The sequence below is a fragment of the Ectobacillus soli genome, from assembly GCF_042610425.1.
Classification (GTDB): Bacteria; Bacillota; Bacilli; order Bacillales; family Bacillaceae_G; genus Ectobacillus.
In genome coordinates, this window is record NZ_JBGJZM010000004.1 from 1 (window position 1) to 57,671 (window position 57,671).

Genomic DNA, 57,671 nt, shown 5'->3' on the forward strand with positions numbered 1-57,671 from the left:
AAAGAGGTCACACCCGTTCCCATACCGAACACGGAAGTTAAGCTCTTTTGCGCCGATGGTAGTTGGGACTTTGTCCCTGTGAGAGTAGGACGTTGCCAGGCTTGCATTGTTCCGCAATAGCTCAGCGGTAGAGCAATCGGCTGTTAACCGATAGGTCGTAGGTTCGAATCCTACTTGCGGAGCCATTTTATGGAGAGCTGTCCGAGTGGCCGAAGGAGCACGATTGGAAATCGTGTATACGTCTAAAGCGTATCGAGGGTTCGAATCCCTCGCTCTCCGCCAGAGCCGGCCCGTTGGTCAAGCGGTTAAGACACCGCCCTTTCACGGCGGTATCACGGGTTCGATTCCCGTACGGGTCATCAATTTAAATATGGAGGATTAGCTCAGCTGGGAGAGCATCTGCCTTACAAGCAGAGGGTCGGCGGTTCGATCCCGTCATCCTCCACCATTGTATAACTTCTAAATTTTAATTTATCGTCGCGGGGTGGAGCAGTCCGGTAGCTCGTCGGGCTCATAACCCGAAGGTCGCAGGTTCAAATCCTGTCCCCGCAATCTGGTCCGGTAGTTCAGCTGGTTAGAATGCCTGCCTGTCACGCAGGAGGTCGCGGGTTCGAGTCCCGTCCGGACCGCCATTTGGCTCGGTAGCTCAGTCGGTAGAGCAGAGGACTGAAAATCCTCGTGTCGGCGGTTCGATTCCGTCCCGAGCCATAATCACAAAAAATAATTGCAATTCTAATGTACCAATCTTTTCTTTACTGGTTGAGATTTGGTCGACAAGTAGAAAAATCCTTATGATCTATAATCATTTTAAACTTGCCGGTTTAGCTCAATTGGTAGAGCAACTGACTTGTAATCAGTAGGTTGGGGGTTCAAGTCCTCTAGCCGGCACCATTTAATATGGAGGGGTAGCGAAGTGGCTAAACGCGGCGGACTGTAAATCCGCTCCCTCGGGTTCGGCAGTTCGAATCTGCCCCCCTCCACCATTTATAGGGGTATAGTTTAAAGGTAGAACAGAGGTCTCCAAAACCTCCAGTGTGGGTTCGATTCCTACTACCCCTGCCAATTATTATGGCGGTTGTGGCGAAGTGGTTAACGCATCGGATTGTGGTTCCGACATGCGTGGGTTCGATTCCCACCAGTCGCCCCATAATATTTTTTAAAAAGTGATTATGGTATAGAATACAAACATTCTTTATTGGGCTATAGCCAAGCGGTAAGGCAACGGACTTTGACTCCGTCATGCGTTGGTTCGAATCCAGCTAGCCCAGCCATAATACGGGCCATTAGCTCAGTTGGTAGAGCATCTGACTCTTAATCAGAGGGTCGAAGGTTCGAACCCTTCATGGCCCATCTTTGCGGAAGTAGTTCAGTGGTAGAATACAACCTTGCCAAGGTTGGGGTCGCGGGTTCGAATCCCGTCTTCCGCTTTTAATTTTAATAATATGGCGGCATAGCCAAGAGGTAAGGCAGAGGTCTGCAAAACCTTTATCACCGGTTCGATTCCGGTTGCCGCCTCCATATTATGCCGGTGTGGCGGAATTGGCAGACGCGCACGACTCAAAATCGTGTTCCTTCTGGAGTGTCGGTTCGACCCCGACCACCGGTATCATAAAACGTTGATATAACGCTGATTTACGTTGATTTAATACGTGAATTAGCGTTTTTTCGTTGTTTAAAAATAGTACGCAACGATAATTACGCACCTAGTCGTTTAGCACTTCGCACTATTCGTTGATCTACAAATTTTTTCAACGAAAGGAAGAGGTATAGATGGCAAGACGAAGCAATACGATTTCATTAAACTTAGAAGGGCAAAAGGCGATACATTCCGTTGATACATTTGAACAAGCGTTACACTTATTTTTACGAGATGATTGTATACTGCCAGTTCTAAAACGATATGTAACGGCAGGGCAAAGTGCCCACCGTTTCGATGCGTTGCTCGCCCAACAGCATTTGCTAGCCTATAATGTAAAAATCGCCAATCCGAAAGGACCATTTAGAAAGCCTGAACCAAAATCAGCTACATGTATTGGATCAGTAGGTTGTGCTACATCATAAATCGATACCGTATTGTTGCGCATATTGGCGATATACAAAGGACCATGAATTGGGTCAGGTGGGTAAAGCACTATTCCCTGAGGACCACTTAGCTCTCCGACTCCAAACCGTCTAACATGTATGGGGTCGCTAGGAGTAGTAATATCATAAATTTCTGCCGAACTGTTGATAAAATTGGACACATACAGAGTGTTGCCTTTGATTCCGAGTCCAGCAGGTCCATCTATCTCTCCTGAACCAAAGTTCCCTAAAGGTAAAGGATTCATAGCCCCTATAATTTCATAAATTTCAATCGTGTTACCCAATTGATTGGCTACGTAAAAAGTAATGTCTTTAACTGCTATTCCATTCGGTCCATTTAACTCCCCAGCACCAAACCTCCTTACATGTATAGGGTCACCAGGTAAAGTAATATCATACATTTCTGCTGTACTGTTATTAAAATTAGCGACAAACAGTGTAGTGCCTGTAATCGCAAGCCCAGCAGGTCCATCTACCTCACCTGAGCCAAAATCCATTACATGTATAGGATCAGTCGGGAAAGAAACATCATAAATGCTTATTAAATTATTGTTAAAATTTGAGACATAAAGCGTAGTGCCTGTAATCGCAAGTCCCGTAGGTCCATTCAACTGTCCAGCACCAAAAGCACGTAAAAATGCAGGACTTGTCGGATTGGTAATATCGAAGATTGATACCGTGTTCCCGTCACGATTTGATACATATAGAAATGCCGTTGGCGAGGTGGGGGCTGGCGCAATTGTGGCAATTAAATCCAATGTATTTTCAAACTTGAACTCAAGCAGCATTTCCTTTTTAATGATGTCACGTAGGGTTCTTTGGACACTAGCGTCAACAGCAAGAAGGTCGGTCACAGAAACAACGGCAGGAGAAAATGTGGTGTTTGTCGGGGGAGGCGTCCCCAGCACAAATTGAAGTTTTTCGGCTTCTGCGTTCATCAGATGAGCAAGCGCCAACTCTTCAAGTGCGATGGAAGATAATAGTAAGGGAACGGTCTGAGCAGTAGTAATTGAAATGGTGGGGGTAATATTCGGTATGCTTGGATTAGACAATATTATTCAACTCCTTAAATATTTTGAACTCATTAGTCTGTATAATTTACTCATTTAAACGTTTAGTGGACAGTACTCTTGTCCATGTTAAAGGAAAATAAAGGTTGTCATGTTACGATATAAGGACTGAGAAGGGGCTACCGTATCACAAAAGCAAACCCATGTGTTTATACGATGTGCCTGGTGATGGACGAACATGAACAACAAATCTCGAACCCTAAACGTCAGAGAATATTTGAACGGTTGAAAACTTGCGTGGAGCATACTATTAGGTACTACCATAATGCAACGAGTTGAAAATTCTTTTGTGGCATTCTAATAATCTCAATTTTGGAATATTATGTACAACAAATATTATAAATGATATACTATAAAACGTTCATATTGTCAGTTTAATTTTATACAATTTAGACGGTGGTCATGATAGTAAAGGATTCTTTGCCGAGGATCACTATGAAATAGATTTATGCCAAGAAGTATTAGATGACTAGTTTAATAGGAAATAAGAGGGGAATGAACTATGAAAAAGATGAAGAAATTGTGGGCGCTAATTATGGTTGTAGGACTATCAATCGGTGTCTTAGCAGGATGCTCAAATCCCAAAAATACCGTGCAAGAGTTTTTGACAGCAATACAAAAAGGGGACTTTGAAAAGGCAAGTACGTACGTTGAGAATAAAGACAATGGCTACCAGTTTGGCAAATTGAATGAGACTACAGATGGTATGGACGGAAAAGCAATATTCAATGCAATTGTAAAGAACTATAAATTCGAAAATCCAGTAGAAGTATCTAAGAGTAATGATACAGCGAAGGTTAAAGTGAAAGTTACATCCGTTGACATGTCTGTTGCGGTGACAAAGACAATTGGAGAAGTTATGCCTATGGCCTTTGCTAGTGCTTTTAGCCAAGATCAAACGCAGTCTAACAAGGCGATGCAGCAGATGACTGAATCAACTCTTATTAAGAACTTGTCTGATAAAGATGCAACAATGGCAACTCGTGAAGTTACGTTGAACTTGAAGAAGGATAAGGATGGAAACTACAAAATTGTCTCCGATGAAAATTTGCAAGAAGCATTGTTAGCAAACGCAAAAGCAGTGGATAAGATATTCGGTAAAAAATAATTTGGCCATAGTGGTATAAATGATTGTCTATCCTTTGGTTAGGACAACAGCAGATGCAAGGCAAGGTGATCCATCAAAAAAAGGGAAACACAGACATGTGAAAAAAAGAGAATATACAAGAAAACAAAAAGCCGCAGAACTCCTGCGGCTTTTCTTCTCTTTCTATAAAACCTTCCTCTTACCGAATTCCCACCATAAACTTCTGAACTTTCGGTGCGATAGCAAACAAAACAATTGATAAAACGATAGATGCTAGTCCAATAACACCAAAGTAGGTCATTTCATTTTCTGGTGTGTAGAATGCTGCGAGCTGTGCGTTGAGTGCTTGGGCAGCGGCGTCTGATAGGAACCATAGGCTCATCATTTGGGCTGAGAATGCTTCTGGTGCTAGTTTAGTTGTAGCGGATAGTCCTACTGGTGATAGGCATAATTCTCCGATTACGACAATGAAATAGCTTAGTACGAGCCATAATGGGTTTACGAGTGATTGTGTGCCTCCAAGCATGGCTGGAACGAGAATGACAACGTAGGACAAACCAGCAAATAATAATCCTAGTGAGAATTTTTGTGCGATGGTTGGTTGTTTGTCACCTAGTTTGACCCATAAATATCCAACTACTGGAGCAAATACTACGATGAACAATGGATTTAATGATTGGAACCAGGCAGGAGAAATATGAATTCCTGCAAAATCTAATTGTGTTTTTGTATCGGCGAAGTTGGCTAAAACGGTTGAGCCTTGTTCTTCAATGGACCAAAACATGACAGCGGCAAGGAAGAGGGGAATATAAGCAAGTACGTGTGAGCGCTCTTCCTTTGTCGTTTTTGGACTACGATACATCATAATGAAATATAGGGCTGGAATCACAAATCCTAGAATAGCGACGAGATTGATAAACGATTTAATCGTTAGCGTACCAGTCTGAATGGCGATGATAAGAAAAATAGCGAGAATCACGATAGCAATACCGAATTGTACGAAAACTCTTTTTCTTTCTTTCTCTGAAAGCGGGTTTGGAACAGTTGTACCAGCAAGACCAAGATTTTTCTTCTTTGTGAAAGAAAAGACTACTAATCCAAGGAACATACCTACCGCTGCAATCCCAAAGCCAAGATGGAAATTATAGCTTAATCCAACCGTTCCGACAACGAGCGGTGAAAAGAATGCACCGAGGTTAATGGCCATGTAAAAAATACTGAAGCCTGCATCTCTGCGGGCGTCTTTAATATCATACATTTCTCCTAATGTTGTAGAAATGTTTGGTTTTAATAGCCCCGTACCTAGAACAATTAACACCATTGAAACAAAGAACATCGCCATGCTTCCAGGGATGGCTAAAGCGATATGACCAAACATGATTAAGATGGCGCCGTAAAATACCGATTTTGATGCGCCGAATAAACGATCGGACAACCAGCCGCCGATAATTCCTGACATGTATACGAGAGATCCATACACAGATGCAATGGCAATTGCTGTCTGTTGGTCAATCCCTAATCCACCTTTTGAAACTTCATAGTACATATAGTACACAAGAAGAGCTTTCATTCCATAATAGGAAAATCTCTCCCAAAATTCTGTGAAAAAGAGTGTAAATAGTCCCTTAGGATGTCCAAAAAAGCCTCGTTGAGGGACACTTTCCACAATTTTCTGTTTATTTATAGATGACATAATACAATTCCTCCTTGAAAACAATATTACTATATTAATCTGATAGTTGTAACTTGTCAATCAAATCGATACTATCGCTGCTAAATGTAGATAAAATTTAAAGAAACTAATAATTATAAATAAATAAAATTTTCTTAATATAAAAATATAAATAAGTCGTTTATGTAGGAAAAGCGTGGAAAGAAAGGAAAGAATCCTCTATATGGTGTACAATGAATAGAAAAAATGGAGGATGTTAGAGGTATTTCAGTCAGAATACAGCATAAAAAATAGACCATCACTGAAATGGACGGTCTATTCCAAACTATGACTTAAAATATATTAGGCACTGTAATATTTCCATTACTGTTTATAAATTCAGCTAAACTTTTACTATGCTGTCTGTTTTCTATTCTTCTTGTAGCTCGTTCTATGGCAGTTTTGTGTAAGAACTTTTCTTCATTCGTTTCAGGAATGACGGTTGCTACTTCAGTTGGTTTACCGTCTTTTCCGATTGCAACAAAAGTAAGAAAGCTTGTTGCTGCAATTTTGTGTTCACCTGTCAGTAAGTTTTCAGCAGTAATTTTTACGAATACTTCCATAGAAGTTCTGCCTGTCCATGTTACATATGCTTCTAAGCAAACAGCATCGGCTTTTGTAATGGGATTTAAAAAGTCAACAGAGTCTGTGGATGCTGTCACCGTAAAATTTCTAGAATGTCTCGCAGCTGCTATAGAAGCAACGTCATCAATCATGTACATCAAGCGTCCACCAAATAAGGTATCATTATTGTTTGTATCATTTGGAAAAACACGACTTGTTTTAATAGATTTACTTTCTTTGCAATATTTAGGCTCCAATACATCTACACCTCTTTCTAATATAATGTAATATTAGAAAATTATAACATCTCTAATAATTATTTACAATATTTATGTTACTTAGCTATAGCATTTGTATGTTTAAGTAACAGATAATTAGTGATTTCTCTTTTTCATTGAAGGGTGCTCGATCTCAAAATGATCCAGAAGTGTGTTAACGACTACGGATACTTCAGCTATATGATTTGCTAATGTTTCAAGTTTCTCATTCGTATTGTGTGTTACAGAAGAAGTATCATCTGAATGGTTACTCACATTTTCAGCAATAGACGAAATATCGCTCAACTGACCGTGGACACGATGGCTAATGTCCTCTAAGTCTGCCCAAATACCTTTCATATTTTGATCTATCTTTTCCTTAATGCTCTCAAGATTTTGGTTTAGAATATTTACTTGGACTTTTGTTTGTTGTAAATTATCGTTTAACTCTTTCGTTGCGTTTTTAAAACGGTCAATAAACGCACTGCCTTGTAGCTCTAAGTACATATCTAATAGTTTTTCCGGTGTAATCGGATTGTTTCTTCCATCACCACGAATTTGATAGATTCCTTTGTTTGTACAATAAGGCTTATAGGGACCGCTCGGAATTTCGATTCGGTAAAACGGTTTGTCTGAATCTTCATTTTCTATAAATACTTCAACACCTACAGGAGGACGACATTCACCTGCTTTGGAGAGGAGCGTTAGTTTTTCTTTATCGCCAATTGGACATCCATAGATAGAACCATGCTGTTGTCCACTTGCATCTATTCCTTCATCGACGCCGACAAGAATCGTGCCTCCAACGGGAGAGTTTGCAAAAGCTACTAAATCTTCGGGTTTTATCCCCTTCATCTCTCGTTTAAAGTCAACATCGTATCCTTCTTCCTTACTTAATAAATGCATTGCTTTTTTACTTATAGAATGGGAATTGCCGGTCAATATAAATACCTCCTACGCGAGCGTCCTGCATTAAATATATGGTATCATATAGTTTTTTGACAGGTATAAATGTCTGATTCATTAATAAAAGGCCTTATTTCTATTCTATAATTGAAAATTAAAACGTCAATATTTCAAAAATATTTTGACATTTCTATTTTTTCAGTTTATAGTATATATCAATAACAGAATAAAACTTATCCAGAGCGGCGGAGGGACTGGCCCGATGAAGCCCGACAACCAGCATTTTTTTAGAGTGTAGTGGTGTCAATTCCAGCGGATTGCAAAATCGGATAGATAAGGGACGATAGCAAATTTTAATGCAATTTCATTGCTTATTAAAGTTAATTATGCTGCTTTCCTTATAGGAAGGCAGCTTTTTATTTTCAAAAAAATTGAATTTATTTCTCATCAAGAGAGGTTGAGGGACTGGCCCAATGAAACCTCGGCAACCTTCAGGGATATTTTTCTGAAAAGGTGCTAATTCCATCGCTTTGTTTAGTAAGAGGCGAAAGATGAGAGAGGGTAATCTTGCGTTTCTAGACCTCTTTCATCAGTTTTCAATGAAAGAGGTCTTTTTGTATACAAATTGAATTAGAAAAGGGGATATTATGATGAGTGAAAGAAAATTAAGCTTTGAAACATTACAAGTACATGCAGGTCAGGTTGTAGATCCAACTACAGGATCACGTGCTGTTCCTATTTATCAAACAACTTCCTATGTGTTTAATGATGCCGATCATGCAGCGAATTTATTCCAATTAAAAGAACCAGGAAACGTGTATTCAAGAATCATGAACCCAACGCAAGACGTGTTTGAAAAGAGAGTTGCAGAGCTAGAAGGCGGCGTAGCTGGACTTGCAACTGCATCTGGAATGGCAGCTATCTACTATTCCATCCTAAATGTTGCAAGTGCAGGGGATGAAATCGTAGCGGCAAGTACTTTATATGGTGGTACATATGAATTATTTCATTCAACACTTAAAAAAAGCGGAATCAATGTAACCTTTGTTGATCCAGATGATCCGGAAAACTTCAGAAATGCTATTACAGATAAGACAAAAGCACTGTACGCAGAAACAATCGGAAATCCGAAAATCAATGTATTAGATATCGAAGCAGTAGCAACCATTGCACATGAAAATAAGATTCCTCTTATCATTGACAATACGTTTGCAACGCCTTACCTTACACGCCCAATTGAATTTGGCGCGGACGTAGTTGTTCATTCTGCAACAAAATTCATCGGCGGACACGGAACGACAATCGGTGGAATCATCGTTGATGGTGGTACATTTGATTGGAGAGCAAGTGGTAAATTTCCTGACTTTACAACACCAGATAAAAGCTACAATGGTTTAATCTATGCAGATTTAGGTGCTCCGGCATACGCATTAAAGGCTAGAGTTCAATTGTTACGTAACACAGGTGCAGCACTAAGCCCGCAAAGTGCATTTAGCTTCCTTCAAGGTTTAGAATCGTTGTCACTACGCGTTGAAAGACATGTTGCCAATGCGAGAAAGGTAGTTGAATTCTTGAGTAATCATCCGAAAGTTGCATGGGTGAATTATCCGGAACTAGAAGGAAACCCATACAATGCATTAGCGAAAAAATATTTACCAAAAGGTGCAGGATCTATCTTTACATTTGGTATCAAAGGCGGAGCAGAAGCAGGAAAGAAATTTATTAATAGTGTTGAATTATTCTCACTTCTTGCAAATGTAGCGGATGCAAAATCGCTTGTTATTCACCCAGCAAGTACAACACATGCAGAGCTTACGGAAGAAGAGCAAAAAGCTGCTGGTGTTACTCCTGACTTAATTCGTCTTTCCATTGGTGTGGAAGGTATCGACGATATTATTTACGATCTACAACAAGCGCTTGAAAAAACAGTAGGGTAACAACTTATCTAGAGTGACATCGGCCATTCATTACTTTAGAATATACCCTTGTGTAAAGCGTCCTCACGTTTGTGAGGACGCTTTGTTTCGTTTTCTAAAATGACTTAAAAAAAGTCAAATGAAAGGAGGTAAAATAAGAGGTCTAGTAATCTCTTCAATATTACTTAACAACTTGTCTGCATATTTTGTATATTTCCTACAGATACCTAATTATAGTAACTTGATATATTTATCCCTTACATATAATTACGCATTGAATATAAATAGAAATGTACAAGTAATAATGTACAAATACAAAATGGAAATCTATGTATAGAATAAGAAGACTCAACGGTTTCCTTGAAAGGAGATTAATATTTTGTCTTTTCCAAATATCCCTAGTGTTACGCCGACGATTTCCCTTTCGACTAAACAGACAATTCCGTTGCTTTTGGCTTCCATTGCTTTTGAGGAATTAGCTCTAGCTCATATCATGAATGCGGAAGCAGAGAAGATTCAATTTGTTCTTGGAACATTACCTCCTCCTAAAACTACATTTTCTCCAGCAACTGTATCCATAACTAATCTTATTGATATTGATACAAGTGTTCAAAAAACTCTTCGTGATGTTATCAAGAAGGAAATGCTGCTGGAATTCAAATTTGAAAACGTACTAGATCTTATCGGAACATTACCAACATGTACGCCGGCAACAGCTTCTTTTAGCAATAACGCACCAATTACAAATATCGACCTCAGCAATACTATCCCATACCCATCAACGATTGACGTTGCAGGTTTACAAGGTTCTATTGCTAAAGTGACAGTTACTATTAATGACTTCTTCGATCCTAATAATACTTCACCATCACAATGTCATCTTACACTGTTAGTTGTCGCTCCTGACGGAACTGCAGTTCTTATCTTTGCGGAGGCAGGGAATAATAGTGGTAGTGGAGGTACTCCAAGCGCTACCTTTACAATTGACGATGATGCGGCAACGGTAATACCACAAAGCGGTCCAGTTCCTTCTGGTACGTTTAAACCAAGCGTCTATACTAACTTTAATTTAGATTCACCTGCACCACAAACAGCACCATATCCTACAACATTAAGCACATTTGTTGGTAAGGTTCCAAATGGTACATGGAGTCTTTTCGCATTTGATGAATTTGGCGGCCATGGAATGGAAATTCGTGGCGGTTGGGCATTAACGATTACTACTGCTTGTCTTTAGGTATTATCTTTAGAGAAAAAAGTTGCTCTAATATGAAATAGGATAAAGCTCAGATTTAGTAGATCTGAGCTTATTCAATTCCTTCGGTTCCTGAACGTATAGTAAAAATAAATGGAGCTTAAACAGTAACCAACTATTAAATTCTTCATCATTAAGATTTATTTACTAACCACACTTTAGAAGGGTCATTATTTTCCTTCCATTGATTAGGAGTCATAAAAAATTGTTTTCTTCTAGTTTCTAGATATAAAATACTTCCGATTGTTTCATCGATAATCTTGTAGTTCGGATGAACTTGTTTCAGTTTATTATTTATTTCACATAATAAATCCTTTGTCTTTAGGAGTCTCTCATCAAAATCCTCTTTGGAAATACGAGGTATTGCTTCTATTTGAGTATGAGGGCAAGTATGTTCGACAATATACAAAGTCTTTCTGAACAAAATCCCTTCTAAGTCCGCAATACGTTGTAGCATAGGAACAATATGAGCTTTAATGATTAATGCATCATCATTATTACATGTATTTTTAGTATTATATTTAATAGCAATCAATTCATCATGTACAGAATGCAAATACTTGTAAACAGAACGTTCCATATGGAAGATTGACCTTAAGGAAGATACATAGTTTTTTTCATCAAATAGATAGAACAACACCTTCCCCCCTTTACTCAAAAGAATATTTTTTATCTTGATGAGTGACATTCACAGCATAAACCATTTGGTATTAAGTCCAATACATTTTCAAACTTTTTTAATAATAGCCACTCTTTCATTAAGACGGTTTCAACAAATCTTGTTGCTTCTCTGTTGAATTGGAATATTTCACAGTTAGTGGGATCTGTTGGAAAATCCTTGCATTTTCCGACGAAAGCTTGCATTTTTTCGGCTTCAGCGTTCAAAAGATGTGATAAAGCAATTTCTTCTAATGCTATTGATTCCAATAAATCTATAACGATTTCGTTATGATCGGGGCGATGGGGCTCTGCGGGTATTGTTGGCATACTCAAGGTATTAGCACCCTCCTTTTTTCAATTTACTTTTTTATTTTATGTGCATCGCTTTTTTTTGTTACAAATGCCCTGTAAAAATATGAGCTTGTCTAAAGTATCGAATGTGTTACAATTTCCATTTATTATAAATTTAATCAGAAACATTTCATTCATGACTACATTAAAAAGTTTATTTTGAACATTTATATCGATATCAATAAGCTCCGATTATTAAACCACTGCCGAAATATATCTCCTTGAATATACCTTGGCTTTTGTCCATTTCATGTTTATACATGCACTCATATGATGATAATAGTTCAGAGGAAAGAAAAATTTTTACGAATTTACTAGCAAGGGGAGCTGATCGGGATATTTCAAATGAAACAACAGTTCAGGTGATCACTGATCCGAATAAAATGAGAATGGTAAATATCCCAAGTTGTATAGTAGCCCCAGAAACTTGTGACGATTAACAAGATGGAGTCGAAAACAGAAATTTAATGCTACATAGAAGGATATTTACTGTATTGTTTAAGTAACTCTATTTACGCTGCAGATTAATAAGCTCCAAAATATTTTCAAATTTGAATTGCAGTAACATTTCCTTTTTGATTACGTCCTGAAGAGTTTTTTGAACACTATTGTCTATTTCGAGCAGGTTGGATATAGACACAACTGGAGGAGAAAGTTTGGTCTGCGTGTGTAATGTTCCGAGAACAAATTGAATCTTTTCTGCTTCCGCATTCATGATGTGAGCTAGAGCCAACTCTTCAGTGGCAATAGAAGATAAAAGTAACTGTATAGCCTGTGAAGTAGTAATCGAGATAGTTGGTGTTATATTAGGTATATTTGGAAAAGACATCGTATCACCTCATTTTTTATTTAGTACTGTTTTAGTTTATTTTCACAGTACTAAGAATGATACAATTATTTTCCAGTACAAATTTTGTCCTCATAAATGTTTGCTTAGTTCAACTGCTATGAATGAAACAATCAACTTACTGTTTTAAATTTTTTTAACTATAGTTCATACAGATATGTACAGAGTTTCCCTTGTTGATACTTCAGTAGGTATTAAAGAAACCCTCTGTTCATCAGTCTTAATGTGGTGAACAGAAGGTAGGAAATTTTTAGATAGTAGAAATTAACATCCGATAGATAGTGGCAAATAATATCTTAGTAACAAGAGCTCTTGAAACTGAGATGATAGAAGTGTCTTAAGGTAATGGAGTGATCGATATTAATTCAAGGACATTGTCAAATTTAAACTGAAGTAGCATTTCCTTCTTGATTACATCACGAAGAGTTTTTTGAACACTTGTATCAATATCAATAAGATCAGTTATGGATACAGTTGTTTGAGAGAATGTAGTTTTAGGAGGAGGTAATGTTCCAAGAACAAATTGAATCTTTTCTGCTTCCGCATTCATGATGTGGGCAAGGGCTAATTCTTCAAATGCAATGGATGCCAAAAGTAATGGAATAGTTTGTTCTGTTTTAAGGGTAATAGTTGGCGTAACACTAGGGATATTTGGGAAAGACATTATATCACCTCACTTTCTTTCAGTTTCAATTACATTATATTGACAATTCTTATAAACGGCACGGCTTGTATGCCTATTTTTTATCACTCATTATTTTTAGGTATATTTATAGATAATATTGTAGTAATTAGGGTTTCATCATCACAGTCATCTGCTAATTGTCCGAAGAGGTCTTGGTTACTCATCTTTATCTTCCGCAAAGCATCTATAGGAGAAACGAATGATCTTGATAGTCTAGCAGCCTGTGCATAGCATTTTGCAGCTGATTCGATCTGTCCCAATTGTTCGAGACAGCATCCTTTATAATACAAAGCTTGAAAGCTACCAACTCCCTTTAAGGTGAGGTATTGTAAATTATCTTCACCCATTTCGAGGCAGTGATCAAACACTTCTATTGCTTCTTTGAACCATTTCTTGAAAAATAAGATTAACCCTTTATAAAAATGTAAATCTACATAATCTGGATAGAGCAACGTCACTTTTTCGATACTTGGCCATGCCCCGTCAATGCTCCCCGAACTAATTAATATAGCATACTTTAATCTATATAATAGAGAAGGAGGTGTGTTGAACTGTTTTAGAAAATCTAAAATGGCACGATTGATATAATCAAATGCCTTATCATATTGTTTTACACGGTAATATTCGCTTGCAATATGATAATGAATCCAAGGGTTTTGGTCTTTTTGTTCGAGTGCATCTTCTAGCATACTTAGATTACGTTCAAATTTCCGTTTACTTTTATTCACAGAATCCAAATACCCATAATGATATACTTTAATTGGTACTGTTTTGATTTCATTAACCTCTGACTCGGTAAGAACCTCCTTAACATTGAGCATTTCATGGATAGCGTACATAAATTTAAATCCTTTATGATTTTTGAAAAGTCGGGTGTGAGCCATATCGAACGTATTATTAGGATCTATATGGTCACCATAATAATTAACTAAGTGAATGGACAAAATATGGTCATGAGAATATAAAACGTCACGCAGCTTATATACATCAGAAGTATCTACCTCCTCATCTGCATCCAACCACATTATCCAGTCTCCTGTTGCGCGTTCCAATCCATAGTTGCGGGCAGCTGAAAAACTTCCGTTCCAGGGAAACTCGTACACCACTGCTCCAAATGATTTGCAGATTTCAACAGTTCGGTCTGATGACCCTGTATCGACAATAATAATTTCATCTACTACTCCTTTTATACTATTTAGGCAGTTCTCTATATACTTTTCTTCATCTTTTACGATCATACACAACGAAAGACTTCCAAACTCCATTATTTCTTTCCTCCTTATAAATCATTAAAAATCATTTCCTATAATATGAAGCTAATGTAACGAAAGTGATTTTTTGGAAACTTGTCCAATTTTGTTCCATATAATAAATGAATGAAATAAACCGCATTCACGTATGGGGAGGATACTGTTGAAGACAGAAAAACTTAAAATAAACTGGGTTGGTTCTCAATTTGTCGGTGATAGTCTCTCGATTGTAAACAAGAATATTTGCAGGTATTTTAGCAAAGAATCTATCAATCTAAGAAAGAAGATACCTAAGACAGAAGTATCATTTCTCCCATCTTTTAATGAAAAAAAGGAATATCTCCTTTTCCTGAACCTGACTTTACTATTGTTCATCAGTGGCCGCCCGATTGGTCGGTTCCAAAAAGCAGGCATTGGATTTGTTAGCCGCAAAGTAAAATATTATTGTTTCGAAAAAATTACTAGATTGTCTAAAATTTCTTCATGAAACACAAAAAGCCCCCCAAGAACCTGAAGGGTAGTTCAAAACTGGCGGTGTTTTCCGCATCCGCATCCACCTTGTTCATTCATAGTGTCCAAAAAAAGACAGCAATAAATGCTGCCTACAGTCTTTTTTCTTTTACAATAACTATAAGAACAAAACGAGGTGACGGAAGATGATGACGAGAAATCAAAATCACGAGCGAGAACAATTTGAGATGATTACAATTGATCAAGTAGTCCCACAAGAACATCTTGTACGAAAATTAGAAGCGGCGATAGATTTCTCTTTCATCTATCCCATGGTAGAAGACCTCTATTCATCAGTCGGACGGCCCAGTATTGATCCAGTAGTCTTAATTAAAATGACGTTTATTCAATATGTATTTGGCATTCGTTCCATGCGTCAAACGATCAAAGAAATTGAAACAAATGTGGCCTATCGTTGGTTTTTAGGATTTGGCTTTTATACAGAAATCCCTCACTTTTCAACCTTCGGTAAAAATTATGAACGTCGCTTTCAAGAGACAGATTTATTCGAACAGATTTTTTATAAGATCCTTAAAGAAATTGCGGATCAAGGGTTATTAAGGACGGACCATGTTTTCATTGATTCAACCCATGTGAAAGCGAGTGCGAATAAACGTAAGTTTGAAAAGAAAATAGTGCGAAAAGAAACACGTGCTTACGAGGCCAAACTTCAAGAAGAACTAAACCAAGATCGTGTGGATCATGGGAAAAAGCCTTTTCCTCCTGAGAAATTTGAAAAAGAAGAATGGAAAGAGATAAAAGAAAGTACCACGGATCCTGAGAGTGGGTACTATGTGAAAGACGAACGGACCAAACAGTTTGCTTATTCTTTTCATACAGCTGCGGATCGGTATGGTTTTATTTTAAGTGCGATGGTTACACCTGGAAATATTCACGACAGTCATATGCTTCAACCCCTAGTTGAGAAAATCATAGAAAAGGTGGCGAAACCTGTAGCGGTTGCCGCTGATGCTGCCTATAAAACACCTGCTATTACGAATTTCCTTATAGAAAATGAAATGACACCTGTTCTTCCCTACACGCGACCAAAAACAAAGGAAGGATTCATGAGAAAACAGGAATACGTTTATGATGAATATTATGATTGCTATATCTGTCCGCAAGGACAGATATTACCGTATTCTACAACGACGAAAGAAGGGTATCGTCAATACAAATCAAATCCTTCAAAATGTGAGAGTTGCCCATTGTTAGCTCAGTGTACGCAGAGTCAAATCCATCAAAAGCTGATTCAACGTCACATTTGGGAGAATTATATGGAAGAAGCCGATCATCTTCGTCATACAAATGAAGGGAAAGAAATTTATGCACGGCGGAAAGAGACGATTGAACGTGTCTTTGCCGATGCAAAAGAAAAGCATGGTATGCGTTGGACAACCTTAAGAGGTCTAAAAAAATTGTCCATGCAGGCGATGCTGACTTTTGCTGCCATAAATTTAAAGAAATTAGCGAACTGGACTTGGCAAGGTCAGGTGATGGCCTAAAGGAAGATACTCGAAGAGTAAAATCTCGATTCACTTGGGATAAAAGTACCCGAAATTCTATAAACATATCAAAAGGCATTTGGAATGAGACCATTCCAAATGCCTTTGTCGACAATCTGAAGACAGCAATAAATGCTGTCTCTTCTAGTTTATTAAAGGCTATCCTCGATTGAATGCGGTCAACAAGTTCCAAAACTTAAGTTTGCCAATGGTACTGGGATTGTTGCAATCAGTACAGGTATCCCATTGTTGGTTAAGGTTACCATAACTGTACCATTATTATTAATTCTGATATTAAAACCAACCATTTCCGAGAATCCATCAGATAGTAGATTTGCCGTACCAATAATGGTCACTCCTGTTGCGTCACATGCAATATTTGTAATGTCCGCTGCAGAAATATTAAGAACGAGATTGATAGGGGCAGGTAAACCAGGAACAACCAATGTTAAAGTGAAGAATGAACCGTTTGCTGTACAATTAGGACAAATGCTGAAATTTAGTGATCCTCCTAAAGTGGTGAAAACCGACCCGTTCAACGCAATCGAGATAGGTTCTAATGCAATGGGACCACCTAAAATAGCAACACTACAACCACATGTTGGACCTTCTGTACTAGAAGCGATTAAATCCAGAACGTTTTCAAACTTGAACTCTAACAGCATTTCCTTCTTAATTACATCACGAAGAGTTTTTTGAACACTTGTATCAATATCAATAAGATTAGTTATGGATACAGCTGGTGGAGAAAGTGTAGTTTTAGGAGGAGGTAATGTTCCGAGAACAAATTGAATCTTTTCTGCTTCCGCATTCATGATGTGGGCAAGGGCTAATTCTTCAAATGCAATGGATGCCAAAAGCAACGGAATTGTCTGTTTAGTCGAAAGGGAAATCGTTGGAGTAACACTAGGAATATTTGGGAAAGACATTATATCACCTCACTTTCTTTCAGTTTCAATTACATTATATTGACAAGCCTTAAAAACGGCACGGCTTGTATACTATTTTTCTATAACTTTCAATTCTATTATGAAGAACCGATAGCCAATCTTCTAATAAGTAGAGTTTCATCACATTCCCATCAAGGTAACAAGAAATGAAGCAACGGCATTTGTTTTCGTTCCTTATTGCGATTGCGCCATCAACAGGCTTGAAGTCTTCCATTCTTTCGCATACTGCTCTTCCTATTTTTGATAATCGTTTCCAATACGTGGGAGGAATTAGTTCTCTTTCATAAATAAATTCACCCTTCCTGTCTATCAAAATGGACAGGAAGGGTGAATTAGCTTAACATGATGGGGGTGGAATTTCTTCATCGAAATCTTTTGGTAATTCTCCGAAAATGTCTTGATGCTTTATCATCAGCTTACGGAGAGCGTCTATAGGAGCAACAAATGTTCTTGAAAGATTTGCAGCCATTGCATAAGACATCGCAGCTGCCTGAATTTGTCCGAGCTTTTCAAGACAACATCCTTTATAATACAAAGCCTGAAAGCTGCCGACTCCCTTTAAGGTTAGATGATGCAAATTCTCTTCTCCCATTTCAAGGCAGTGTTCAAATGTCTTCAATGCTTCTGTATACGATTCTTTGATGTATAGGATCAAGCCTTTATAAAAGTGTAAATCCACATAATCCGGATAGAGGGAAATCGCTCTTTCAATTCCGGGCCATGCACCGTCAATGCTCCCTGAACCGATCAATATCGAATACTTTAGCCTGTACAGCAAGGAAGGTGGTGTTTTTAGCTGCTGCAGGAAACCAATAATAGAACGATTGACATGATCGAATGCCTGGGCATATTGGTTTACACGGTAATATTCACTAGCAACATGATAATCTATCCAAGGACTGTGGTCTTTTTGTTTGAGTTCATCTTTTAACATTCCAAGATTACGTTCAAATTTCTTTTTATTTTCATTCGCAGCATCTAAATATCCGTAATGATATACTTTAATTGGAACAGTTTTGATGGGTTGACTATTGTCCGATGCTGTTAGAACTTCATTCACGTTAAGCGTTTCATGGATATTATTTATAAATTTAAAGCCTTTATGATTTCGGATAAGACGAGTATGAGCCATATTAAATGTTTTATTTGGATCTGGAAGTTCACCATAATAATTAATTAAATGAATGGACAGGAGATAGTCATCACAGTAGAGGGTATCACGCAATTTATAGACATCAGAAGAGTCTAACTCTTCGTCTGCATCCAACCATAATATCCAATCTCCTGTTGCACGATCCAATCCATAGTTACGGGCAGTTGAAAAGCTCCCATTCCAGGGAAAGTCGAACACCTGAGCCCCGAATGATTTACAGATTTCAACGGTTCGGTCTGAAGACCCTGTATCTACAATAATCATTTCGTCCACAACACCTTTTACACTCTTCAAGCAATTGCCAATATGATCCTCTTCATCTTTTACAATCATACACAACGACAGGCGGCGTAAATTCATCATTCCTTTCCTCCCTTATAACATTAGATTAAATCATCAGTTTCCATCATATGATTTCAACTAGGTAAAAGTGCATTTTTGGAAACTTATTCAGTCGTGGTCAATATAATAAAAAGGTGATGAAGAAATGACATAATCAAAATCGGGGAGGAGAGTGTTGAAAATAGGAACACTCAAGATAAACTGGGTCGGTCCTCAGTTTGCCGATTATAGTCTTGCAATCGTAAACCGATGTATTTGCAGATATCTTCAGCAAGATACTCAAATTGCTCTTAGAATAAAGATACCTGAGCAGGAAATTCCCCTTTGTCGATCGCTCACAGCAGCAGAAAAGGGGAGATTCCTGTATTTTCCTGAAGCGGATTTTACAATTGTTCATCAGTGGCCCCCCGATTGGACGACGCCAAAAAGCAGGTATTGGATTTGTATGCAGCCATGGGAATATGGTGCAATTCCTAGAGAATGGTATATACCAATGAAATATTGGGTAGATGAAATCTGGGTTTACAGTTTATATAACAAGGAAAGCTACGCACGCTGCGGCATTCCTGAAGATAAAATTCATGTGATTCCTCTTGGTGTAAACGAAAACGTATTTCATGATGATGTTGAACCTCTAAATCTAGAAACGACCTCCTTTCGGTTCCTCTTCGTCGGAGGAACAATTGGACGCAAAGGAATCGATATTTTGATTGAGGCTTATCTTAATGAATTTACTGCGGATGATGATGTTTGTTTATTCATTAAAGATAGCGGGACTCAGTCTTTTTATAAAGGAATAACACTTGAGAAAATGATTTTTGAAGCAATGTCTAATCCAAACAATCCGCGTATTGTATACATGGATAAGAAATTTACGGCTGCAGAGCTGGCAGGATTGTATAAAGCGTGCGATTGTTTGGTTCATCCATACAGGGGAGAAGGATTCGGTTTGCCCATTGCAGAAGCGATGGCCTGTGGTACTCCGGTCGTTGTACCAGATAAAGGATCATGCCTGGATTTTTGTAGCGAAGAAACAGCATTCTTTGTTTCATCAAAGGAGGTTGCTTTATCAGAGAAAAAAGTAAGTAATCTCGATACGGTAGATTATCCATGGTGGCTGTCGATTAATAGGAGTGATTTGCAGCAGGTAATGCGGTTTGCTTACGAGAATCGTGCATTGGTTAAGGAGAAAGGACAGAAAGCAAGCCATCAAATTTTATCCTCGTTTACCTGGAAAAAAAGTGCACAATCCGTTTCCAACAGAATAAACCAGTTAGCTCAGAAGGAACAGAATCCGAAACTATCTGATGAGGATATCACTAAAATGGAGCTGGAACATGGAAATGAACTGTATACTGAAAATCTTATCGAGAATGCATTAGAAATATATCTGAATATTTTATCCACATATCCCTCATCACTTCTAGCAAGGTATAATGTAGCAACTGTTTATATCGTACAAAAAAACTATATATCTGCGATTGAGCATCTGGCTTATATTGTCAACAACATGAATCAAGAAAAAAAGGACTTTCAGGAGAAAATCTGGTTCATGATAAAGAACTGCTATTCGGAAATAAGGTCTTTTAAATAGTAGATTACAACCATTCCTATTGAAGTGAAGCGGGTAGGCTCCATTCATAAACTGAGGTTCTATTTATGGAATCGAGTAAACTTTGATCACCTCCTAGATTTACGTGGCGAATTAGCTTCTACTTATTGAAACACGGGAATAATTTTTGGTGTTAAAGAGATGTATAAGAATACCATGCAGTATGTATCAGAAACAGACATGGATCAATTTAATTTTCTGAATTTTAAAAATCAAAAGAATATGAAGAGTGTGTAATGTTCTTGAAGATTTAATAGGAGGAGATACATTCGTATGAAAACAGCTCTCATTACTGGTATTACAGGGCAAGATGGTGCCTATTTAGCAAAATTCCTTCTGGATAAAGGCTATCGAGTAGTTGGTTTATTTCCACGCCGTAGCACCAACGCACCTTGGAGATTAACTTACTTGAAAATAGCCGATGAAGTTGAATACATGGAAGGTGATGTAACCGATCCCTCATCACTCGTAAGAGCTTTAAAATTGACAAAACCTGACGAAGTGTATCACTTGGCAGCACAAAGTTTTGTTGCCTCTTCGTGGAAGCAGCCAATTCTGACTGCACAGGTCACTGGTATGGGTGTTCTGTATATGTTGGAAGCAATTCGAGAGGTTGATCCTGGAATTAAAATGTATCAAGCTTCTTCAAGTGAAATGTTCGGTGGCATGATAGAGGATCCTAAACAAACAGAAGAAACCCGTTTTCATCCGAGAAGCCCTTATGGCGTATCTAAGGTTTTCGGTTACTGGATGACGAAAAATTACAGAGAAAGTTTCAATATGTTTACCTGTAATGGAATTCTGTTCAATCACGAATCACCGCTTAGAGGCATTGAGTTTGTCACGCGAAAAGTCACTGACGCTGTAGCTCGTATTGTTGCCGGACAGCAAAAAGAACTTCGTTTAGGAAATATCCATGCAAAACGGGATTGGGGGTATGCCGGGGATTATGTAGAAGCGATGTGGTTAATGCTCCAACATTCATCACCTGATGATTATGTAATTTCAACCGGAAGAACAGCAACAGTTGAAGAAATGTGTAAAATCGCCTTTAATTATGTGGGATTAAATTATCAAAATCATGTTGTTATCGATCCACAACTCTACCGTCCTGCAGAAGTGGATTTACTTCTTGGAAATCCGGCCAAGGCCAATAGCAAATTAGGCTGGAAGACTAAGACTAGTTTAGAACAATTGATCCAAATGATGGTTGACGCTGACCTGGAACGAGTTCAACAGTCGGGTACGCTCGAAGAAAAGTAAAGATTGCTTATATAAACCACACTAATATTCAAAGATGCCAGAATAGAAAAATTTATATTTCTTGATAGAGCGTAAGTTTCCAGCTCTTAGTTTAGAAGCAAAGCAAAACTCTCACTAATAAACTCTTGATGTACTGGGATCAATTATCTAAGAAAGGGGAGGTAGCTCTATGCCTCAAAGGGATCGTTTTTTACTAATCAAAGCTTGGGGGAATGGTTTCTGGTCAGATACGGCGCATGTCGTCGGCCAACTTTTGATCGCTGAACTAACAGACCGTATTCCGGTCATTTATTGGGGAGCCGATTCTTTATATGCTTCTGAGAGACCATTGATTAAAGACGCATTTACCATGTATTTTTTGCCTGTGTCAAATTATACTGTTGATCATCTAGCAAATGAAAATTATACTTTCTATCCATCGAGATGGAATCGTAGTAATTTACGCTTGCCAGGTACAAAAGATTTAGCAGATTTAGAAGATGCTGCTATAGCAAATGTTTTTAGTAGGTCTGAAAACGTAGTGGTAAGTAACGTACACATTTTTGTACATCACTTAATAAAATGGATTAAAGAAGATCATCCAGCATACGGTTTAGGGGTTTGGGATGTATACAGCTATCTTTACAAAAAATATCTCAAACTACAACCTTACCTATCTAATGAAATCGAAGATTTTTATCTTAAGAATATGAAAAATAAACACCCTATTTTAGGTGTGCATATTCGTGGCAGTGACAAAATTTCCGAATTTCCGCATTTATATCAGCTTAATAACTCATATCCTGCAGAAATTGATACCTATCTAAAAAATAACCCGACAGCCTCCATTTTTCTGCTAACAGATTCTGAGAGTATTTTGACAAAATATCAACAGCTATATGGTGATAAATTAATTTATACTAACTGCATACGAACACAAAACGATAATGTTTCTGTACATGCGGGTTTACCTTATCATGACAAAAAACAGAAAGGTATTGATGTCATTAAAGACTCTTATCTTGCCACGAAATGTGATCATTTTATTGGTGCCAGTTATTCTAATGTTTCTATGGCAATACAGGGTCTTAAAGTTTGGCCGGAAGGGACCATTAAGCTTATTCAGTATTGAGAATTGACATAATGTAATCACCTTATTCAGCAAATCATTGAAGTGATTTTATGGTTAGAATGTTGAGTAGCATAAATAATTAAATAAAAGGAAGAAATTTCGTGAACAAAAGTAATCGCTTTTTGCTAATTAAAGCTTGGGGAAGTGGCTTCTGGTCAGACATGGAGCACGTCGCTGGCCAACTCTTGATTGCTGAACTCACTGACCGTATTCCTGTTGTTTACTGGGGGGCTGATTCTTTATACGCTTCTGAGGACCCCTTGGTTAAAGACGCATTTACCATGTATTTTTTACCTGTGTCAAATTATTCCGTTGATCATCTCGTAAACGAAAACTATACTTACTATCCAACGAGATGGAATGGTGGTAATTTACGCTTGCCAGGTACAAAAGATTTAGCAGATTTAGAAGATGCCGCTATAGCAAATGTTTTTAGTAGATCTGAAAATGTAGTGGTAAGTAACGTACACATTTATGTAAACTATCTTACAAAATGGATTAAAAAAGGTCACCCGGCCTATGGTTTAGGTGTCAACGATATATACAGCTATCTTTATCGAAAATACTTCAAATTGCAACCTTATCTATCTGGCGAAATTGAAGATTTTTATCTTAAGAATATGAAAAATAAACACCCTGTTATAGGGGCGCATATTCGTGGTAGCGATAAAATTATTGAGTGCTCACAGTTAGATGATCTTAATAACTTATATCCACAAATAATTAATAATTATCTAAAAAATAATCCGACAGCTTCTATTTTTTTACTAACGGATTGTGAGAGCATTTTGTCAAGATATAAAGGGTTATATGGTAATAAATTAATTTATACTGAATGCATGCGAACATCTGATGATAATATTCCGGTGCATAGTGGTTTACCTCATTATAACAAAAGGAAAAAGGGAATTGATATTATTAAAGATACCTATCTCGCACTGGAATGTGATCAGTTTATTGGCAACAGTTATTCTAACGTTTCTCTAGCAGTCTTTCGACTTAAAGCTTGGCTGGAAGGGACAATTACACTTTTTTAAGTATCCTATTAAGCAGATGAGGAGGTATATGTATGGAACAGACGCTTGTCAGTATTATTACACCCTCCTATCTACAAGATAAGTTTATTCAAGAGACAATTGAAAGCATAAATTCCCAGAGCTATTCTAATTTGGAGCATATAGTGATTGACGGGGGCTCTACAGATCGAACCGTAGAAATTTTACAGTCATACGATTATTTAGGAGATCGTTTTCGCTGGGTATCGGAAAAAGATCGGGGGCAATCTCATGCTATTAATAAGGGGCTTGCTATGGCAAAGGGGGAAATTATAGGTTGGCTAAATTCTGATGATACTTATATGACTCTTGCGGTGGAAAAGGCAGTGTTAGCTCTGCAGCAAAATCCGCAATGGGGAATGGTATATGGACGAGCAAACTATACGGATGAACAGAATCAGGTAATCTATCCCTATCCTGTGGAGCCTTTCCAATTGAATCGGTTATACGAAACGTGTTTTATTTGTCAGCCAGCCACGTTTATTCGTAGAGAGGTATTTGATAGAGTAGGTGGAATAGATGAGAGTTTTCATTTTTGCATGGATTACGAATTATGGATGAGAATTTCCAAACACTATCCTATTGGTTTTATTGAAGATGTTCTAGCGACATCTAGAATGCATAAGGATAGTAAAACCATGACGCAATATCATAATGTCGGATTACCGGAAATCATCAGGGCAAGTATTAAAAATTATGGCTCTGTTTCGGATCATTGGCGGAATAACTATCTTCTTCATATATTATTGAAGGACCTGGAGTAATTTTAGCATGATCTATTACGTTCAGAAGGAAGGGGATAGATCATACTATGGCCAAAAAGGGATTTAGAGCGGAGTTTCTAATGAATATGACTTCGCTTTTTTTCGTTAACATTGGAACCGACATAACTGTATAGATGGCTCGAACAAAAAATAAAATAGCCGTTTTAGAAAGTAGCGCTCACTAAGGAATACATAACTTAGTAATTAAAGATTCTCAGCTAATATCATGTGATTAGATTAACAATTTACATGCGATGTAGATTGTCAGTATCAGTTTTCAAGGTTTACCTGATGTATTGGCAGAAAGTAGATTCAAATAATGATTCGGTCTTGGAATAATGGTTCAGTCCTAAACATATCTTATCATATCTTATAGTATTAGAGGTGAGATGCTTGGTACGGGAAATCATATGTAAAGAGCGTCTTCTTGCAATTATTATTTCGAAGAATTTTTTCAAACCAGGGATTCATTTTGTTACCCCTTACTATTTTTCTCAGCAGCTGGCCTTTTTGAATCACCCCTCAGGAACAATAATTCAGCCTCATGTACATCATTTGGTTCACCGAGAAGTTCAATATACACAAGAAGTGCTCTTTATAAAAAAAGGGAAGCTTCGAGTAGACTTTTACGATGAAGAGCAGAATTATCTGGAAAGTGTTCTGCTTACAGCAGGAGACACGATTCTGCTTGCAGCCGGAGGCCACGGATTCGAGGTGCTGGAAGACGCAGAAATAATCGAAGTAAAGCAAGGACCGTATGCCGAGTCAGAAGATAAAACAAGGTTTTCGGGAATTTCCTCTGAACAGACCATTCTGAAGGATGAACCATGAACAAGCCTGTCCCAGTTAATGAACCTCTATTGAATGGAAACGAAATAAACTATTTGATAGAAAGCATAAAGTCCGGATGGATTTCTAGTGAAGGCCCATTTGTGAAGCAATTCGAGCAAAAAATGGCTGCTTATGTTGGAAGGAAATATGCAATCGCTGTTTGTAACGGTACTGCTGCGCTTGAACTGGCTGTTGCTGCTTTGAAGTTGGACCAGGGAAGCGAAATTATCCTTCCTGCCTTTACAATCATATCTTGCGTTGCAGCAATTATACGCCGAGGATGTGTACCAGTATTGGTGGATAGCGATCCGGTTACATGGAATATGGATGTGAGACAAATCGAGATGAAAATCACCTCGAAAACAAAGGCGATTATGGTTGTTCATATTTATGGTCTTCCGGTCGATATGGATCCGGTGCTCCAGTTGGCAGAAAAATATCACTTGAAAGTGATAGAAGATGCGTCTGAGGCGATTGGGCAAACCTATAAAGGAAGATTTTGCGGCAACATGGGAGACATAAGTACATTTAGTTTTTATGCGAACAAGCATATCACGACTGGAGAAGGCGGGATGGTTTTAACGGACTCTGAGGAGCTGGCAGAGCATTGTTCCTTTATGCGTAATCTTTGTTTTAGTCCGAAGAATCGATTTGTACACGAAGAATTGGGGCATAACTTCCGTATGACAAATCTCCAGGCTGCGGTTGGTTTAGCCCAGCTAGAACAGATTGATAATATCATCCAACGCAAGCAAACAACTGGAAAGCACTATATGGCCTTGCTTTCGAATATTGGATGTTTTCAACTACCGCTAGAATTCAATAGTTATGCGGACAATATTTATTGGGTCTATGGAATTGTGCTGAAGGATGAGGTTCCTTTTGATGCAAATGAAATGATGAGGCGGCTGGAGCTAAAATATGTAGGAACACGTCCTTTTTTTTGGCCGATGCACGAGCAGCCGATATTCCGCCGAATGGGGCTATTTTCAAAGGAGTCCTATCCTGTTGCTGAAAGGCTTGCACGGAGGGGATTTTATATCCCGAGTGGCTTAGCGCTCACAGCCGAGCAAAGGATACTTGTTACGAATGCACTAAAAACAATTATAGGGGGGGAAGATATTCAATGAATGTCTTCGGCAACTCTTATTCCAAGTATTACAATTTATTATATCGGGATAAAAATTACACCGCGGAAGCAAACTTTGTGGATCAATGTATTCAACGTTATAATCCGGGAGCGACAACCGTAATTGATCTCGGTTGTGGTACAGGGAAGCATGCAAGTTTGCTTGCGCAGCAAGGATATCAAGTGCTAGGAGTGGATAGTAGTCAAGCCATGCTAGCTATTGCACAAAAGTCTGAAATTCCAGAATGTCTGCATTTTCAGCTTGGTGATCTACGTACTCTGAACTTACCAGAAGTCTTTGATGCTGCCATTTCTTTATTTCATGTCATGTGTTATTTTCATAAGAATGAAGATTTGCAGCTTGTCTTTCAAAATGTTTCTAAGCATCTTGGTAAGGGAGGAATATTTATTTTTGATTGCTGGTATGGTCCTGCTGTGCTTACCCAGCGTCCATCTGTTCGCCTTAAGGAATTGATAGACGATAATATAATCGTCACCCGAATTGCACAACCGTTCATATATGAAAATGAAAATGTAGTCGACGTTCATTATCATATATTCGTGAAAGATAAACATAAAGACACTGTTGAAGAAATTAAAGAGTCCCATCGGATTCGTTACCTGTTTGTGCCTGAGATCGAGTTAATGCTGAAAAGGGCTGGAATCCAGTTGGATGATTGCTTCGAATTTATGACAGGGCACCTTCCAGGATTTGAAACATGGAATGTATGTTATGTGGGTCGAAAATTATGAAAAAAATAAGATTGCTTCTAAGCTGTACACCTGAATATGGCGGTACCTACCAATATAATCTTAATATACTTGACGCTGTTGCCTCCTTTCCACTCGAACAATTCGAGGTTGTTATCCATTACATGCACCAATTTTGGGAGAAGGAGCTTAAGTCCTATTCATGCATGAAAGTGCATACTCCCACAATAGACCGATTGTTTGAGAACTACCCATGTGATTTATGGATCTTTCCGTCTCAAGAGAGCTTGGGTTATCAAAAACCTGTTCCCGTGCTTTCTACTATTCATGATTTAATGCATCGATATGAAAAAAGATTCCCAGAGGTATCAGAAAACGGTGAATATGAATCGCGGGAGGAGAGTTATCTAAATATTTGTAGGTATACAAAAGGTGTATTGGTAGACTCAGAAGTGGGAAAAAGGCATGTTCAGGAATGTTATGGGTTACCTGATGATCAAATTTTTATTTTACCTTACATCCCCCCCAAATATATTTATAAATATGAAACTATCTCTGATTTCGATGACAGATACAAGCTTCCTCCTAAATTTATTTTCTATCCAGCGCATTTTTGGCAACATAAAAATCACGTAGGGCTAATTTCTGCTATAGACCTGTTAAAAGAAGAACTTCCGGATCTTCACCTGGTTTTGGTCGGATCGAAGCACAATGGTTATGAAAAGGTTCTGCAATGTGTAGAAGAGCTGAATTTAGGAACGAACGTTCATTTGATTGGCCATGTTCCTAATCAAGATATTCCTGAATTTTACCGACGAGCACGAGCTATAGTGATGCCTACGTTTTTTGGTCCAACGAATATTCCATCATTGGAGGCATTTGTTATGGGATGTCCAGCAGCAACGTCATCTGTTTATGGAATTCCGGATCAGGTCGGTGATGCAGCTTTACTTTTTAATCCTGAATCCATAAATGAAATTGCGTATTGCGTAAAGCGGCTATGGACGGATGATAAGTTGTGTCGAAGTCTGGTGGAAAAAGGGAAAAAACGCGCTGCTCTTTGGGGAGAAGTACAGTTTAACAAGCGGTTGCTGGAAATTGTGGAACACATGACTACTTCATAGATAGGTGGAACATGGATTATGGATTCTAGAGAAATTTCTCTACATGGTTGGAACCATCGCTGTATACTACCGGATATAATAATTCGTTAACAAATTAAGGAGGGTCTTATGTTTCTGGGTTTTCTTCGCTATTTTTTTATAAGGATTAATTTAGTGCACTAAGTTGGAGAGGCTATGCTTACCAGCAAAGGTTTGTCTTGTCTCTTTACTTTTCAAACGCTTCCTCTCCCCATGGAATAGACCTTTTTGTTATATTGAAATATAAAGTCAAGCATATAATTAATATGTAACATTTTAACATCGAGAAGGGGACATTTTAAATATGGAAAATAATAAGAGTATAAATGAACTACTAAGAATTGTTGCAAGTATTGAAGGATGGTTGGACTACTCTGAACAATTTGCATTATTACATTTACCTTCACTGGTTGACCATCTATACGGAGATATAGTTGAAATCGGTTCATATAAAGGAAAGAGTACAATTGCATTAGGTCTTGGAAGTTATTTAATGAGTACAAAAAAGCGTCCGATTTATGCCATTGACCCATTTATACCAGATAACCAATTTTATCATGGAAATTATTTTGATACTTTCTGGGATAATATAAAGAATCAAGGACTAGAAGGTAGTGTCATTCCAATTAAAAAGTATAGTACGGAAGCCTATGGTGATTGTCCTAAATCAATAGCAGCTTTATTTATTGATGGTGACCACGAATATATAAGTGTTAAACATGATATTATTCATTATGCACCAAGAGTTGTAAAGGGAGGCTTGATTGCTTTTCATGACTATGGAAAGCATGATAACCCAGGAGTAGCCCAAGCCATACATGAACTTTGTATTAATGAAAATTATGAGTATTTTGGTTTATATGATAGTTTACTCGTAATCCGAAAATTATAAATAGAGGCACTCTCATATTGGATCAGTGGGATTTTAAATTTACCTGAATAGATGCCTATTGTTTGAATTCGGTAAAAAACGGACAAGGAATATAATTGAAGAAGAAACTTATATAGGTTAACAAAGATTCGACAACCTGCCCGTGTTTTTTTGCAGCCCCGCATTTCTGTTTTCGATTGTTCCGCAAATAATCTTCGATGCTGGAAAGGAAGGTTATTTATAGATTTATCATCGATTATAACACCCTTCCAATCCTGATAAGTTTGGTTGAGTACACTGTCAATGCATCACTTAAAAATGGCAGCAGATTATAGCATAGGGGATCAGGACCATAACTTTGTTTGGCAGATTCCCTTTTCGTGTGGAATCATAAAAAAACGTTCCAAATCTTAAACAAATTCCTGCTCATTTGCATCCCACTTTTTTGCAGAAACTCCAGCGCATAAGGTGCCACCGGACAATCGAGTAATACGATTGCATCAACATTTCCTTTTTTATAATCGTTAAAGACTTCAGGCATTCTTCTTATGAGATCTTGCGTTACATAGCTCTGTACATGTAATCCTGTGAACGGCAAGATATTATTTTTTAAATATTGGCACCCGTTTTCCGATCCTAACACCAGCACTTTAGGTTGCCGATTCAATTGACGGCTTAACCAATCTCGAATATGAAACGTACAAATTTCCATGACTTCCCTGCAAGTGGCGGCTTCATCCTTATGGCAGAGAGAGCTTGGATCTATTCGATATTCGTACAATACTTCTTCCAGCTTGGGAATATCGCCAACTTCCAACATGCGAATCCATAGGTCATGGTCCTGACAGATGGCATAACGGACATTATATCTGCCTATTTGGTTGAAAACTTCCTTGGAAAAAATTACTGATCCATGAATGAAGGGAGGAGCCAAAAAACGATGTTGCATCATCTGCTGTCTTGTTAGGATTTTGTTGGTTCCCTCAATGTCGTGAAGCAGATGGGATGGTATAGGCGCTTTAGCTGAAATGCAGCGGATAAATGAACTGACGCCAATAAGACCGGGATTGGATTGAATGAAATGATTTTGCTTTTCTATTCTTTGGGGTAAGCTGATATCATCTGCATCTTGTCGGACGATCCATTCTCCCTTCGCCATTGATATGCCAAAGTTTAGTCCATAGGATAATCCATAATTTTTCTCTAGATGATAGACTCGTACCCGATTATCGTCAACAGTATCTAGCATTTGTCTGGTTTGATCAGTAGATCCGTCATTCACAATAATAAATTCAAAGTCTGGATAGGTTTGATTTAGAATGCTGTCTATACTCTCCGTCAAATATTCCTCACCGTTATAAACAGACATGACTACAGAGAACTTCAAATTAGCACGCTCCATTCTTGGATTTAACCAGGGATTAGCAATGATTATAAAAAAAGGTGTAGCAATTCATACTATATCCCCTTATTTGAGCTCGACATGATTTAATCCACGGTGGCCATGAAATAGGAAATCAATAGAATGCAATTTTACTATTTTTATAAAAGTGGATAAGAACGGTGAAAACATTCCTTTCTCTTGCACATAAGGTACTAATATGAATAAATTATGCATGGTCAATTATTTTTATTCTAAGCGAATGGATGAAAAAGAAAGTGAGAAATCAGATGAAGGTTGACTGCTCAGAGTAGGTACAGTGTAACCGGTGCTACTTTAGATAAATAAATCGCTTCCCTACTTAAATTAAAAGGTCCTGATCGTGGAACTCATAGATCATATAGGCGGTCATACCTGTGAATTTTCTAACGAATAAAGAAATAACAGAAAGGTGGAAATAGCAATGCTCAAAATCTCCTTGATTGTTCCTACTTACAACAGGGAAAAGTATCTAATCAAAGCACTGTCCTCTTTCTTGAATCAGAGTCTCTCTCCAGATAAATATGAAATTCTGATTGTGGACAACAATTCGACAGATCAGACTGCTCTATCAGTGAGAAAAATCATGGAATCCGGGACCGTTCCTTGGAAATACCTGCTAGAGGCTAAGCAAGGTCTCCATTATGCGAGAAACAGGGGTATTCTGGAAGCGAAGGGAGATATCGTGGTTTTTGGGGATGATGATATCATCGCCAACGACACTTGGCTGGAGGCCGTCATGCAAGAATTCGAGAGGCATCCACAAACTGGGATCTGCGGCGGCAAAATTAAGCCCCTGTGGCAAGAAAAGCCTGAAAACTGGGTTTATGATTACGGATCGCCCAAGATTCATCCTGTGTTCGCTTATCTTGATTATGGAGAGGAAAGATTAACACTTCGCAATGAAAATGTGTTCGGTTGCAATTTTGCCATCCTGCGCGACTTGGCTATCCAGATTGGCGGAAGCTTTCCTGATACATTTCCCCTTTACTTGAAGCATCTCTCCGGCACAGGCGAAAACGCCATGATTGACAATGCAAGAAAACTCAATTATGAAATCATTTATTTGCCTGAAGCCATTGTATATCATCATGTGGATTCCTTACGAATGAACATGAACTATTTTATTGATCGTTATGAGCGTTGGGCCGTTGAAGATGTGTTTTCTTTATTTAGAAATAAAGAAAAAAAACAAGCGGCTAAAGAACTAGTACAAATCGCTCTGGACAGATTGTCTCGTCTAGAAAAGGACAGCGCTAATAAATTCAATCCTGAATACTATCAAATTATTAATAAGCGATACGCCTATCAAATGATCCAACAAACTGTACGGGTCCTAATCGATCCATCCCTCTATCATCATATCAACCTGGCCAGTTACTTAGAGCAGGCTTAAAATTTTTTCCCATTTCGTTATACAGAGAAGTTGATTATCTACATATAGTAGGTAATCAACTTCTTTTTTTCTTCATTAGAAATAGTATCAGTATTGTCCATGTTTGATAGCTTTCTTGTACCATTTGACCAATCTAGGTCAAAAGCTGTGACGATTGATACATAGAATTCATATTAATACTAAGAAAACAGTCTTAAGTATGAAGTGTCTTTAAATTACTGGAAAGATGTTCTATGAGTACAATTACAGATGGAAGAAGTGATCCTATGAATAATCAGAATATGCCCTTAGTAAGCATCGTTACCCCTTCCTTCAATCAAGCAGCTTTTATTGAAGAAACAATCCAAAGTGTATTGATACAAGATTATCCTTACATTGAACATATTGTTGTTGATGGAGGCTCCGTAGATGGTACGCTGGAAATTTTAAAAAAATACAGTCATCTCGGAAATCGATTTCGTTACATCTCCGAACCGGATCGTGGCCAATCCGATGCCATTAATAAAGGCTTAAAAATGGCTAGAGGGGATATTATAGGCTGGCTAAATTCGGATGATACTTATTTGTCAGGAGCTGTTAGTAAGGCGGTGGCTGCTCTGCAGAAACATTCCGAGTGGGCTATGGTGTACGGCAAAGCTTATCATATAGACGAAAACAGTCAAATTATGAACTCTTATCCTGTTCAATCGTTTGACAGAGAAGACTTATTTCACTTTTGTATTATTTGTCAACCTGCTGCATTCGTGCGAAAAAACATATTTACGGCTGTAGGATCCATAGATAATGATCTCAATTTTTGTATGGATTATGATCTATGGATCCGTATCTCAAAAGATTATCCCATAGGACATATAGAAGATTACCTGGCTAATTCTAGATTACATTCTGCTTGTAAATCTGTAGCACAGATTACTAAAATCTTGCCGGAAATTATGAAAACAAGCGTTAAACACTTTGGGACAGTTGCAAACGAATGGCTTTATCATTTTTTGCAACACTATTCTCAAATGGGTGTTTTTTGGTATTTAAGTTTGTTCAAAAAATATGATGTTCTCGGTACCACTCCACAAATCTTAGATATGAACGGGTATTCGGATTTATGGGTTCCTCCAAATTTTCGTGTTTCCATTCAAGTTGATCCACAATATCCGCTGCATCTGTTGATGATTAAAGGAATAAATCAGATATCCAGTGATTTGAGTTGTGATGTATCAGTTAATGGACGAGAAGTTCAAAGATATAATATTCCAAGCAGAGAATTTATTCTTAAAATATTAGTTGATTCAAAGATCTCTAATAATGTTATTGAGATCTTTAGCGATAGACATATTGTTCCTGCTGAGCTAGGAATAAATTCCGATACGCGAACCTTAAGCTTTTTGATTGAAGAATTGATACCTTTATCAGTAGAAGAATACAGTTTTTATCAAGAATTTCAAAAAGGGCCTGCATATGCATTAGCGTGGATGCAAAAAAATAGACATCCAATACCTTCATTATAGTATATCGATTCATGCTATAAAGGAATTGGTTTAAATGATTAAACGGGATTTAACATAAAGGGACCAAGATGGAAAAAGATAATTTAATAATCTTTGAAGAAAGAGGTAAATGTAAAATGAAAATAGGTATAAATTTGCTGCCAGTAATACCTGGTAAAATTGGTGGCATGGAACAATATGTTAGAAATCTTATCTCTTACGCTTTAAATGTAAATGATGAGTACGAGATTTTTCTTTTTTTAAACAAACAAAATATAGATACATTCGTTGAAAATAATAGCAAAATGCGTAAAATTCTTATAAATGAAAATATAGATAACAATATGCAATTATACATTTGGATTCATACGTTGAAAATTGATATTTGGTTTTGTCCCATGTTAGTTTTGGAACCAAAGAATATTAATGTTCCAAGTGTTGTAACTATTCCTGATATTCAACATGAATTCTACCCCGAATTTTTTGAACCCTATGTCTTGCAGTGGAGAAATGCACATTATGAATACTCTGCAAAGACTTGTAATGCAGTCCTGACAATATCGGAGTATTCTAAGAAAACAATGGTTGAAAAGTATAAAATTCCTGAAAATAAAGTGTATTCCATCCATTTAGATTCATCTCAAGAATTTTATTTAAATCATAATGATGAAATCAATCAGAGGGTTATTCATAAATATCAATTATCAAATTATGAATACGGATTTTATCCAGCCAATACTTGGAAGCATAAAAATCATATTAATCTACTTAAAGCTATGGTATTTCTTAAGAAAAAGTTCAATGTAAAAATTAATATGGTTTTTACCGGTTTCGAACAACAGGCACAAAAATCCATTATAGATTTCATAAAAGAAAATGATTTGTCGGAACAAATTAAATTTTTAGGTTATCTTCCTCAAGAAGAGATGCCCTATGTATATAGGAACGCAAAATTTTTAGTATTCCCTTCTCTTTTTGAAGGTTTTGGAATTCCATTAGTTGAAGCTATGCGAACAAAAACTCCAATCGTTTGTTCAAATGCTGGTAGCATTCCAGAAGTTGTAGAAGATTGCGCCTTACTGTTTGATCCCACTAGCCCTGAAGATATTGCTTTAAAAATATTAGAAGTGCTTAATGAACAAACAAGAACAGAGTTAATAAACAAAGGTATAAATCAAGCTGAAAAATTTTCTTGGGAGAAATGCTCTAAATCCACATTAGAGGTATTCAAAAGGGTTCTGGAATCCTAAATCTGTTAGCGTGCTTGCTAAATGCTCTTAAAAATATCTTCCTAATAAGAATATATGTAATCTTTCCTCTTTTCCAGCGACTCCTCAGAATTTAAATTCCAGATGGTGGGGACCAGTCCCCATCTTTACATAGCAGCTTCCATAGAAAAGTCGTTTGCTAAGTAAATCACGAATCGAGAGATACATAGTGCCAAATCTTAAACTAGTATTGTTTATTTTTTCGTAGAGTCTAGGATAGCAAAATATAAACATACTACTTGATAACGAAAATTTCACTAAGCTGCTGCATCAGCTACTGTAACTGTGTATCCAAATCGATGGTATTCCTTTATGAATCAAACGTACAATATGTGTTTTTTACCCGTTGCATAATATAGCCTATACACATATGTTAACTGGAGGAAAGAATTTCAATTAATAGTTTGCATCGAGGTGTATAATATGAAACTTATATTGTTATCGGGAGGTTCAGGGAAACGATTATGGCCACTTTCCAATGATTCTAGATCAAAACAGTTTTTAAAGATGTTAACATGTTCAGGGAATGAGTTAGAATCCATGGTTCAGAGACTGTGGCGACAATTAGACTTGAATCAATTATTGGACATTTCTTACATTTCTACGAGTGTAACACAAGTAGATATTATTCAAAGTCAATTAGGAACCCAAATACCATTAATCATAGAGCCGGAGCGAAGAGATACTTTTCCGGCAATCATATTAGCAGCGACATATTTGTATTCAATCATTGGTGTTGATCTAAATGAAGTAATCACTGTGATGCCTGTTGATCCTTTTGTGGAAAATCAATTTTTTGATAAGGTCAAAGATTTAGAGGGTGTCATTAAACAATCAGGTATGGATATTGTTCTAATAGGTGTAAATCCTACCTATGCTTCAACGAAATATGGTTATATCATTCCTGACAATGCTGAAAGGAATAACCAGCAATCACAAACATATATAAATGTAAAAGGTTTTAAGGAAAAACCGACAGAAGAGCAAGCGCAGCAGTTGATTGAACAACATGCTCTATGGAACTGCGGTGTTTTTGCATTTAAATTGGGTTATATGATTAACCAACTAGAAAAAAGAGGCCTGTCTACTCAGTATGATGAGATAATAAGGAACTATGAGAGGCTGCCAAAAATAAGCTTTGATTATGAAATTGTAGAAAAGGCCGAGAAGGTTGCAGTTATTCCGTATAAGGGCTATTGGAAGGACTTAGGAACCTGGAATACGTTAACTGAGGATATGCAATCAAATATCATTGGCAGAGGCTCGATGAGTGATGATTGCATCAACACGCATTTAATTAATGAATTAGATATTCCCGTAGTTGTATTAGGTACTTCGAATATGGTTGTGGCAACAAGTCCCGATGGAATTTTAGTTACTGATAAATCCACAAGTCATCATGTCAAAGAGATAGTAAAAGATTTAGGACAACGGCCTATGTTCGAGGAACGCCGTTGGGGTTGGTATCGAGTTTTGGATTATAAAAAATCTACCGAAGGAATAGAAGTGCTGACAAAGCGATTATGTGTATTTGCAGGAAAAAATCTTAGCTATCAATATCATCATAAGCGAAGCGAAGTATGGACGGTTGTTGAAGGTGAAGGCGAATTCGTTCTAGATGACGAATTGTCGTATGTAAAAATGGGTGATGTGTTACACATACCACTTGGTGCAAAACATGGTATCAGGGCAATCAAAGATCTTGAAATTATCGAGATTCAGATGGGGAGTAAACTTGAAGAAGAAGATATTGTTCGTTTATTTATGTCATGGGAAGAAATGAAGAAATCAATAAAAAATAAGTGAATTTCTTTGAATTTAAGTTAGCGGGTAACTACTGTCAAGATTCACTTTGTTCATATATACAATTAAGCAGCTATGTATATTGGAGGAATATAAATGAAACAGTGGGAAAATAAGAAAGTGATGGTAACTGGAGGTGCGGGATTTCTTGGTTCTCATGTAGTGGAACGGTTGAGGGAGTTAGGTTGCAAACAAATTATTATACCGCGCAGCAGACAATATGATTTACGTAATCCACAAACAGCTATGACACTGATACAGGAAACAAGGCCTGATGTGATCATTCATTTAGCTGCTTCGGTTGGTGGGATTGAAGCAAACAGAAAATATCCAGGGTCATTTTTCTATGATAATTTATCAATGGGGATTCATCTGATGGAAGCAGCTAGAGTAGAAAACGTAGAAAAATTCGTGGCTTGTGGAACAATATGCTCTTATCCTAAGTTTACTTCTGTTCCTTTTAAGGAAGACAATTTATGGGATGGATATCCTGAAGAGACAAATGCCCCCTATGGTTTGGCCAAGAAAATGCTGCTAGTTCAGAGTCAGGCATATAGGCAACAATATAATTTTAACTCTATTTTTCTTCTTCCTGTAAATTTGTATGGGCCTCGTGATAACTTCGACTTGGAGACTTCTCATGTAATTCCAGCTCTAATACGGAAATGTATGGAGGCGAAAGAACAGGGAAAAGATTATATTACGGTTTGGGGGAGCGGGAAGGCAACGAGAGAGTTTTTATTTGTTGAAGATGCTGCTGAAGCGATTTTGATGGCTGCAGCGAGTTATAACGGGGATGAACCCGTAAACATCGGTACAGGAACAGAGATTTCAATTAAAGACTTAGTGGAGTTAATTGCCACTCAAACAGGTTTTAAAGGTCAAATTCGCTGGGATTCTCAGAAGCCTGACGGTCAACCTCGAAGATGTCTCGATGTACAGAGGGCGAAGGAATGTTTTGGATTTGAAGCAAAGGTTAGCCTAGAAGAAGGATTGAAAAAAACCATAGAATGGTATATTAATCAAGAAGTAAATGAATGAAAGAATAGATGTAAATAAGCCCAATTCAAAAATTCGATATAAGAAATGAAAATGATTTAGATGCCTTCCTGGACGAAAAACCCTATTTTTGCGGAAATAGATTTACAGTTGCATGTTATTAATGCTTATTGATTTATATACTTGTCCAAATTCTTAAAAATATTAAGGAATACAGAAATATCACCAACCAGAAATTATCTAATTAATAGTTAGATAGTGATACGGGACAACTTAAGTTGTCCTGTTATTGTGGAAACGATGGAAGAATTGGATTTGTTGATCATATTTAATAGAATTAGACACATCTTTATCTAATATATAAAGTTAACTAACGATTGTTGATTAAAAATTCGAATGTAAAAACCTCCACTGAGACATTTGGTTCCTCCAATTTGTATTTCTTTTTAAATTAGATTCGAAATTACGTTTTGAATTATGTAAGAGAGGGATTCAATTCATAATGAATGTCTAATTTAGCTACTTTAAATGAGTAAGACAATCTTATATTTGATATTTCGTACCAGTTAATTAAACATAAAAAAGCTGCCTCAATGACAGCTCTTAAAGACTCATTCGTTACGCTTAATTATTTTTACATACAAGCAATTGCAGGTTGGATACCCCTTGTTTTGAGGGGGTCACTCTACTTAACCACTCGATTCTGTATTGCATCTCGCAGTTGTACCAACGCTTGTTGAATCAACTCGTACGAACAAGCAATATTCATGCGCATAAAGCCTACTCCTTCTATGCCAAAGGTGCTTCCTTCGTTTAAAGCAAGTTTTGCTTCTTTTAATAGGAAAGCAGCCAATTCCTTTGGTTGCATTCCGAGATTGCGAAAATCTATCCAAAGTAAATAGGTTCCTTCCGGTACGATTACATGAAGTGCGGGAAGATATGTTTTTATATAATGCTCCACATACTTGATATTTTCTTTCATGTATTGCAAGCAATCATGTAACCATTCTTCGCCTTCGTTGTAGGCTGCTTCTGTGGCTACTAAACTAAACGGGCTAATTGATCCAATATGGTATCGTTGGATGCAATTTTTAAATTTTGTTCGTATTTTTTTATTTGGAATGATGATGTTTGCACTGTGTAAGCCGGCGATATTAAAGGTTTTGCTCGGTGCTGTGCAAATGATGGATAGGTTTTGTATCTCCTCAGAAATGGTAGCAACAGGTATATGTGTATGATTTTCATACACGAGATCTGCGTGGATTTCATCTGAAACGAGCAAGATATTATGTTGCACACACATGTCAGCTAATTTTTCTAATTCCTGTTTCGTCCATACGCGGCCAACTGGATTGTGCGGGCTGCAAAAGATTAGCATTTTTACGTTTTCATCGATTTTTGCTTTCAAATCTTCGAAGTCGATTTCATACGTACCATCTTGCAGTTGGAGTGGATTCACAACAAGCTCGCGGCCGAAGTCTTTCACAACGGAATGGAAAGGAGGATACACCGGCGTTTGAATGATGACTTTGTCGCCAGGGTCTGTAAACTCTTGAACAATCAGACTTAGTGCAGGAACAACACCAGGACAATTGACAATCCAATCCTTTTCGATTTTCCAGTTATGACGTCTGTCCATCCAGTTCATAATGGAATGATAATAAGAATCAGATGGAAGCGAATACCCAAAAATTCCGTCTGCAGCGCGCTTCTTTAATGCTTCTATCACGGGTGCTGGTGATAAAAAATCCATATCTGCTACCCACATCGGTAAGGCATCTGATGCACCAAAAAATGTTTCTAATCCGTCCCATTTCACGGAATTGGTATGATAACGGTCATTTACATATTTCATTCTAGTTCACCTCTTCTGATAGGAAATTTCTATTAGTTCAACTATACCCGATTATAAGAACATTAGAAAAATTTTTGTTTAATGACGAAAAAACAGACGGAAAAGTAGGATGTTTCTACTCTTTCGTCTGTTTTTTTAGGTACGAGCACGTAACGATCTACCTTGCACCAATAGAAATCGTTTATTACCTACCTATAATCTTTCGACTAGAAGTAAGCAGTTCACCACTCCTACCAATGGTTCGTTCGACCGTACAGAATACCTGTACAACCATAGATAACCTATAGGCTAACTATGACCGTTAGCTTCGATAAGGGGACACTGCCCTTAATTGCCTGCGGCACCCGGCACGATCTTCGCTTAACTCAATTTGATAAGTTGGAACCTCGTTATAATCATAGCAGCTAGCATACGACTATAACAAACCTTTTCCCCACCAAATTGAATCTTTCTCTGGCTACATATAAACCTATACGTTTGTACAAACGTAAGACCTATATGCAACCTTTGACCGACCTCTATACAGCTCTTAAGAACCATATAGAAATCTTGGCTCAACCGTTACGTACCCGATGTCTTTATAATGCTCCAAAGTGAAAAATATATACATGTGATTAAAATGTTTCGTGGGGGAGTGGGAGATTGGAGCTTGTAGGAGATAGAAGTTCCTAACTGACTTAATTTATATATAATGAGTAGATTTAGTATGTCCTATGTGTACAAGGTTCTTTTGTAGGATTTTTCGTATTGTTTTCTTCGATTTAATAATGTTACACCATTCATGTATGAAGGTTGTGGTGACTTTTCTGTCTGGGAAAAGGTTTCGGTATTCCTCAATACTTCGTAAAACTGCGGTAGATACATTCTCTTGAAAACCGCACTTATCACAAGTACAAATTTTATCACTCGTAGCACTAATAAATGCGGGGCACCTTGTACAAGTTATACCAAATGTAAGTTGATGAAAGGAGTATTCGGGTAATTGTGAGTAGGGGGAGTTATTCAAATGGAGTGTAATTAATTTTTCTGCAAACTTTAATTGCTCATGATTCCCTGCACGGGATTTCTTATTAGAATTGGTTAGAAAGGAATTTATTTGGTTAGGGAAAATGATTGGTATGTTTAAAGGAGCTTGATATAAGAAAAAATCGGGATTAACAAAGATGACGAAAGAATCAATTGTGTAATTGTATCCAAGATTATGGACAAATCGTCGAAATAGTGATGCATTTCTTTTTAGCTGCAGTAAGGGGTTTTTTATTCATGTCCTGATGTTGAGTACCAACGATCTCCATCCATATAATAATTACCTTCATAGTTTTTAATTTCAAGAAGGTAAATTTTATCTTGAGATATGATCAATGTATCTATTTGAAATAATGTATTGTTATTTTCAAGTAATAAATCATTTACGATGAGCCAGTCACTAGAAGTATTTTGTAACCATGTATCAAATTTTTTCTCTCCCAAGAATCCTTTTTCAAGATTTAGATAATAATTTTCTTGTTTTGCTGACAATCTCATTCGCCTGCTTAAGTATCTAAAACACATTAATTCAGATGGCTCAGATCGATGCTTAAGAAACATTGCCACACACCCTTCTTTTGGATTTTTTACAAGATGATGTTGGTGAAAATATTAAATTACATTTACCGGTTTGTCTATCAGTAATTTAATCGTAACCACGACGAAGAAATGATGCTTGCAATAGGTAAAAAATCAAATTAGATGTACGAAAGGGCATGATTTGTGTCTGTAAAAAGAAAAAATTGAAATGTGCAGCAACATAAGAAGTGGATAGTGCTCGTAGGTCAGGGAAACCCGCCCGAGCGGGAAGAAAAGGAAAGGGATTGAGCCCGTGAGTCGGGGAAATGCGTCAGAGTGGGAAGAAAAGGAAAAGGATTGAGCCCGTGAGTCGGGGAAATGCGTCAAAGTGGGAAGAAAAGGAAAGGGATTGAGCCCGGCAACCGAGGAAACCCGCCCGAGCGGGAAGAAAAAGAGAAGGATAGTGCCCGTGAGCCAGGAAAACCAGCCCAAGCGGAAAGAAACCCCAAAGAATTGTGCTCACAAACAGGAAAAACCTGACAGGTCGATAACAAAAGCCCCCGCTGCAGCCACAAAAACCAAAAAAAAACGAGAAGACTCGTCTTCTCGTTTTGATACGATTTTCACCGTACATAGCGTAACAACTACTTAATAATAAGGGGACATTAATAAAAATACGAGCACACCGGTAAAACTTACATATAACCAAATTGGCATAGACCATCTGACGATTTTACGATGCTTAGATATTTGACCAGTCCAGCCCCAGATTACGGAGAAGAGGGCAAGTGGTACGATAATTGCTGCCAAAAAGCTGTGAGTGATTAAGATAAAGAAATAGAAATAGCGTAGAAATCCGCCGCCGCCGTAATGGGCAGGTTGTGCTAAATATTGATGTGACAAGTAGGAAACGCAGAAAAGTAAGGTTGTTGTAAATGCGGCCATTATAAAGCGTCGATGCATCTTGATATTTTTTCTTTTAATGAAGTATAGAGCTGATAATAAGAATACAAATGTAAAGCTGTTGAAAATGGCATTCATGCGCGGCATGATTGTCAAATCAAAGTTTACTGTCCCCTTATGGCCAAAAGGACCGAAGAATAGTAACAGTATAATTCCGTTTACGACAACGGAAAGAGTTACGACGAAAGCCGTGTAATTACGATTGTTAGGGGACTCGCTTTGAACGTTATTCATGGTTTAGCCTCCTATGTAATGGTATTTCTCTCTTTGCAAGAGAGTTCTTTCTATAAACTATTTAATTATATCATGCTGGCCTTATACGAAAAAGTGACAAAATTCGTACATATTCTATAATCACAAGCATCGGTAAAAGCTATTTTATCTTATCAAAAAACAATGAAATACTCACGAATAACGCTTGTTTGAAGTAATGATAAATATGACAAAACAATTTGTAATATAAGTATGTTTTGTAAATTTGGTATGTTAATAAATTTATGTCAAATTAACACAGCATATATATGACTTTAACATTGGTGGTATTAAATTGTAATTGTATAAAATTGTTGAAAAGAGGCGAATTTATGAAAAAAAAGTTAATTTCTACAGGGCTTGTTTTAGGAGTAACGTTGTCCATTATGATTCCCGCTGTATCCCCAATTCATGCGCAAACTACCTTAAATGTAACCAATGTTGAATTTGTGGGAATGGATGCACCAACAAATGTAACGGATATGGCTAAAGTTCAAACATCTGCAAAAGTAAAGGTAACTTACTCTGATGGATCAACAAAAGAAGTACCACTTGCATATAATAAACTCTTCCAAACAAACGATAAAGTTGCAACAAATCAAGGTGTTAAAATTGCAGCAGGTACCCCAATTGATGCTATGGGTAACCCTATTATGGATAAAAGTGTTCCCGGGGATGTAGTACCGTTTATCTCTGATGCACCAGACTCAAACAGCTTGCTTAACCCTCAATCAAATGATGGCTCTCTTTCACTTGTAACACAATATGAATATCAAACATTAGATCATTCTGGTAGCTCTGCCTATGGTAAGGTTCCCGCATCTCTAACAGTTTCTAAACTTGTACAAAATATGGAAACAGGAGAATTGAAATTAGAATCTGCTACTAAAGTTGATACTTCAGCTGCTGGCGGTGTTTGGATTACTTGTAACGGTTCTCTTTCTCCTTGGAACACACATTTAAGCTCAGAAGAATATGAATCAGATGCACGTGCATTTGAAGCTAATACTACTACTGACCCAACAAATGTTAAATCCTTTGCCACATATTTTAATGGAGATGCAACAAAAGCCAATCCTTATAACTACGGATTCATTCCAGAAGTTACAGTAAATGCTGACGGTTCTAGTAATATTGTTAAACATTACAGTGTAGGTCGTAAATCCAACGAACTTATGAAGGTTATGGCAGATAAGAAAACTGCATTCTTCGGTGATGATGGCTCTTACACTACTATGTTCATGTATGTTGCGGACACAGAAGAAGATCTTTCAGCTGGTACGCTTTATGCTGCTAAGTTTAACCAAACTAGCACAGATAATGGTGGTAGCGGAGATTTACAATGGGTGAAACTTGGACATGCTACTGATAGTGAAGTAAAGGCAATCATCGACAGTGGTGTAAAATTTAGTGATATTTTCGAAGTTTCCGATACTGCAAAAGCAGGCTACAAAGCAGTTAAGACATATGCTAACAGCAACAAAGTAGAATACTTAAAAGTTAAACCAGGTATGGAAAAAGCAGCTGCATTCTTAGAATCACGTCGTTATGCTGCATATATTGGTGCTACAGCTGAGTTTAACAAAATGGAAGGTGTTTCGGTAAACACTTCTGATAAAAAATTATACATTGCAATTACTGATATTAGTAAGAGTATGGCAGATGGTGCTGGTAAAGATCCAGTTGATGATGTTCATCTTCCGGTCATTAAAGCAGGTGCTACTTTCGAGTTACCATTACAGGGCGGACAAAAGGATAGTAGCGGCGCTGCAATCAACAGTAACTACGTTGCATCATCAATGAAAGCATTGGTAGTTGGGGAAGACTTAGCTACTCCTGATGCGTATGGTAATACTGCAAATCCAGATAAAGTAGCAAACACAGACAACTTAAGCTACTCCGAAGAAATGAGAACTCTATTTATCGGAGAAGATAGCGGCAAACACATCAACAACTTCGTATGGGCGTATAACGTTGATACAAAGAAACTATCTCGTATTCTATCAGTTCCAGCAGGAGCAGAAGCAACAGGTTTACAAGTAGCAGACAATCGTAACGGCTTCTCTTACATTATGAGTAACTTCCAACATCCAGGTGATGAATTGGATACTTATAAACCAACTGCTATTAGCATTAGCTCGTTAAAGGATGAAGTAAATAAATTTATTGGAATCGATAAAGCAGGTATGGTTGGATATTTAAATTTAGGCGACGTTCTTCACCAAGTAGTCAAGGAAACACCGGCTACAGATAACGGTAATACGAACAATGGTGGACAAACGCCAGCAACGGATAACAACGGCGGACAAACACCTGCAACTGACAATGGTAGTACGTCTACACCAACAAATACATCAAATACAACGGATACAACTATCAATAGCACTACTCCAGTTTCAACAACTAACAATAGCAAGAAGCTTCCTGATACAGCAACCACTGTATACAGCATGCTAGGTCTTGGCGCTGTGCTTGCTGCAATTGGAGCATTCTTCTTACGCAGAAAAAAAGCAGTAAAATAATGAATAGGTAAGGAATGGGGCACCTTTTATAGGGTGCTCCTTTTTTATGTTTACAAAAAAAGAAGTTGTGTCAATATTGTGTCTATGTGTGCAATATTGGACGACAGGATACAAAGCTTGTTATCATAGTACATATATGTAAAAGTGTAAACAGATTGTTATACTTACTATATTGGTATGAAAAACAAGTGAAGAGGTATGAAGAATGAAAACAAAGAATGCTTCCATTTTATTTATTATTTTTTCTATCGCTTTTTTAATTCTTGCGGGTACGATTGCGTATACCATCCTGCAAAAGAAGAAAGAAAGTAAACAAGATCCGTTTAATTACACGGTGCAACAAACGTTAGGAAAATCAGATGCAACAATTCATGTTGTTGAATTTGGCGACTTTAAATGTCCTGCTTGTCGTACGTGGGATACGACGGTTTTGCCACAGTTAAAGAAAGACTATATTGATACGGGAAAGGTACAGTTCCATTTTATCAACTTTCCTTTTATCGGAAATGACTCTACATTAGCTGCACAAGCAGGAGAAGCAATTTATAAGCAAAATAAAGATGCATTTTGGAAGTTTTATGATGAAATGTATAGCAACCAAAAGAATGAAGATAAGGAATGGATTACGGAACAATTTTTAACGGATCTTGTGAAAACGAAGCTTCCGGAAATTAATCTTACTCAGTTTGAAAAAGATTTGAAGAGTAAGGAGATCGTAGATACTGTTCAGAAGGATAAAGATATTGCATTAAAGCTGAATACACAAGGTGCTCCGACTGTGTATGTGGATGGAAAGCTAGTTAATGCTAACTATGATAGCATTAAGCAGGCTATTGAAGCTAACGGAAAGAAATAAACGGGTATTGGTTTCAAGAGCTCCTATGGTCGAATCAGACTATAGGAGCTCTTTTTTGCTAATGAATTATTTTTCGACTTTTTTCGCTAAAAGCATTGATGTTGTGTCGAATGAGTGCTATAATTCAATACATGTTCTTAATAACGTATGGAAAAGGTAGTTTGTAACACAAGCCTTTCAAGCATATTGCACTTATATTGTATATAAAGTTGTTATCAACGCAGTGTTCCGTTTCATAGATAAACGGGATATTGCGTTTTTTATTTATTTCCTCTACAGTTTAGGTACTATAGTTCGAGGTGAGTAGCGAATGAATGTAGAAGATTTGAAGCAGGAGCTTATTAGATATAGTAAAGAAATAGGTATTGATACCATTGGATTTGCGAGCGCAGCACCTTTTACAGAGCTAAAGCAGCGACTCATTCGCCAGCAGGAACTTGGTTATGCGTCTGGATTTGAGGAATCTGATATAGAGAAGCGCACAGAACCAGAGAAGCTGTTGCAAGGAGCACAATCCATTATTGCAATTGGGTTAGCCTATCCATCTAAACTTTCACATGCGCCGCGAAGTAAAAAGGGAGCGTATCGCGGTATGTTCAGCCGTGCTTCGTGGGGGCAGGATTATCATACAGTTTTACGGAAACGATTAGTACAAATAGAAGAATTTCTTAGGCAGCGTGTACCTGATTTGCGATTTTCGTCTATGGTAGATACGGGGGAATTAAGCGACCGTGCTGTTGCAGAGCGTGCTGGTATTGGCTGGAGCGGCAAAAATTGTGCCATTATTTCACCGAAGTTTGGAACGTATCTTTATTTGGCAGAGATAATAACGAATATTCCATTTTTTCCTGATACCCCGCTTGAGGATGGGTGCGGTTCTTGTAATAAATGTGTAGAGGCTTGTCCGACAGGCGCGTTAGTACAAGGAGGACAGTTAAACAGTCAGCGGTGTATTAGCTTTTTAACGCAGACTAAGGATTTTGTACCCGATGAGTTTCGTTCCATTATTGGCAATCGTTTATACGGGTGTGATACATGTCAGACAGTCTGCCCAAAAAATAAGGGAGTGGATTATCATCATCATCCCGATATGGAACCGAATCCAAATTTAGTGAAGCCTTTATTAAAACCATTACTCTCTATTAGTAATAAAGAGTTTAAAGAAACATATGGTAGTATGTCAGGTTCATGGCGCGGGAAGAAACCGATTCAACGAAATGCCATTTTCGCACTTGCCCATTTTAAAGATGTAACGGCGATACCAGACTTACTTCGTGTGATGAGGGAGGATCCTCGGCCCGTCATGCGCGGAAGTGCCGCTTGGGCCTTAGGAAAAATCGGCAACCGAGATGTACTGCCAGATTTAGAAGAAGCGAAGGGAAAGGAAAAGGACGAACAAGTAAGGGCTGAAATGGATAAAGGAATGCAAATGTTAATGCTGTAGCAAGTTTGGTAAGCCCTCTTCATATGGTTATAGGTGAGGGGGGAACTCTATTGAACGTGAAGGAACAGTTAAAGGAAGTAGCGAGCAAGTTTTTAGCATGTGTGACGGGGAATTCAGCAGTATCGGGGTTACCTGCTGATCTATTAGCTATTGTTAAGCGAAGAAAAGCAGCGATGCAAGATCGCGAAGCAGAGGTAGTAAAGTGTAATGTGACGGTTGCAGCGATTCGGGCATTGACTGCTGGATCTAGAAAAGAAATTCAGTATACACTGCATATTCAATATTTTATTAGGCAGAATGCTCTCATGTATGTGGAAGAAGAGAAGATGGACCGACTTCTTATATGGAATCAAGATGCAAGTACAATCGATATCGTTCTGCCTCAACCTGAAATGGAAGTACCGTCAGAAACGGTGGAACGCGAAATTACAAAAGGAAAGCAGCCTTATAAATATAATCGATTAGAAGCGGTGAAATATGCAGAAGCGTGGTGGAATGGAAGAAATCCAGCCTATAAAAATTTTCAAGATAATTGCACAAACTACATTTCACAATGCTTACGTGCGGGAGAAACTCCGATGACTGGTTATCCAAAAGTAGGAAGCGGTTGGTGGCAACAATATAATCAGTGGAGCTATAGCTGGGCTGTTGCACACTCCTTTCATTCGTATTTATCAAAAAATACCATAGGTCTTCGGGCAAAACTTGTGGAAAAACCAGAAGAATTGCTACTTGGGGATATTATCATTTATGATTTTGAAGATGATGGTCGGTGGAATCATACGACAATTGTGACAGCTAAAGATGCGAAAGGAATGCCACTTGTGAACGCTCATTCTGCGGACAGTCGTCGCCGGTACTGGGCATATAAGGATTCAAGTAAATATACGCCACGAATGAAATATAAATTTTTTCATATTTTAGATGACATGTGAACCCAAATCTTTTTATTTCAAAGCATAGTGGTATAATACCATGTAGAGAAAGGTAGAGGTGAACACAATGGGTATACATGTAGTATTATTTCAACCAGAAATTCCATCTAATACAGGAAACATTGCTCGTACCTGTGCCGCAACAGGGACTGTTTTACATTTAATTCGTCCACTAGGCTTTTCAACAGAGGATAAAATGTTAAAACGTGCAGGGCTTGATTACTGGCAGTATGTTGATGTGAGATATTATGATAGCATAGAAGAATTTTTTGAAAAAAATCCAGATGGGGATAAGTATTATCTAACGAAATATGGAGAAAAAGCTCATACAGTCTTTGATTATAATGATACAACTAAAGATATCTTCTTCGTCTTCGGTAGAGAATCAAATGGATTACCAGCTAACATCATTCAAGAGAACTTTGACCACTGCTTACGTATCCCAATGACTGACAAAGTTCGTTCTTTAAACTTATCGAATACGGCAGCTATTCTTGTATATGAAGCGTTGCGTCAGCAAAACTATCCAGAGCTAGATCTTAAAATCGTGTATTAACAAAAAAACTGGTTAAAAAAAGCGATGAACATTGTTCAGCGCTTTTTTTGTATGTCTTCACGACTTAGAATGAGGCTTATCGTTATACCCTGCTTTGAAAATTGCACTTAAAAAGACGATAATTACGAATAAAATTAAAATAAATTTCATTGTAGTTTTCCTCCTTTTGATAGCTTTTTCTAGGGTTTCTCCTTACTGCATCTGTATTGTCTCATGAATTTGAAGATTTTGGCAATATGTATTCCTACGAATGTTTCGGGACATCCCCGCATAGGTTATAATAATCCTTTTTGAACAAGATGATGGGGAGGGCTACCATGGATATATTAAAGAAAATCGAGGAATATAGAGAAACAGAACAGCATTTAAGATGGGAAGGGTCGTTTGCAGAGTATTTAGAAATTGTTAAAGAAAGACCGTACGTCGCGCAAACTGCGCATTCTCGGATTTATAATATGATCAAAGATGCAGGTATAAAGGAATTCGAGGGAAAAAAACGATACCAATTTTTCAGCAATCAGCTTTATGGTTTAGAAGAAGCATTGGAGCGTCTAGTGGAAGAATATTTTCATCCGTCTGCAAAACGGTTGGATGTTCGAAAACGGATTTTACTACTAATGGGTCCTGTTAGCGGTGGGAAATCAACTCTCGTTACAATGCTAAAACGAGGGCTAGAAGCATATTCTTTAACGGATGAAGGGGCTGTCTACGCTATCAAGGGATGCCCGATGCACGAAGATCCCTTGCATTTAATCCCTCAGCATTTACGAAGTGACTTTTTCCAGGAATACGGCGTTCGTATCGAAGGAAATTTATCGCCGTTAAACGTAATGAGGCTTGAGAAGGAGTACCGTGGTCGTATTGAAGATGTTGTAGTAGAACGAATTTTCTTCTCTGAGGATCGCCGCGTCGGAATTGGGACCTTTAGTCCATCAGATCCCAAATCACAGGATATTGCAGATTTAACGGGAAGCATCGATTTCTCAACTATAGCGGAGTACGGATCCGAATCAGATCCACGTGCGTACCGTTTTGACGGGGAGCTTAATAAAGCAAACCGCGGCATGATGGAATTTCAGGAAATGCTAAAGTGCGATGAAAAGTTTCTTTGGCATTTGCTGTCCTTAACGCAGGAGGGAAATTTCAAGGCAGGCCGGTTTGCACTCATTTCCGCAGATGAATTAATTGTGGCGCATACGAATGAAACCGAGTATCGTTCGTTTATTGCAAATAAGAAAAACGAAGCGTTGCATTCTCGTATCATCGTTATGCCAATACCGTATAATTTACGAGTAAGTGAGGAAGAACGAATTTATGAAAAGATGATTCGGGAGAGCGACGTAGCAAATGTTCATATCGCCCCGCATACTCTGCGCGTTGCTGCCATGTTTACGATTTTAACACGGTTAAAGGAACCGAAACGACCTGATATTGATTTAATGAAAAAGATGCGTTTGTACGATGGTGAGCTCGTTGAAGGATTTAATTCCATCGATGTGGAGGAACTGCAACGTGAATACCAGGATGAGGGAATGGGAGGAATTGACCCAAGATATGTTATCAATCGTATTTCTTCTACTATTATCCGAAAAGAGGTCCCTTCCATCAATGCACTCGATGTCTTACGTTCTTTAAAAGATGGATTAGATCAGCATCCATCCATTAGTAGCGAGGACCGAGAACGTTTCATGAATTTCATTTCCCTTGCCCGTAAAGAATATGATAATCTCGCAAAGAAAGAAGTTCAGAAAGCCTTCGTATATTCCTACGAAGAATCTGCTAAAACGTTGATGGATAACTATTTAGATAACGTAGAGGCATATTGCAACAAGGCGAAGCTTCGCGATTTGCTAACAGGTGAAGAAATGAGTCCAGATGAAAAACTGATGCGTTCGATTGAAGAACAAATTGGTATTTCAGAAAATGCGAAAAAAGCATTTCGGGAAGAAATACTTATTCGTATTTCTGCCTATGCACGAAAAGGAAAACGATTTGACTACAACTCACATGAACGACTTAGAGAGGCCATTCAGAAAAAGTTGTTTGCAGATTTAAAGGACGTTGTGAAAATAACAACCTCGTCGAAAACACCAGATGAAAGTCAGCTTAAGAAAATTAATGAGGTTGTTGTTCGTTTAATAGAAGAGCATGGTTATAATTCTACCTCTGCAAACGAGCTATTGCGATATGTGGGGAGCTTGCTGAATCGGTAATGAAACGATAGATGGGCTGCATGTGAAAAGGATAGGTGCCACAAGAGGCATCTATCCTTTTTGCTATACTCAGAAATTGAAATAACATGCATGAAAATGTAAAAAAATGAGGCGATGTATTCTCGAAAATAGTTGTCAATTATTCATGTATCCAGCATAAGATAGAGTAATCCACTATCAATCGAAAAAAAAGCCGACACAATACGATATGCACACGAATAAGAAAGTGTGACAGTTTTGAAATGAAAAGATAAAGGAGGGCAAGGAATGACTGATAATAATAATTATACGATTGCTCGCGAAGATTGGTCCCTCCATAGGAAAGGTCATGATGATCAACAACGGCATCAAGAAAAAGTACAAGAAGCGATAAAAAACAATTTAGCTGATTTAATCACAGAAGAAAGCATCGTCATGTCAAATGGTAGGGACGTAGTGAAAATCCCGATTCGCTCTTTAGATGAATATAAAATACGTTATAATTATGATAAGAATAAGCATGTAGGGCAAGGAACTGGTAACAGTAAAGTAGGAGATGTTGTAGCAAGAGATGGAAACGGGAATGGTCAACAAAAGGGACCGGGAAAAGGGCAAGGAGCAGGCGATCAAGCGGGTGAGGATTACTATGAGGCAGAAGTATCACTCATGGAGCTAGAACAGGCATTATTTTATGAATTAGAGCTGCCGAATTTACAGAGAAAAGAAACTGATGAAAATAAAGTGGAACACATTGAATTTAATGATATTCGAAAAACAGGATTAATGGGAAACATTGATAAAAAACGAACGATGATGACAGCATATAAGCGAAATGCAATGACGGGAAAACCGTCCTTTCATCCTATTCATCCCGAGGATTTAAAATTTCGAACGTGGACTGAAGTACTTAAACCGGAATCGAAAGCAGTTGTGTTAGCAATGATGGATACGAGTGGTTCGATGGGGATATGGGAAAAATATATGGCACGCAGCTTCTTTTTTTGGATGGCACGTTTTTTACGGACAAAATATGAAACGGTCGACATTGAATTTATTGCACATCACACGGAGGCAAAGGTTGTAACGGAAGAGGATTTCTTCTCAAAAGGAGAAAGTGGTGGTACCATTTGTTCATCAGCGTACCGAGTAGCGTTGGATCTTATTGAGACCAAATATTCCCCAGCGCGCTACAATATCTATCCCTTCCATTTCTCAGACGGCGATAACCTCACATCAGATAATGCACGATGCGTTAAACTTGTAAAGGATCTTATGAAGGTAAGCAATATGTTTGGGTATGGGGAAGTAAACCAATACAATCGGCACTCCACCTTAATGTCCGCATATAAAAATATCGAGGACGAAGCCTTTCGTTACTACATTTTAAAGCAAAAGGCTGATGTATTTCATGCGATGAAGAGTTTCTTTCGAAAGGAAACAGTAGAGAAAAGTAGCTGATAACAGACCTTGCACATTGCGCAAGGTTTTTGTATAATACAAAAACATAGTTGACATATAGGTTAACTCTGGTTATTATTGTCAATAACATACTAGGAAATACAAAAATAGGTGGCTGATCAGGCAAACTGAAGGCACTAACTCTGATTACTAAGAGTTAGTGCCTTTTCGCTTTTTGTAGTCATTTTAGTAAACATCTAGAAAATTTTAATATTTCAAGGTAAGTGAAAAAAGGGCTTAGATTATGAAGTAAGGGGGAGAAAGATGAGTGTCTCGGTAGATACCTTATACAAAACATTTCTTAAACAACAGCGTGCAACACCAGTTCTTCAAGATATTAATATACAGGTAAAAGAAGGTGAATTTATAACCATTATTGGACCGAGTGGTTGTGGTAAGAGTACACTGCTAAAGCTCATAGCTGGACTTGATAATGAATATGAAGGAAATATCACAATACAGGATCAGAAAGTTTTAGGTCCTAGTATCAAACAAGGATTTGTTTTTCAAGAACATCGTCTGTTTCCTTGGTTGACAGTGGAACAAAATATAGCTGCTGATCTATCACTTAAAGATCCGAAAGTGAGAAGCAGAGTGGATGAACTTATTGAAATTGTAAGATTAAAGCAATTTGAAACATCCTATCCGAAAGAGTTATCGGGGGGAATGTCACAACGTGTGGCTATTGCAAGGGCGCTGCTACGTGATCCGGAAGTACTGCTTCTGGATGAACCATTTGCTGCGCTAGATGCCTTTACAAGAAAGCATCTTCAGGATGTATTGTTAGATATTTGGCAACAGAAGAAAACGACCATGATACTAGTCACGCATGATATAGATGAAGCTATCTATTTGGCAAATCGTGTTTGTATCATGAGTGCTAGACCAGGTCAGATTAATACGATTATTCCAGTCAATTTGCCGTATCCACGAAAAAGAACAAGCCAGTCCTTTCAAGAGCTAAGACAAAAGGTGTTAAGTAAGTTTGAGCATGCAGAAGAGCTAGAATTAACACAAGGATCAGGTATATAAAGGAGAAGAAAACGATGAATAAAAAATTGAAGCTTTCTATTGTATTACTTTCGGCATTCATATTGATTATATTTAGCGGATGTGCTTCCAAAACAACGACTGCAACTACACAGAAAGAGAATAATGAAAATCTTACAGTAAACATAGGAATTCAGCAAAGCTTAGGACCTTTGTTACTAGCGAAAGAAAAAGGGTGGTTTGAAGAAGAATTTGCAAAAAGCGGAGTGAAAGTGAAGTGGACCGTATTCCAAAGTGGACCTCCTCATTTTGAAGCCATTGCAGCGAATAAATTAGACTTAGGCGCTGTAGGAAATTCTCCTGTTATTGCCGGACAAGCTGCAAATATCTCGTTTAAAGAAATTGCACTTGCAGGTGATGGACTAAAAGGAAATGCTATTCTTGTTCGAAAGGATAGTCCTCTTCACACGTTAGCAGATTTAAAAGGGAAAAAGATTGGGGTGGCAAAAGGTAGCAGCGGCTTTGCTTTATTGTATACGGCCTTAGCAAAGGCTGGATTAAAACCAGATGATGTAAAAATTATTCAATTACAACCGGATGAAGCACAACCGGCATTTGAAACAGGAGCAATCGATGCGTGGTCGATTTGGGAACCGTTTATCTCCCTACAAACATTATCAAAAGGGGCAAGAATACTAGAAAACGGCGAATCATTAAATGCTTATTCCCCTAGTTTTCTTATTGCACGCTCAGACTTTACGAAAGAGCATCCAGATCTTGTAGTACGTTTCTTGAAAGTCTATGAAAAGGCACGCTTGTTTGAAAAAAATAATCGTAATGAGGCTATTGAGTTATATGCGAATGCTAAAAAGATTGATAAAACAGTTATCCGTCAAGTATTAGAAAACAATGAATCTCTCAACTTGCCGATTAATCAAGATATTATAAAAGCACAACAAACTACTGCAGATTTTCAATTTGATCAAAAGGCAATTGCCAAAAAGATTGATACATCAAAGGTAGTGGATAATTCCTATATCAATAAAGCGTTAGAAGAAGTGAAGAAAGAATAACAGAACGGAGGAGAAAGCCATGGATAAAGTGAAGGTAGCGCTGCCATCTGTTTCTTCAGTAGGTGGTTCGAAAATAAAACGGTCTATAAGTATTACCTTTAATAAAGCTTCTTTAACGATTGGAAGAGGATTAATTGTTCCCATTGTGATTATTTTCATTTGGCAGTTGGCGGGATCTTTGCTTCACATTTCCAATACAATCTTGCCAACTCCTTTAGATATTTTATCTTCGTTTCAGGAATTAATCATATCAGGTGAATTACTTGTACATTTAAAATTTAGTGGGATGCGTGCGTTAGGGGGATTTTTACTAGGAGCAAGTTTAGGTCTTTTATTTGGGACAATAAACGGGATTTCTAATAAAACAGAGCAATATGTTGATCCATCTTTACAAATGCTACGAACTGTTCCTCATCTGGCATTAGCACCGCTCTTTATCCTATGGTTTGGATTAGGGGAAGTATCAAAAGTGTTACTCATTGCACTTGGTGCATTTTTCCCTCTATATGTAAATACACTCCTTGGAATTCGAGGAGTAGATAAGAAATTATTTGAGGTAGCACGTATTTTAGAATTTAGTAAATGGAAGCAAGTAACGAAGCTCATTTTGCCAGCAGCTTTGCCGAATTTATTACTTGGCGTACGTTTATCCCTCGGTGCTGCTTGGTTAGGATTAGTGGTTTCAGAATTAATGGGAGCAAGTGAAGGAATTGGGTATTTAATTATGGATGCCAGACAATTTAGTCGAACGGATGTTGTATTTGTTGGTATTATCCTCTTTGCCCTTGGTGGAAAATTGACTGATTCTATTGTACGAGTGCTGGAGTCAAAGTTATTAAAATGGCGTGATAGTTTTGAAGGAAAGAAGACGAATTAAATTCTAATAGTATAGAAATATAAAAATAACTAAAACGATTGTTAAATACAAATTAAAGGGGCGATATATAGATGGAAGTTTTATGGTTTATCCCAACTCATGGGGACGGTCATTATCTAGGTTCTACAAAGGGAGCACGTATAGCTGATTTTTCTTATTTTAAACAAATCGCGCAAGCTGCGGATCGACTTGGCTATACAGGGGTTTTAATCCCGACAGGACGATCATGTGAAGATCCATGGACGTTAGCCTCCTCCTTAGCTGCGGTAACCGATCGATTAAAGTTTTTGATTGCTGTTCGTCCTGGTATTATGTCACCGGCCGTGGCAGCACGGATGGCTTCCACGGTAGATCGTATTTCAGATGGGCGCCTTTTAATCAATGTTGTTGCGGGCGGAGATCCTGTTGAATTAGCAGGTGATGGCCTATTCCTCTCGCATGATGAAAGGTATGAAATTACAGACGAATTTTTAAGCATATGGCGCCAGTTATTGGCAGGGGAGAATGTGGATTATTCGGGTAAGCATTTGCGGATTGAAGGAGGAAAGCAACTGTTTCCACCTGTTCAGCAGCCGCATCCACCGATTTATTTCGGAGGTTCCTCTCCGGCAGGGCAGGCCGTTGCTGCTAAGCATTCCGATGTGTATTTAACGTGGGGTGAGCCTCCAAAGCAGGTGGAACAAAAAATAAAAGAAGTTCGTCTTTTAGCAGAGCGAGAGGGGAGAACCGTACGATTTGGCATCCGTTTACATGTCATAGTTAGAGAAACAGAAGAGGAGGCATGGGAGGCTGCAGAGCGACTTATTCGTTATGTTGATGCCGATGTAATTGAATCGGCGCAGCGTACTCTTGCTCGTCAAGATTCCGTTGGACAACGACGAATGATGCAGCTCCATAAAGGAGGAAGAGAAGAATTAGAAATTAGTCCGAACCTTTGGGCAGGGGTGGGGCTTGTAAGAGGAGGTGCAGGAACGGCTCTTGTAGGTAATCCATATCAAGTAGCAGAACGAATAAAGGAATATCAGGATTTAGGAATCGATACCTTTGTTTTATCTGGTTATCCGCACCTAGAAGAAGCATATCGATTTGCTGAACTCGTATTCCCGCTTTTGCCGCTACAAAATAAGAAAATAGCCCCTCACAATCAGCCGATTGGAGAAATCATCGCTAATCAATATATCCCTCAAATAAAATAGATAACTAGTAGTAATAGGAGATGCAAAGGGATAGAAAAGAAGAATCTTACGTAACGCATTCGTAAGATTCTTTTTCGTCGTTATTTGTATAACTGATAGTAATATGGTAATCTGCTAGTTGGAGATCTTACCTAAAATCCTTTTTATGGTAAGTGCTTTAGTTATGGCTTTTTAATGAGGAGAATATTACATGTTTGCAATCTATTTAACATATGTTGCGTTAGGACTTTCCCTTTCCCTTCCTGCAGGTGCTATGACGGTTGAGATGACGAAGCAAGGATTGAAAAATGGTTTTTTTCATGGATGGTTCGTCGGTATAGGCGGGATGACAATTGATTTGTGCATGATTTTACTCATCTATTTTGGGTTTTCGTCCATTTTAATGTTTCCGGTCGTAAAGCTGATGATGTGGTGTATTGGCTTCTTTTTTCTTCTATACATAGGGTATGATAGCATACGAAATGCAGATCATGATTTGTCTTATGGTAACAAAAAGACAAATCGCTCTCTATTTANAAAACAAGGATTGAAAAATGGTTTTTTTCATGGATGGTTCGTCGGTATAGGCGGGATGACAATTGATTTGTGCATGATTTTACTCATCTATTTTGGGTTTTCGTCCATTTTAATGTTTCCGGTCGTAAAGCTGATGATGTGGTGTATTGGCTTCTTTTTTCTTCTATACATAGGGTATGATAGCATACGAAATGCAGATCATGATTTGTCTTATGGTAACAAAAAGACAAATCGCTCTCTATTTAAATCTTATATAAGCGGGTTTATGATTGCCGTTTCTCCGGCAAATCTTGTGTTTTGGTTAGGAATTTTCGGAACGGTACTTGCCGCTTCTCTTACTCATGTGAATAGCATTACCTTTTTCTTAGTGGCTTCTGGTATTTTAACGGGAATTCTGATTCACGATATTGGGTTATTGTCGATCGTGCAAGTTACAAGGAACTTCATTAATACAACGTTTATAAAATGGAGCTCTATTATTGCG

General features: G+C 37.8%; 50 protein-coding genes, 16 tRNA genes, 1 rRNA gene and 2 riboswitches (1 of these 69 running past the window's edge). Of the genes, 52 read left to right on the plus strand and 15 right to left on the minus strand.

Features of this window, described 5'->3' with window-relative positions:
• From rrf to ACAN53_RS15735, 18 genes are all read left to right on the plus strand, one after another.
• Positions 1–101: ribosomal RNA gene (gene rrf / locus ACAN53_RS15650) — 5S ribosomal RNA — on the plus strand; the annotation flags it as partial.
• A gap of 9 nt (positions 102–110) precedes the next feature.
• A tRNA-Asn gene (locus tag ACAN53_RS15655) sits at positions 111–185 on the plus strand.
• 6 nt (positions 186–191) lie between these two features.
• Positions 192–282: transfer RNA gene (locus ACAN53_RS15660), tRNA-Ser, on the plus strand.
• Positions 283–287: 5 nt separating this feature from the next.
• Positions 288–359, plus strand: a tRNA-Glu gene (locus ACAN53_RS15665).
• Between the two features lie 13 nt (positions 360–372).
• Positions 373–448 (plus strand) — tRNA-Val (locus tag ACAN53_RS15670).
• 30 nt (positions 449–478) lie between these two features.
• Positions 479–552 (plus strand) — tRNA-Met (locus ACAN53_RS15675).
• A 3-nt stretch (positions 553–555) separates the two neighbouring features.
• Positions 556–632, plus strand: a tRNA-Asp gene (locus tag ACAN53_RS15680).
• A gap of 3 nt (positions 633–635) precedes the next feature.
• Positions 636–708 (plus strand) — tRNA-Phe (locus tag ACAN53_RS15685).
• A 107-nt stretch (positions 709–815) separates the two neighbouring features.
• A tRNA-Thr gene (locus tag ACAN53_RS15690) sits at positions 816–891 on the plus strand.
• A gap of 8 nt (positions 892–899) precedes the next feature.
• Positions 900–983, plus strand: a tRNA-Tyr gene (locus ACAN53_RS15695).
• Positions 984–988: 5 nt separating this feature from the next.
• Positions 989–1,062, plus strand: a tRNA-Trp gene (locus ACAN53_RS15700).
• Between the two features lie 9 nt (positions 1,063–1,071).
• Positions 1,072–1,147: transfer RNA gene (locus ACAN53_RS15705), tRNA-His, on the plus strand.
• Between the two features lie 49 nt (positions 1,148–1,196).
• Positions 1,197–1,271: transfer RNA gene (locus ACAN53_RS15710), tRNA-Gln, on the plus strand.
• Positions 1,272–1,277: 6 nt separating this feature from the next.
• Positions 1,278–1,350 (plus strand) — tRNA-Lys (locus tag ACAN53_RS15715).
• Positions 1,351–1,355: 5 nt separating this feature from the next.
• Positions 1,356–1,427, plus strand: a tRNA-Gly gene (locus ACAN53_RS15720).
• Between the two features lie 17 nt (positions 1,428–1,444).
• Positions 1,445–1,518 (plus strand) — tRNA-Cys (locus tag ACAN53_RS15725).
• A gap of 6 nt (positions 1,519–1,524) precedes the next feature.
• Positions 1,525–1,606 (plus strand) — tRNA-Leu (locus ACAN53_RS15730).
• Between the two features lie 164 nt (positions 1,607–1,770).
• Positions 1,771–2,061, plus strand: coding sequence for a hypothetical protein (locus ACAN53_RS15735; RefSeq protein ID WP_379971104.1), 291 nt, complete (start codon positions 1,771–1,773; stop codon positions 2,059–2,061).
• Here the strand turns inward: ACAN53_RS15735 and ACAN53_RS15740 are convergent.
• Positions 1,965–3,134, minus strand: a complete 1,170-nt coding sequence (locus ACAN53_RS15740) for an LVIVD repeat-containing protein (protein ID WP_379971105.1) — start codon at positions 3,132–3,134, stop codon at positions 1,965–1,967. The two genes, ACAN53_RS15735 and ACAN53_RS15740, sit on opposite strands and share 97 nt — an antisense overlap.
• Before the next feature lie 520 nt (positions 3,135–3,654).
• Between ACAN53_RS15740 and ACAN53_RS15745 the strand changes: the two genes are divergently transcribed.
• The gene (locus ACAN53_RS15745; RefSeq protein WP_379971106.1) at positions 3,655–4,260 is read left to right on the plus strand and encodes a hypothetical protein; all 606 of its coding nucleotides are present in this window, start codon (positions 3,655–3,657) and stop codon (positions 4,258–4,260) included.
• Between the two features lie 178 nt (positions 4,261–4,438).
• On the opposite strand, the gene ACAN53_RS15750 is transcribed toward ACAN53_RS15745, so the two are convergent.
• The 3 genes from ACAN53_RS15750 to ACAN53_RS15760 form a co-directional block, all read right to left on the minus strand.
• Positions 4,439–5,932, minus strand: a complete 1,494-nt coding sequence (locus ACAN53_RS15750) for a peptide MFS transporter (RefSeq protein ID WP_379971107.1) — start codon at positions 5,930–5,932, stop codon at positions 4,439–4,441.
• A gap of 311 nt (positions 5,933–6,243) precedes the next feature.
• The gene (locus ACAN53_RS15755; protein WP_379971108.1) at positions 6,244–6,771 is read right to left on the minus strand and encodes an acyl-CoA thioesterase; all 528 of its coding nucleotides are present in this window, start codon (positions 6,769–6,771) and stop codon (positions 6,244–6,246) included.
• A gap of 117 nt (positions 6,772–6,888) precedes the next feature.
• Positions 6,889–7,713, minus strand: coding sequence for an AlbA family DNA-binding domain-containing protein (locus ACAN53_RS15760; protein ID WP_379971109.1), 825 nt, complete (start codon positions 7,711–7,713; stop codon positions 6,889–6,891).
• A gap of 194 nt (positions 7,714–7,907) precedes the next feature.
• A riboswitch (SAM riboswitch) is annotated at positions 7,908–8,017 on the plus strand.
• A gap of 101 nt (positions 8,018–8,118) precedes the next feature.
• Positions 8,119–8,235, plus strand: a riboswitch (SAM riboswitch).
• 89 nt (positions 8,236–8,324) lie between these two features.
• On the opposite strand from ACAN53_RS15760, the gene ACAN53_RS15765 reads away from it, so the two are divergent.
• Together ACAN53_RS15765 and ACAN53_RS15770 are read left to right on the plus strand one after the other, a co-directional pair.
• Positions 8,325–9,614, plus strand: a complete 1,290-nt coding sequence (locus tag ACAN53_RS15765; RefSeq protein WP_379971110.1) for a homocysteine synthase — start codon at positions 8,325–8,327, stop codon at positions 9,612–9,614.
• Positions 9,615–9,972: 358 nt separating this feature from the next.
• Positions 9,973–10,830, plus strand: a complete 858-nt coding sequence (locus ACAN53_RS15770; RefSeq protein ID WP_379971111.1) for a hypothetical protein — start codon at positions 9,973–9,975, stop codon at positions 10,828–10,830.
• Between the two features lie 151 nt (positions 10,831–10,981).
• On the opposite strand, the gene ACAN53_RS15775 is transcribed toward ACAN53_RS15770, so the two are convergent.
• The 5 genes from ACAN53_RS15775 to ACAN53_RS15795 all read right to left on the minus strand — a co-directional run bounded on the left by ACAN53_RS15775 (position 10,982) and on the right by ACAN53_RS15795 (position 14,656).
• Positions 10,982–11,485, minus strand: a complete 504-nt coding sequence (locus ACAN53_RS15775) for a hypothetical protein (protein ID WP_379971112.1) — start codon at positions 11,483–11,485, stop codon at positions 10,982–10,984.
• A 32-nt stretch (positions 11,486–11,517) separates the two neighbouring features.
• Entirely contained in the window at positions 11,518–11,835 is a 318-nt protein-coding gene (locus ACAN53_RS15780) for a hypothetical protein (protein ID WP_379971249.1), read from the minus strand.
• 532 nt (positions 11,836–12,367) lie between these two features.
• Positions 12,368–12,688 carry a hypothetical protein gene (locus tag ACAN53_RS15785; protein ID WP_379971113.1) on the minus strand — a complete coding sequence of 107 codons (321 nt, stop codon included), beginning with the start codon at positions 12,686–12,688 and terminating at the stop codon, positions 12,368–12,370.
• Between the two features lie 355 nt (positions 12,689–13,043).
• Complete coding sequence (locus tag ACAN53_RS15790) at positions 13,044–13,370, minus strand: hypothetical protein (RefSeq protein WP_379971114.1); 327 nt, start codon at positions 13,368–13,370, stop codon at positions 13,044–13,046.
• An 83-nt stretch (positions 13,371–13,453) separates the two neighbouring features.
• The gene (locus tag ACAN53_RS15795; protein ID WP_379971115.1) at positions 13,454–14,656 is read right to left on the minus strand and encodes a glycosyltransferase; all 1,203 of its coding nucleotides are present in this window, start codon (positions 14,654–14,656) and stop codon (positions 13,454–13,456) included.
• Between the two features lie 148 nt (positions 14,657–14,804).
• Here ACAN53_RS15795 and ACAN53_RS15800 point away from each other — a divergent pair, with 148 nt between their 5' ends.
• Positions 14,805–15,128 carry a hypothetical protein gene (locus ACAN53_RS15800; protein WP_379971116.1) on the plus strand — a complete coding sequence of 108 codons (324 nt, stop codon included), beginning with the start codon at positions 14,805–14,807 and terminating at the stop codon, positions 15,126–15,128.
• 169 nt (positions 15,129–15,297) lie between these two features.
• The gene (locus ACAN53_RS15805; RefSeq protein ID WP_379971117.1) at positions 15,298–16,656 is read left to right on the plus strand and encodes an IS1182 family transposase; all 1,359 of its coding nucleotides are present in this window, start codon (positions 15,298–15,300) and stop codon (positions 16,654–16,656) included.
• Between the two features lie 179 nt (positions 16,657–16,835).
• Here the strand turns inward: ACAN53_RS15805 and ACAN53_RS15810 are convergent, their stop codons facing one another.
• On the minus strand, positions 16,836–17,585 hold the full coding sequence (locus ACAN53_RS15810; RefSeq protein ID WP_379971118.1) for a hypothetical protein: 750 nt from the start codon (positions 17,583–17,585) through the stop codon (positions 16,836–16,838).
• A 167-nt stretch (positions 17,586–17,752) separates the two neighbouring features.
• On the opposite strand from ACAN53_RS15810, the gene ACAN53_RS15815 reads away from it, so the two are divergent.
• Positions 17,753–17,893: a hypothetical protein gene (locus tag ACAN53_RS15815; RefSeq protein WP_379971119.1), complete on the plus strand. Its 141-nt coding sequence runs from the start codon at positions 17,753–17,755 to the stop codon at positions 17,891–17,893.
• A gap of 50 nt (positions 17,894–17,943) precedes the next feature.
• Here the strand turns inward: ACAN53_RS15815 and ACAN53_RS15820 are convergent, their stop codons facing one another.
• Positions 17,944–19,122 carry a glycosyltransferase gene (locus tag ACAN53_RS15820; RefSeq protein ID WP_379971120.1) on the minus strand — a complete coding sequence of 393 codons (1,179 nt, stop codon included), beginning with the start codon at positions 19,120–19,122 and terminating at the stop codon, positions 17,944–17,946.
• A 154-nt stretch (positions 19,123–19,276) separates the two neighbouring features.
• On the opposite strand from ACAN53_RS15820, the gene ACAN53_RS15825 reads away from it, so the two are divergent.
• The 10 genes from ACAN53_RS15825 to ACAN53_RS15870 all read left to right on the plus strand — a co-directional run bounded on the left by ACAN53_RS15825 (position 19,277) and on the right by ACAN53_RS15870 (position 29,611).
• Positions 19,277–20,695: a glycosyltransferase gene (locus tag ACAN53_RS15825; protein WP_379971121.1), complete on the plus strand. Its 1,419-nt coding sequence runs from the start codon at positions 19,277–19,279 to the stop codon at positions 20,693–20,695.
• A 291-nt stretch (positions 20,696–20,986) separates the two neighbouring features.
• Positions 20,987–21,976 (plus strand): GDP-mannose 4,6-dehydratase, encoded by a 990-nt coding sequence (locus ACAN53_RS15830; protein ID WP_379971123.1) that lies wholly within the window; start codon positions 20,987–20,989, stop codon positions 21,974–21,976.
• A gap of 169 nt (positions 21,977–22,145) precedes the next feature.
• On the plus strand, positions 22,146–23,087 hold the full coding sequence (locus ACAN53_RS15835; RefSeq protein WP_379971125.1) for an O-fucosyltransferase family protein: 942 nt from the start codon (positions 22,146–22,148) through the stop codon (positions 23,085–23,087).
• 101 nt (positions 23,088–23,188) lie between these two features.
• The gene (locus ACAN53_RS15840; protein ID WP_379971127.1) at positions 23,189–24,124 is read left to right on the plus strand and encodes an O-fucosyltransferase family protein; all 936 of its coding nucleotides are present in this window, start codon (positions 23,189–23,191) and stop codon (positions 24,122–24,124) included.
• A gap of 32 nt (positions 24,125–24,156) precedes the next feature.
• A complete protein-coding gene (locus ACAN53_RS15845) occupies positions 24,157–24,906 on the plus strand; it encodes a glycosyltransferase family 2 protein (protein WP_379971129.1) in 750 nt (249 codons plus the stop codon).
• Between the two features lie 393 nt (positions 24,907–25,299).
• Positions 25,300–25,737, plus strand: coding sequence for a cupin domain-containing protein (locus ACAN53_RS15850; protein WP_379971130.1), 438 nt, complete (start codon positions 25,300–25,302; stop codon positions 25,735–25,737).
• Positions 25,734–26,867 (plus strand): DegT/DnrJ/EryC1/StrS family aminotransferase, encoded by a 1,134-nt coding sequence (locus ACAN53_RS15855; protein WP_379971131.1) that lies wholly within the window; start codon positions 25,734–25,736, stop codon positions 26,865–26,867. The genes ACAN53_RS15850 and ACAN53_RS15855 overlap by 4 nt, the downstream gene beginning before the upstream one ends.
• On the plus strand, positions 26,864–27,619 hold the full coding sequence (locus ACAN53_RS15860) for a class I SAM-dependent DNA methyltransferase (RefSeq protein ID WP_379971133.1): 756 nt from the start codon (positions 26,864–26,866) through the stop codon (positions 27,617–27,619). Before ACAN53_RS15855 ends, ACAN53_RS15860 begins: the two co-directional genes overlap by 4 nt.
• Positions 27,616–28,701 carry a glycosyltransferase family 4 protein gene (locus ACAN53_RS15865; protein WP_379971134.1) on the plus strand — a complete coding sequence of 362 codons (1,086 nt, stop codon included), beginning with the start codon at positions 27,616–27,618 and terminating at the stop codon, positions 28,699–28,701. The genes ACAN53_RS15860 and ACAN53_RS15865 overlap by 4 nt, the downstream gene beginning before the upstream one ends.
• A gap of 322 nt (positions 28,702–29,023) precedes the next feature.
• Positions 29,024–29,611 (plus strand): class I SAM-dependent methyltransferase, encoded by a 588-nt coding sequence (locus ACAN53_RS15870; protein WP_379971135.1) that lies wholly within the window; start codon positions 29,024–29,026, stop codon positions 29,609–29,611.
• A gap of 367 nt (positions 29,612–29,978) precedes the next feature.
• Here the strand turns inward: ACAN53_RS15870 and ACAN53_RS15875 are convergent, their stop codons facing one another.
• Positions 29,979–30,977, minus strand: coding sequence for a glycosyltransferase family 2 protein (locus ACAN53_RS15875; protein WP_379971136.1), 999 nt, complete (start codon positions 30,975–30,977; stop codon positions 29,979–29,981).
• Positions 30,978–31,434: 457 nt separating this feature from the next.
• On the opposite strand from ACAN53_RS15875, the gene ACAN53_RS15880 reads away from it, so the two are divergent.
• The 5 genes from ACAN53_RS15880 (at position 31,435) to ACAN53_RS15900 (ending at position 37,999) form a co-directional block, all read left to right on the plus strand.
• Entirely contained in the window at positions 31,435–32,406 is a 972-nt protein-coding gene (locus ACAN53_RS15880) for a glycosyltransferase (RefSeq protein WP_379971137.1), read from the plus strand.
• 233 nt (positions 32,407–32,639) lie between these two features.
• Entirely contained in the window at positions 32,640–33,908 is a 1,269-nt protein-coding gene (locus ACAN53_RS15885) for a glycosyltransferase family 2 protein (RefSeq protein ID WP_379971138.1), read from the plus strand.
• A gap of 68 nt (positions 33,909–33,976) precedes the next feature.
• A complete protein-coding gene (locus tag ACAN53_RS15890) occupies positions 33,977–35,137 on the plus strand; it encodes a glycosyltransferase family 4 protein (RefSeq protein ID WP_379971139.1) in 1,161 nt (386 codons plus the stop codon).
• 441 nt (positions 35,138–35,578) lie between these two features.
• The gene (locus ACAN53_RS15895; protein WP_379971140.1) at positions 35,579–36,961 is read left to right on the plus strand and encodes a sugar phosphate nucleotidyltransferase; all 1,383 of its coding nucleotides are present in this window, start codon (positions 35,579–35,581) and stop codon (positions 36,959–36,961) included.
• A gap of 93 nt (positions 36,962–37,054) precedes the next feature.
• Positions 37,055–37,999, plus strand: coding sequence for a GDP-L-fucose synthase family protein (locus ACAN53_RS15900; RefSeq protein ID WP_379971141.1), 945 nt, complete (start codon positions 37,055–37,057; stop codon positions 37,997–37,999).
• 643 nt (positions 38,000–38,642) lie between these two features.
• On the opposite strand, the gene ACAN53_RS15905 is transcribed toward ACAN53_RS15900, so the two are convergent.
• Both ACAN53_RS15905 and ACAN53_RS15910 read right to left on the minus strand, forming a co-directional pair.
• Complete coding sequence (locus tag ACAN53_RS15905) at positions 38,643–39,812, minus strand: MalY/PatB family protein (RefSeq protein WP_379971142.1); 1,170 nt, start codon at positions 39,810–39,812, stop codon at positions 38,643–38,645.
• Positions 39,813–41,069: 1,257 nt separating this feature from the next.
• Complete coding sequence (locus tag ACAN53_RS15910) at positions 41,070–41,330, minus strand: nuclease-related domain-containing protein (RefSeq protein ID WP_379971143.1); 261 nt, start codon at positions 41,328–41,330, stop codon at positions 41,070–41,072.
• 405 nt (positions 41,331–41,735) lie between these two features.
• Between ACAN53_RS15910 and ACAN53_RS15915 the strand changes: the two genes are divergently transcribed.
• Positions 41,736–41,897 (plus strand): hypothetical protein, encoded by a 162-nt coding sequence (locus ACAN53_RS15915; protein WP_379971144.1) that lies wholly within the window; start codon positions 41,736–41,738, stop codon positions 41,895–41,897.
• Between the two features lie 108 nt (positions 41,898–42,005).
• Here the strand turns inward: ACAN53_RS15915 and ACAN53_RS15920 are convergent, their stop codons facing one another.
• Positions 42,006–42,554 (minus strand): DUF420 domain-containing protein, encoded by a 549-nt coding sequence (locus tag ACAN53_RS15920; protein ID WP_379971145.1) that lies wholly within the window; start codon positions 42,552–42,554, stop codon positions 42,006–42,008.
• 350 nt (positions 42,555–42,904) lie between these two features.
• On the opposite strand from ACAN53_RS15920, the gene ACAN53_RS15925 reads away from it, so the two are divergent.
• From ACAN53_RS15925 to ACAN53_RS15980, 12 genes are all read left to right on the plus strand, one after another.
• A complete protein-coding gene (locus ACAN53_RS15925) occupies positions 42,905–45,094 on the plus strand; it encodes a PhoX family protein (protein WP_379971146.1) in 2,190 nt (729 codons plus the stop codon).
• 205 nt (positions 45,095–45,299) lie between these two features.
• Positions 45,300–45,950 (plus strand): DsbA family protein, encoded by a 651-nt coding sequence (locus ACAN53_RS15930; RefSeq protein ID WP_379971147.1) that lies wholly within the window; start codon positions 45,300–45,302, stop codon positions 45,948–45,950.
• A gap of 310 nt (positions 45,951–46,260) precedes the next feature.
• Positions 46,261–47,394 carry a tRNA epoxyqueuosine(34) reductase QueG gene (queG, locus tag ACAN53_RS15935; RefSeq protein ID WP_379971148.1) on the plus strand — a complete coding sequence of 378 codons (1,134 nt, stop codon included), beginning with the start codon at positions 46,261–46,263 and terminating at the stop codon, positions 47,392–47,394.
• Positions 47,395–47,444: 50 nt separating this feature from the next.
• A complete protein-coding gene (locus ACAN53_RS15940; RefSeq protein ID WP_379971149.1) occupies positions 47,445–48,329 on the plus strand; it encodes an amidase domain-containing protein in 885 nt (294 codons plus the stop codon).
• Positions 48,330–48,396: 67 nt separating this feature from the next.
• The gene (gene trmL / locus ACAN53_RS15945; protein WP_379971150.1) at positions 48,397–48,885 is read left to right on the plus strand and encodes a tRNA (uridine(34)/cytosine(34)/5-carboxymethylaminomethyluridine(34)-2'-O)-methyltransferase TrmL; all 489 of its coding nucleotides are present in this window, start codon (positions 48,397–48,399) and stop codon (positions 48,883–48,885) included.
• A gap of 317 nt (positions 48,886–49,202) precedes the next feature.
• Entirely contained in the window at positions 49,203–51,098 is a 1,896-nt protein-coding gene (locus ACAN53_RS15950) for a PrkA family serine protein kinase (protein WP_379971151.1), read from the plus strand.
• A gap of 267 nt (positions 51,099–51,365) precedes the next feature.
• Positions 51,366–52,535: a sporulation protein YhbH gene (gene yhbH / locus ACAN53_RS15955; protein ID WP_379971152.1), complete on the plus strand. Its 1,170-nt coding sequence runs from the start codon at positions 51,366–51,368 to the stop codon at positions 52,533–52,535.
• Between the two features lie 264 nt (positions 52,536–52,799).
• Complete coding sequence (locus ACAN53_RS15960; RefSeq protein ID WP_379971153.1) at positions 52,800–53,567, plus strand: ABC transporter ATP-binding protein; 768 nt, start codon at positions 52,800–52,802, stop codon at positions 53,565–53,567.
• Positions 53,568–53,593: 26 nt separating this feature from the next.
• Positions 53,594–54,598, plus strand: a complete 1,005-nt coding sequence (locus tag ACAN53_RS15965) for an aliphatic sulfonate ABC transporter substrate-binding protein (RefSeq protein WP_379971250.1) — start codon at positions 53,594–53,596, stop codon at positions 54,596–54,598.
• Between the two features lie 19 nt (positions 54,599–54,617).
• A complete protein-coding gene (locus ACAN53_RS15970) occupies positions 54,618–55,475 on the plus strand; it encodes an ABC transporter permease (RefSeq protein ID WP_379971154.1) in 858 nt (285 codons plus the stop codon).
• Between the two features lie 71 nt (positions 55,476–55,546).
• Positions 55,547–56,671, plus strand: a complete 1,125-nt coding sequence (gene ssuD / locus ACAN53_RS15975; protein ID WP_379971155.1) for an FMNH2-dependent alkanesulfonate monooxygenase — start codon at positions 55,547–55,549, stop codon at positions 56,669–56,671.
• Between the two features lie 190 nt (positions 56,672–56,861).
• Positions 56,862–57,671: the 5' portion of a LysE family transporter gene (locus tag ACAN53_RS15980; protein ID WP_379971156.1), read on the plus strand. 72 nt of this gene lie beyond the right edge of the window; only the first 810 of its 882 coding nucleotides appear in the window; the start codon lies at positions 56,862–56,864; its stop codon lies beyond the right edge, outside the window.

What these genes read in the sequence shown, in the direction of transcription:
- ACAN53_RS15925 (WP_379971146.1), top strand. Translation starts at nt 42,905, where the DNA reads ATGAAAAAAAAGTTAATTTCTACAGGGCTTGTTTTAGGAGTAACGTTG.
- ACAN53_RS15780 (WP_379971249.1), bottom strand. Translation starts at nt 11,835, where the DNA reads ATGCCAACAATACCCGCAGAGCCCCATCGCCCCGATCATAACGAAATC.
- ACAN53_RS15870 (WP_379971135.1), top strand. Translation starts at nt 29,024, where the DNA reads ATGGAAAATAATAAGAGTATAAATGAACTACTAAGAATTGTTGCAAGT.
- yhbH (WP_379971152.1), top strand. Translation starts at nt 51,366, where the DNA reads ATGACTGATAATAATAATTATACGATTGCTCGCGAAGATTGGTCCCTC.
- ACAN53_RS15905 (WP_379971142.1), bottom strand. Translation starts at nt 39,812, where the DNA reads ATGAAATATGTAAATGACCGTTATCATACCAATTCCGTGAAATGGGAC.
- ACAN53_RS15900 (WP_379971141.1), top strand. Translation starts at nt 37,055, where the DNA reads ATGAAACAGTGGGAAAATAAGAAAGTGATGGTAACTGGAGGTGCGGGA.
- ACAN53_RS15805 (WP_379971117.1), top strand. Translation starts at nt 15,298, where the DNA reads ATGATGACGAGAAATCAAAATCACGAGCGAGAACAATTTGAGATGATT.
- ACAN53_RS15735 (WP_379971104.1), top strand. Translation starts at nt 1,771, where the DNA reads ATGGCAAGACGAAGCAATACGATTTCATTAAACTTAGAAGGGCAAAAG.
- ssuD (WP_379971155.1), top strand. Translation starts at nt 55,547, where the DNA reads ATGGAAGTTTTATGGTTTATCCCAACTCATGGGGACGGTCATTATCTA.
- queG (WP_379971148.1), top strand. Translation starts at nt 46,261, where the DNA reads ATGAATGTAGAAGATTTGAAGCAGGAGCTTATTAGATATAGTAAAGAA.
- ACAN53_RS15860 (WP_379971133.1), top strand. Translation starts at nt 26,864, where the DNA reads ATGAATGTCTTCGGCAACTCTTATTCCAAGTATTACAATTTATTATAT.
- ACAN53_RS15930 (WP_379971147.1), top strand. Translation starts at nt 45,300, where the DNA reads ATGAAAACAAAGAATGCTTCCATTTTATTTATTATTTTTTCTATCGCT.
- ACAN53_RS15830 (WP_379971123.1), top strand. Translation starts at nt 20,987, where the DNA reads ATGAAAACAGCTCTCATTACTGGTATTACAGGGCAAGATGGTGCCTAT.
- ACAN53_RS15880 (WP_379971137.1), top strand. Translation starts at nt 31,435, where the DNA reads ATGCTCAAAATCTCCTTGATTGTTCCTACTTACAACAGGGAAAAGTAT.
- ACAN53_RS15895 (WP_379971140.1), top strand. Translation starts at nt 35,579, where the DNA reads ATGAAACTTATATTGTTATCGGGAGGTTCAGGGAAACGATTATGGCCA.
- ACAN53_RS15765 (WP_379971110.1), top strand. Translation starts at nt 8,325, where the DNA reads ATGATGAGTGAAAGAAAATTAAGCTTTGAAACATTACAAGTACATGCA.
- ACAN53_RS15970 (WP_379971154.1), top strand. Translation starts at nt 54,618, where the DNA reads ATGGATAAAGTGAAGGTAGCGCTGCCATCTGTTTCTTCAGTAGGTGGT.
- ACAN53_RS15960 (WP_379971153.1), top strand. Translation starts at nt 52,800, where the DNA reads ATGAGTGTCTCGGTAGATACCTTATACAAAACATTTCTTAAACAACAG.
- ACAN53_RS15890 (WP_379971139.1), top strand. Translation starts at nt 33,977, where the DNA reads ATGGAAAAAGATAATTTAATAATCTTTGAAGAAAGAGGTAAATGTAAA.
- ACAN53_RS15820 (WP_379971120.1), bottom strand. Translation starts at nt 19,122, where the DNA reads ATGATGAATTTACGCCGCCTGTCGTTGTGTATGATTGTAAAAGATGAA.
- ACAN53_RS15785 (WP_379971113.1), bottom strand. Translation starts at nt 12,688, where the DNA reads ATGTCTTTTCCAAATATACCTAATATAACACCAACTATCTCGATTACT.
- ACAN53_RS15815 (WP_379971119.1), top strand. Translation starts at nt 17,753, where the DNA reads ATGAAGCAACGGCATTTGTTTTCGTTCCTTATTGCGATTGCGCCATCA.
- ACAN53_RS15885 (WP_379971138.1), top strand. Translation starts at nt 32,640, where the DNA reads ATGAGTACAATTACAGATGGAAGAAGTGATCCTATGAATAATCAGAAT.
- ACAN53_RS15950 (WP_379971151.1), top strand. Translation starts at nt 49,203, where the DNA reads ATGGATATATTAAAGAAAATCGAGGAATATAGAGAAACAGAACAGCAT.
- ACAN53_RS15745 (WP_379971106.1), top strand. Translation starts at nt 3,655, where the DNA reads ATGAAAAAGATGAAGAAATTGTGGGCGCTAATTATGGTTGTAGGACTA.
- trmL (WP_379971150.1), top strand. Translation starts at nt 48,397, where the DNA reads ATGGGTATACATGTAGTATTATTTCAACCAGAAATTCCATCTAATACA.
- ACAN53_RS15835 (WP_379971125.1), top strand. Translation starts at nt 22,146, where the DNA reads ATGCCTCAAAGGGATCGTTTTTTACTAATCAAAGCTTGGGGGAATGGT.
- ACAN53_RS15810 (WP_379971118.1), bottom strand. Translation starts at nt 17,585, where the DNA reads ATGTCTTTCCCAAATATTCCTAGTGTTACTCCAACGATTTCCCTTTCG.
- ACAN53_RS15845 (WP_379971129.1), top strand. Translation starts at nt 24,157, where the DNA reads ATGGAACAGACGCTTGTCAGTATTATTACACCCTCCTATCTACAAGAT.
- ACAN53_RS15855 (WP_379971131.1), top strand. Translation starts at nt 25,734, where the DNA reads ATGAACAAGCCTGTCCCAGTTAATGAACCTCTATTGAATGGAAACGAA.
- ACAN53_RS15915 (WP_379971144.1), top strand. Translation starts at nt 41,736, where the DNA reads ATGCGTCAAAGTGGGAAGAAAAGGAAAGGGATTGAGCCCGGCAACCGA.
- ACAN53_RS15795 (WP_379971115.1), bottom strand. Translation starts at nt 14,656, where the DNA reads ATGGAGTTTGGAAGTCTTTCGTTGTGTATGATCGTAAAAGATGAAGAA.
- ACAN53_RS15790 (WP_379971114.1), bottom strand. Translation starts at nt 13,370, where the DNA reads ATGTCTTTCCCAAATATCCCTAGTGTTACGCCAACTATTACCCTTAAA.
- ACAN53_RS15750 (WP_379971107.1), bottom strand. Translation starts at nt 5,932, where the DNA reads ATGTCATCTATAAATAAACAGAAAATTGTGGAAAGTGTCCCTCAACGA.
- ACAN53_RS15920 (WP_379971145.1), bottom strand. Translation starts at nt 42,554, where the DNA reads ATGAATAACGTTCAAAGCGAGTCCCCTAACAATCGTAATTACACGGCT.
- ACAN53_RS15865 (WP_379971134.1), top strand. Translation starts at nt 27,616, where the DNA reads ATGAAAAAAATAAGATTGCTTCTAAGCTGTACACCTGAATATGGCGGT.